47 protein-coding genes and 3 tRNA genes (1 of these 50 running past the window's edge) are annotated in these 57,671 nt (G+C 67.1%); 15 read left to right on the forward strand and 35 right to left on the reverse strand.

Annotated elements, in window-relative coordinates; translation table 11 throughout:
- From QZX79_RS15635 to QZX79_RS15645, 3 genes are all read right to left on the reverse strand, one after another.
- On the reverse strand, window positions 1–499 hold a 499-nt coding region (locus QZX79_RS15635; protein WP_294569671.1), incomplete at its 3' end, for a DUF6318 family protein.
- Window positions 500–594: 95 nt separating this feature from the next.
- A complete protein-coding gene (locus tag QZX79_RS15640; protein ID WP_366485060.1) occupies window positions 595–1,443 on the reverse strand; it encodes a DUF6318 family protein in 849 nt (282 codons plus the stop codon).
- On the reverse strand, window positions 1,444–2,286 hold the full coding sequence (locus QZX79_RS15645; RefSeq protein WP_294569675.1) for an SDR family oxidoreductase: 843 nt from the start codon (window positions 2,284–2,286) through the stop codon (window positions 1,444–1,446). It abuts the gene before it with no gap.
- A gap of 128 nt (window positions 2,287–2,414) precedes the next feature.
- Here QZX79_RS15645 and QZX79_RS15650 point away from each other — a divergent pair, with 128 nt between their 5' ends.
- Together QZX79_RS15650 and QZX79_RS15655 are read left to right on the forward strand one after the other, a co-directional pair.
- Window positions 2,415–3,404, forward strand: coding sequence for a glycosyltransferase family 2 protein (locus tag QZX79_RS15650; RefSeq protein ID WP_294569677.1), 990 nt, complete (start codon window positions 2,415–2,417; stop codon window positions 3,402–3,404).
- Window positions 3,405–3,457: 53 nt separating this feature from the next.
- Window positions 3,458–3,685, forward strand: a complete 228-nt coding sequence (locus tag QZX79_RS15655; RefSeq protein ID WP_294569679.1) for a DUF3072 domain-containing protein — start codon at window positions 3,458–3,460, stop codon at window positions 3,683–3,685.
- A 75-nt stretch (window positions 3,686–3,760) separates the two neighbouring features.
- Here the strand turns inward: QZX79_RS15655 and ribA are convergent, their stop codons facing one another.
- Complete coding sequence (gene ribA / locus QZX79_RS15660) at window positions 3,761–5,182, reverse strand: GTP cyclohydrolase II (protein WP_294569681.1); 1,422 nt, start codon at window positions 5,180–5,182, stop codon at window positions 3,761–3,763.
- Between the two features lie 94 nt (window positions 5,183–5,276).
- Window positions 5,277–6,242 carry a LysR substrate-binding domain-containing protein gene (locus QZX79_RS15665; protein ID WP_294569683.1) on the reverse strand — a complete coding sequence of 322 codons (966 nt, stop codon included), beginning with the start codon at window positions 6,240–6,242 and terminating at the stop codon, window positions 5,277–5,279.
- 169 nt (window positions 6,243–6,411) lie between these two features.
- On the opposite strand from QZX79_RS15665, the gene QZX79_RS15670 reads away from it, so the two are divergent.
- Window positions 6,412–7,890, forward strand: a complete 1,479-nt coding sequence (locus QZX79_RS15670) for an amino acid permease (RefSeq protein ID WP_294569686.1) — start codon at window positions 6,412–6,414, stop codon at window positions 7,888–7,890.
- A 68-nt stretch (window positions 7,891–7,958) separates the two neighbouring features.
- Window positions 7,959–11,468, forward strand: a complete 3,510-nt coding sequence (locus tag QZX79_RS15675; RefSeq protein WP_294569688.1) for a bifunctional proline dehydrogenase/L-glutamate gamma-semialdehyde dehydrogenase — start codon at window positions 7,959–7,961, stop codon at window positions 11,466–11,468.
- Between the two features lie 124 nt (window positions 11,469–11,592).
- On the opposite strand, the gene QZX79_RS15680 is transcribed toward QZX79_RS15675, so the two are convergent.
- The 6 genes from QZX79_RS15680 to leuC form a co-directional block, all read right to left on the reverse strand.
- The gene (locus QZX79_RS15680; protein ID WP_294569690.1) at window positions 11,593–12,738 is read right to left on the reverse strand and encodes a D-alanine--D-alanine ligase family protein; all 1,146 of its coding nucleotides are present in this window, start codon (window positions 12,736–12,738) and stop codon (window positions 11,593–11,595) included.
- Window positions 12,735–13,766 carry an NAD(P)H-dependent glycerol-3-phosphate dehydrogenase gene (locus QZX79_RS15685; protein WP_294569771.1) on the reverse strand — a complete coding sequence of 344 codons (1,032 nt, stop codon included), beginning with the start codon at window positions 13,764–13,766 and terminating at the stop codon, window positions 12,735–12,737. The genes QZX79_RS15680 and QZX79_RS15685 overlap by 4 nt, the downstream gene beginning before the upstream one ends.
- A gap of 17 nt (window positions 13,767–13,783) precedes the next feature.
- On the reverse strand, window positions 13,784–14,542 hold the full coding sequence (locus tag QZX79_RS15690; RefSeq protein ID WP_294569692.1) for a 1-acyl-sn-glycerol-3-phosphate acyltransferase: 759 nt from the start codon (window positions 14,540–14,542) through the stop codon (window positions 13,784–13,786).
- Between the two features lie 18 nt (window positions 14,543–14,560).
- Complete coding sequence (gene murA, locus QZX79_RS15695; RefSeq protein ID WP_120165292.1) at window positions 14,561–15,910, reverse strand: UDP-N-acetylglucosamine 1-carboxyvinyltransferase; 1,350 nt, start codon at window positions 15,908–15,910, stop codon at window positions 14,561–14,563.
- Between the two features lie 249 nt (window positions 15,911–16,159).
- A complete protein-coding gene (leuD, locus tag QZX79_RS15700; RefSeq protein ID WP_294569694.1) occupies window positions 16,160–16,759 on the reverse strand; it encodes a 3-isopropylmalate dehydratase small subunit in 600 nt (199 codons plus the stop codon).
- A 10-nt stretch (window positions 16,760–16,769) separates the two neighbouring features.
- Complete coding sequence (gene leuC / locus QZX79_RS15705) at window positions 16,770–18,260, reverse strand: 3-isopropylmalate dehydratase large subunit (RefSeq protein ID WP_294569696.1); 1,491 nt, start codon at window positions 18,258–18,260, stop codon at window positions 16,770–16,772.
- 148 nt (window positions 18,261–18,408) lie between these two features.
- Between leuC and QZX79_RS15710 the strand changes: the two genes are divergently transcribed.
- Together QZX79_RS15710 and QZX79_RS15715 are read left to right on the forward strand one after the other, a co-directional pair.
- A complete protein-coding gene (locus QZX79_RS15710) occupies window positions 18,409–19,131 on the forward strand; it encodes an IclR family transcriptional regulator (protein WP_120165289.1) in 723 nt (240 codons plus the stop codon).
- Complete coding sequence (locus QZX79_RS15715) at window positions 19,128–19,682, forward strand: DUF1697 domain-containing protein (RefSeq protein ID WP_366485064.1); 555 nt, start codon at window positions 19,128–19,130, stop codon at window positions 19,680–19,682. The genes QZX79_RS15710 and QZX79_RS15715 overlap by 4 nt, the downstream gene beginning before the upstream one ends.
- A 125-nt stretch (window positions 19,683–19,807) precedes the next feature.
- On the opposite strand, the gene QZX79_RS15720 is transcribed toward QZX79_RS15715, so the two are convergent.
- The 8 genes from QZX79_RS15720 to QZX79_RS15755 form a co-directional block, all read right to left on the reverse strand.
- The gene (locus QZX79_RS15720; RefSeq protein WP_294569699.1) at window positions 19,808–21,433 is read right to left on the reverse strand and encodes a GTPase; all 1,626 of its coding nucleotides are present in this window, start codon (window positions 21,431–21,433) and stop codon (window positions 19,808–19,810) included.
- Window positions 21,430–23,190 (reverse strand): GTPase domain-containing protein, encoded by a 1,761-nt coding sequence (locus QZX79_RS15725; RefSeq protein ID WP_294569701.1) that lies wholly within the window; start codon window positions 23,188–23,190, stop codon window positions 21,430–21,432. Before QZX79_RS15725 ends, QZX79_RS15720 begins: the two co-directional genes overlap by 4 nt.
- A 129-nt stretch (window positions 23,191–23,319) precedes the next feature.
- Window positions 23,320–23,392, reverse strand: a tRNA-Glu gene (locus tag QZX79_RS15730).
- Window positions 23,393–23,468: 76 nt separating this feature from the next.
- Window positions 23,469–23,540, reverse strand: a tRNA-Gln gene (locus tag QZX79_RS15735).
- A gap of 70 nt (window positions 23,541–23,610) precedes the next feature.
- On the reverse strand, window positions 23,611–24,372 hold the full coding sequence (locus QZX79_RS15740; protein ID WP_294569704.1) for an HAD family hydrolase: 762 nt from the start codon (window positions 24,370–24,372) through the stop codon (window positions 23,611–23,613).
- 29 nt (window positions 24,373–24,401) lie between these two features.
- Complete coding sequence (gene gltX / locus QZX79_RS15745; protein WP_294569706.1) at window positions 24,402–25,910, reverse strand: glutamate--tRNA ligase; 1,509 nt, start codon at window positions 25,908–25,910, stop codon at window positions 24,402–24,404.
- Window positions 25,911–25,973: 63 nt separating this feature from the next.
- Entirely contained in the window at window positions 25,974–26,747 is a 774-nt protein-coding gene (locus QZX79_RS15750; RefSeq protein ID WP_159618350.1) for a fumarylacetoacetate hydrolase family protein, read from the reverse strand.
- Window positions 26,748–26,912: 165 nt separating this feature from the next.
- Window positions 26,913–27,056 carry a hypothetical protein gene (locus tag QZX79_RS15755; protein ID WP_159802954.1) on the reverse strand — a complete coding sequence of 48 codons (144 nt, stop codon included), beginning with the start codon at window positions 27,054–27,056 and terminating at the stop codon, window positions 26,913–26,915.
- Between the two features lie 187 nt (window positions 27,057–27,243).
- On the opposite strand from QZX79_RS15755, the gene QZX79_RS15760 reads away from it, so the two are divergent.
- The 3 genes from QZX79_RS15760 (at window position 27,244) to QZX79_RS15770 (ending at window position 30,934) form a co-directional block, all read left to right on the forward strand.
- Window positions 27,244–28,317 (forward strand): hypothetical protein, encoded by a 1,074-nt coding sequence (locus tag QZX79_RS15760; RefSeq protein WP_294569713.1) that lies wholly within the window; start codon window positions 27,244–27,246, stop codon window positions 28,315–28,317.
- 635 nt (window positions 28,318–28,952) lie between these two features.
- Window positions 28,953–29,387: a hypothetical protein gene (locus QZX79_RS15765; protein ID WP_294569715.1), complete on the forward strand. Its 435-nt coding sequence runs from the start codon at window positions 28,953–28,955 to the stop codon at window positions 29,385–29,387.
- Window positions 29,357–30,934, forward strand: a complete 1,578-nt coding sequence (locus QZX79_RS15770) for a bifunctional diguanylate cyclase/phosphodiesterase (protein ID WP_294569717.1) — start codon at window positions 29,357–29,359, stop codon at window positions 30,932–30,934. Before QZX79_RS15765 ends, QZX79_RS15770 begins: the two co-directional genes overlap by 31 nt.
- An 83-nt stretch (window positions 30,935–31,017) precedes the next feature.
- Here QZX79_RS15770 and QZX79_RS15775 read toward each other — a convergent pair whose 3' ends face one another.
- The 3 genes from QZX79_RS15775 to QZX79_RS15785 form a co-directional block, all read right to left on the reverse strand.
- On the reverse strand, window positions 31,018–32,124 hold the full coding sequence (locus QZX79_RS15775) for a branched-chain amino acid aminotransferase (protein ID WP_294569719.1): 1,107 nt from the start codon (window positions 32,122–32,124) through the stop codon (window positions 31,018–31,020).
- 109 nt (window positions 32,125–32,233) lie between these two features.
- Complete coding sequence (locus QZX79_RS15780; RefSeq protein ID WP_294569720.1) at window positions 32,234–33,292, reverse strand: 3-isopropylmalate dehydrogenase; 1,059 nt, start codon at window positions 33,290–33,292, stop codon at window positions 32,234–32,236.
- 166 nt (window positions 33,293–33,458) lie between these two features.
- A complete protein-coding gene (locus QZX79_RS15785; RefSeq protein ID WP_294569722.1) occupies window positions 33,459–34,298 on the reverse strand; it encodes a hypothetical protein in 840 nt (279 codons plus the stop codon).
- Window positions 34,299–35,073: 775 nt separating this feature from the next.
- On the opposite strand from QZX79_RS15785, the gene QZX79_RS15790 reads away from it, so the two are divergent.
- Both QZX79_RS15790 and QZX79_RS15795 read left to right on the forward strand, forming a co-directional pair.
- On the forward strand, window positions 35,074–36,762 hold the full coding sequence (locus QZX79_RS15790; RefSeq protein ID WP_294569724.1) for an ATP-binding protein: 1,689 nt from the start codon (window positions 35,074–35,076) through the stop codon (window positions 36,760–36,762).
- A 60-nt stretch (window positions 36,763–36,822) separates the two neighbouring features.
- Window positions 36,823–37,359: a hypothetical protein gene (locus QZX79_RS15795; RefSeq protein WP_294569726.1), complete on the forward strand. Its 537-nt coding sequence runs from the start codon at window positions 36,823–36,825 to the stop codon at window positions 37,357–37,359.
- 18 nt (window positions 37,360–37,377) lie between these two features.
- Here QZX79_RS15795 and metG read toward each other — a convergent pair whose 3' ends face one another.
- The 7 genes from metG to ilvD form a co-directional block, all read right to left on the reverse strand.
- A complete protein-coding gene (gene metG, locus QZX79_RS15800) occupies window positions 37,378–38,949 on the reverse strand; it encodes a methionine--tRNA ligase (protein ID WP_294569728.1) in 1,572 nt (523 codons plus the stop codon).
- Between the two features lie 66 nt (window positions 38,950–39,015).
- Complete coding sequence (locus QZX79_RS15805) at window positions 39,016–39,939, reverse strand: acetamidase/formamidase family protein (RefSeq protein WP_294569730.1); 924 nt, start codon at window positions 39,937–39,939, stop codon at window positions 39,016–39,018.
- Window positions 39,940–39,990: 51 nt separating this feature from the next.
- Complete coding sequence (gene serA / locus QZX79_RS15810; RefSeq protein WP_294569732.1) at window positions 39,991–41,580, reverse strand: phosphoglycerate dehydrogenase; 1,590 nt, start codon at window positions 41,578–41,580, stop codon at window positions 39,991–39,993.
- Between the two features lie 161 nt (window positions 41,581–41,741).
- A complete protein-coding gene (ilvC, locus tag QZX79_RS15815) occupies window positions 41,742–42,767 on the reverse strand; it encodes a ketol-acid reductoisomerase (RefSeq protein WP_120165273.1) in 1,026 nt (341 codons plus the stop codon).
- Between the two features lie 61 nt (window positions 42,768–42,828).
- On the reverse strand, window positions 42,829–43,341 hold the full coding sequence (gene ilvN, locus QZX79_RS15820; protein ID WP_120165272.1) for an acetolactate synthase small subunit: 513 nt from the start codon (window positions 43,339–43,341) through the stop codon (window positions 42,829–42,831).
- Window positions 43,342–43,343: 2 nt separating this feature from the next.
- On the reverse strand, window positions 43,344–45,224 hold the full coding sequence (locus QZX79_RS15825; protein WP_294569736.1) for an acetolactate synthase large subunit: 1,881 nt from the start codon (window positions 45,222–45,224) through the stop codon (window positions 43,344–43,346).
- A 368-nt stretch (window positions 45,225–45,592) separates the two neighbouring features.
- Window positions 45,593–47,293, reverse strand: a complete 1,701-nt coding sequence (gene ilvD / locus QZX79_RS15830) for a dihydroxy-acid dehydratase (protein WP_294569738.1) — start codon at window positions 47,291–47,293, stop codon at window positions 45,593–45,595.
- 198 nt (window positions 47,294–47,491) lie between these two features.
- On the opposite strand from ilvD, the gene QZX79_RS15835 reads away from it, so the two are divergent.
- Window positions 47,492–47,968 carry a hypothetical protein gene (locus QZX79_RS15835; protein ID WP_294569741.1) on the forward strand — a complete coding sequence of 159 codons (477 nt, stop codon included), beginning with the start codon at window positions 47,492–47,494 and terminating at the stop codon, window positions 47,966–47,968.
- A 3-nt stretch (window positions 47,969–47,971) separates the two neighbouring features.
- Here QZX79_RS15835 and QZX79_RS15840 read toward each other — a convergent pair whose 3' ends face one another.
- Window positions 47,972–48,937, reverse strand: a complete 966-nt coding sequence (locus QZX79_RS15840) for a 2-hydroxyacid dehydrogenase (RefSeq protein ID WP_294569743.1) — start codon at window positions 48,935–48,937, stop codon at window positions 47,972–47,974.
- 162 nt (window positions 48,938–49,099) lie between these two features.
- On the opposite strand from QZX79_RS15840, the gene QZX79_RS15845 reads away from it, so the two are divergent.
- A complete protein-coding gene (locus tag QZX79_RS15845; RefSeq protein ID WP_294569746.1) occupies window positions 49,100–50,770 on the forward strand; it encodes a cell wall metabolism sensor histidine kinase WalK in 1,671 nt (556 codons plus the stop codon).
- Between the two features lie 112 nt (window positions 50,771–50,882).
- Window positions 50,883–50,955 (forward strand) — tRNA-Lys (locus QZX79_RS15850).
- A 211-nt stretch (window positions 50,956–51,166) separates the two neighbouring features.
- On the opposite strand, the gene QZX79_RS15855 is transcribed toward QZX79_RS15850, so the two are convergent.
- Complete coding sequence (locus QZX79_RS15855) at window positions 51,167–53,245, reverse strand: acyltransferase family protein (RefSeq protein WP_294569773.1); 2,079 nt, start codon at window positions 53,243–53,245, stop codon at window positions 51,167–51,169.
- Window positions 53,246–53,715: 470 nt separating this feature from the next.
- Between QZX79_RS15855 and QZX79_RS15860 the strand changes: the two genes are divergently transcribed.
- A complete protein-coding gene (locus QZX79_RS15860; RefSeq protein WP_294569748.1) occupies window positions 53,716–53,952 on the forward strand; it encodes a hypothetical protein in 237 nt (78 codons plus the stop codon).
- A 19-nt stretch (window positions 53,953–53,971) separates the two neighbouring features.
- On the opposite strand, the gene QZX79_RS15865 is transcribed toward QZX79_RS15860, so the two are convergent.
- The 4 genes from QZX79_RS15865 to rfaE2 form a co-directional block, all read right to left on the reverse strand.
- Window positions 53,972–55,588, reverse strand: coding sequence for an MFS transporter (locus tag QZX79_RS15865; protein WP_294569750.1), 1,617 nt, complete (start codon window positions 55,586–55,588; stop codon window positions 53,972–53,974).
- Window positions 55,589–55,781: 193 nt separating this feature from the next.
- A complete protein-coding gene (locus tag QZX79_RS15870) occupies window positions 55,782–55,973 on the reverse strand; it encodes a DUF2795 domain-containing protein (protein WP_120165263.1) in 192 nt (63 codons plus the stop codon).
- Window positions 55,974–56,003: 30 nt separating this feature from the next.
- Window positions 56,004–56,864 (reverse strand): glycosyltransferase, encoded by an 861-nt coding sequence (locus QZX79_RS15875; RefSeq protein WP_294569751.1) that lies wholly within the window; start codon window positions 56,862–56,864, stop codon window positions 56,004–56,006.
- On the reverse strand, window positions 56,861–57,671 hold the 3' portion of the coding sequence (rfaE2, locus tag QZX79_RS15880; RefSeq protein ID WP_294569754.1) for a D-glycero-beta-D-manno-heptose 1-phosphate adenylyltransferase. Its footprint extends 686 nt past the window's final position; 811 of the gene's 1,497 nt are visible here — the last part of the coding sequence; the start codon falls outside the window, past its right edge; its stop codon occupies window positions 56,861–56,863. Before rfaE2 ends, QZX79_RS15875 begins: the two co-directional genes overlap by 4 nt.

Here is a 57,671-nt window from a genome sequence, read left to right on the forward strand (position 1 = left end):
GCTCGAAAGTCGTACTGAACGTCAAAATCTCGAATGCACCGCCCCGAAGCCACCTTCCATCCTCGTAGATGCCTCCAACGACGGACTTTATCTTCTTACAGGACGCACAGGCGGGGTCAGTCACCTGGTCAAAGGCCCTCCAATCGTTGGTGGCGTATCCGTAGTTGAACAACTCGAACCAGTACCTCGTGAAGGCCTCTAGTCCCTCCTTGCTGTTCTCGTCCGCGAGTGCCGGCTTCGTTGGCACCGGAATATTGGCCGCCGGACCAATAGACGATGCAGGAGAGGGCTCCGGCGCGGCAGTGGATGCACCACCTGACGGATCAGCCGACGCTGTTGGAGGCGCCGAAACAGCAGTCGAGGTTGGAGGAAAAGAGGATGGAGAAGCTGTCTGCGCCTCGTCTGGGTCGCCCTGACATCCACTCAGCATCAGGGTTCCGGCGATAAGCACCACGAACATGCGGAACCGGAAGCGGTGGGCGGTTGAAGTCCGGTTCATGTGAGCCCCCAAGGTGGTGCGGGCAATGGCGGATGACGCATGATCAGCTTAATCCGTGGATGGCAGGGCGGTCCCGATATCCACAGATCGTTCGACTAACTGGCGCTGGGAGAGCCAAAGTCGAGCATCACCCAACGGTTGTTCTTGTGCACTGCAACGATGATGCTGCGCGTCGGCGGAAGCGCATCCGAAACAGCCGCCTCCCGACCGGACTTATCCAGGTACTTCAGTTCGGTTTGTTCGAGTTCAACGTATGACGAAATGGGCCCCTGAGCACCAGGCTCACCCTTCGTGGAGATCGAATTGACAGTGACCCTGCCACCCGTGATCCATCCACCACTTTCGTAATGCTTTCGCACCTCACCGATCACATTGGTGCAGGTATCGCACCCCCTGTCGGTAACCGTCTGCAGGGGCGCCCAGTCGTTTGATTCGTATCCATAGCTCAACAGTCCAAACCAGTACCGGGTGAAGGCTTCCAACCCCTCCTGCGACTCGGCGTCGACCCCCGGCGGCTTCTCAGGTGGCTGGAGGTCCGCAGCAGGACCGGGCGATGTGGCGGTCCCGGCTGTCGAGGACGCCGACGGACCAGCCGCACCGCCACTGGCAGGAGGCGAATTGCCTGCCTCCGTGCCCTGACAGCCTGCCAGGAACAAGGAGCCAACGACGACGACGCCCACACGCTGGATCCGCCTGCCTCGCGCTGATCGCAGTGGGCGCACCGCAACCTCCAGCCCTGACTCGGATGTACCTCTGGCGGCCGCGATCCGGCCGCACCAGGTAAGCACTTTCAGAGTAGTGGGCGCTGCGCCACCGAGGCAGTGCGAACAACGGTCTGCAGAAAGATTAGGTAGCCCAATTAGGGGTTTCGGAAATACGCCGATCACCGGAGGCGGACCGCCGATCCGCCGGTCCGCCGCTTCGCCTCCGCCAACACCAGCCACTTACAGGATCGGCTGACCACCGGTTACCGCGACACGTGCTCCGGAGACGTAGGACGCCTCATCGGAAGCCAGCATCACGTAGACCGGAGCCAGCTCCACCGGCTGCCCGGCCCGCTGCATCGGCACCTGCTGTCCGAAGCTTTCCACCTCTTCCTCCGGCATGGTGGCGGGGATCAACGGCGTCCAGATGGGACCGGGCGCCACGCTGTTCGCCCGGATCCCACGCTCGGCCAACAGTTGCGCCAGCGACGCCGTCATATTGGCGATCCCTGCCTTGGTCACGGAATAGGGAACAAGGGTCGGCAGAGGGTTGTCGGAGTTCACGGAGCTCGATCCGATGATCGATGCTCCCGGCTCCATGTGAGGCAGCGCCGCCTTCGTCAGGTGGAAAAAGGCGCTGAGGTTAATGGCGATGGTCCGGTCCCACTCCTCGTCCGGAATTTCCTCTAGGGTCTCGTGGCTCATTTGGAAAGCCGCGTTGTTGACCAGGACGTCGACCCGGCCGAACTCCTTCACCGCCCGTTCGATGACGGCCCTGCAGTAGGCGGGGTCGGCCAGGTCACCCGGGAACAGCACTGCTTTCCGGCCTGCCTGCTCCACCCAGCGGGCGGTGTCCCTTGCGTCTTCCTCCTCCTCTTCGAGGTAGCTGATGAGCACGTCCGCACCCTCGCGGGCATAAGCGATGGCGACGGCCTTCCCAATGCCGCTGTCTCCACCGGTAATGACGGCGGCCTTCCCTTCGAGCCTGCCCGAACCCCGGTAGCTCTCCTCGCCATGATCAGGCTTCGGATCCATCGCGGCGGTGGTGCCGGGAGGCGTCTGCTGCTGGGCTGGCTGGCTCATTGGTGCTCCTCGCTGATCGGTGGCGTTCCTAGAATCGTTCGCAGAACAACCCTAGGCATCACCACCGGAAATTGGGAAGCACACTTAGTATTTACACATGACCCAATCGACAGGAGGCGGCGAACCCCATGGCGTCATCGGCGGAGTACATCCTTCCCCTGAAGTGGACCGGAGAGGGGCCGATCACTGAATTGGCCGACTACCTGGCCACGCTTCCGGAATGGGTCGAGGTCACAGTGGTTGACGGGTCCCCGGAAAACTCGTTCGAGCGACATGCACGCGCCCTCCCGCCACGGGTCCGGGTTCTCCGCCCGGATGCCTCCGGTGCCGGCAACGGCAAGGTGATTGGCGTGCTGACCGGCGTGAGGGCGGCCCGTCATGAGCGGCTGGTACTGGCCGACGACGACGTCCGCTACAGTGCCGAGCAGCTTCGCGAGGTGGTGAACCGGCTCGACGACGCCGACCTCGTCCGTCCGCAAAACTATTTCCGCGAACTGCCCTGGCATGCCCGCTGGGATACGGCGCGCTCCCTCATCAACCGGGCCCTCGGCTCGGATTACCCGGGAACGCTTGCGGTCCGCCGGAGCATCCTTGAGGCGACCGATGGGTACAGCAGCGAAGCACTGTTCGAAAACCTCGAGCTGATCCGCACCGTCCACGCCGCAGGCGGCCGGGAGGCAAGGGCCGACGACGTGTTCGTGGTACGGATCCCGCCAACCGCACGCCATTTCCTAGGCCAGCGGATCCGCCAGGCATACGACAGCTTCGCCCAACCGGGCCGCCTCGCAGCCGAACTGCTCATCGTGCCGCTGGCCGCCTACGCCGCGGAACGCCCGCACCGCCTTCTGGCAGGCATCGGCTCCCTGATGGCACTGGCGGAGGTGGGACGCCGACGGCAGGGCGGACGGTCGATCTTTCCCCCGACCTCCGCCTTCTGGGCGCCGGTGTGGGCGCTCGAGCGGGGAATCTGCATCTGGCTGGCCGTCCTGAGCAGACTGAGGGGCGGCGTGCCCTACGCCGGCGGACGCATGAAGCTCGCCGCACACTCTCAGGCGTGGCTGGGCCGCCGTCATGCACAAGCACACACCCGACCGCGACAAGGAGCAGAAGCTCAGTAGACTGAGTACCAACCGAGAAGCCACGACGCGGGACCACCACGAAAGGAACTGACATGGCAGACACCTTGGGAAGCTCCACCCCTGAGCCGGCGGGCGATTTCGAGCGCGACCCCTCCGACTGGGTCACCGGCGACGAACCGATGACCGATGCGCAGCGAAGCTACCTCGATACCCTCGCCCGGGAGGCCGGCGAGGAGATTCCGGCCGACATCACCAAGGCGGAGGCGTCCGAGCATATCGACCGCCTGCAGCAGAAGAGCAAGCGCCTCTCCGACTCATAGCTCACGGGCTCACAGCTTTCCGGCTCACAGAAAGCCGGGCAGCCGGCAGCGTAGCCGGCAGCGCCATGGATTCGCCTACGAGCGGACCGCAGCCCCGGCCTGTTCCCGCGCTGCGGCGAAGTTGAACTCCGTGCAGATGTCCTGGCCGAAGACGAACCTCCGCACCGGTGCGGTGCGTGCCTCGGCGAGCGCATCCGACCCCTCGAACCGCACACCGGGCACGCCGTCACCGACAAGCAGGGGCGCCGTCGTCAGGTAGAGGCGGTCCAACGTGCCCGCCGCAAGGAAGGCGGACACGGTACGGCCTCCGCCTTCGACGAGCACCCTGTCCAGCCCCTGTCCGCGCAGCAGCTTCAGGAGTTCAACCGGCTCAAACTGCCTGGGCTGCAGCCGAAGGATCCGGACATGGGCGGCCACTTCGTCCGGCACCTGGGCATCGGTTCCAACGAGCCACAGGGTGGGAGCGGCGCCGTCGGTCAGGATTCGGGATCCGGTCCCGACACGCGCCGTGGGGTCGAGCACCACCCGGGTCGGGTTTGTTCCCGGAATGTCCCTTACGGTCAGTTGCGAGTCATCGGCGGCCACGGCGCCGGCACCGATGACGACGGCGTCGACCAGGGCCCGGAGACGGTGCAGGTGGGTGCGGTCCTCGCGGGCATCGGCGACAGTGCCGTCACCGCTGCGCGAGGCAATGAAGCCGTCGAGGCTCTGCCTGAGCTGGGCGAGGACGACCGGCCCCTCAGCTGCCGCGAGGTACCCGTAGCGGTGGACCAGGTCCTCGGGCTCACCGGCGAGCGGGGCAGCCGGCACCCTGCCGGCAGTGAGTTCGCCCCACGTGTCGCTGGCCGGAGCGGGATCGTGGCGCATCCGCAAGCGTTTCGTGGCGAGATACGCCGCGTTCTCGGCACGGTCGGCCACCGCGAGGTTCAGGCGCTCGGCGACAGAGATTCCAAGGTCCTCCAGCGCCTCCTGCTTCGCGGGGTTCCCGGAGAGCAACCGGATCCGGTCCACGCCGAGGTCCTGGAGAATTTCGGCCGCCTGGTGGTAGCTGCGCGAGTCGACCGGGAGGCCGAGCGAAGTATTGGCGTCAACGGTGTCGACGCCCTGGTCCTGGAGGGCGTAAGCCTTGAGCTTCGCGAGCAGCCCGATCCCCCGGCCTTCATGGCCGCGGACGTAGACGACCACTCCCCTGCCTTCGTCGCTGATGGCAGCGAGTGCCGCATCAAGCTGCTCACCGCAGTCGCAGCGGAAGGAACCGAACGCGTCCCCGGTCAGGCATTCGGAGTGGACCCGGACCAGGGGCGCTGCACCGGCAGGCAACGACTCCCCGGTCGCCGTCGTCACATCGTCGATCCCCCGCACCAGCGCGACGTGCTCGGTGTTTTCGGCGTCTCGGTATCCGACCATACGAAAGAGACCGTGCCGTGTGGGTAGCACCGTCTCGGTGACCCGCTCAACCGTTGAGGGAATCAGAAGCGGATCGAACGAAAAAGCCATGAATCAACCTTAGTCGGGGGCAGGGGTCGCACTAAACGGGGCCGACGGGATATTCCGCTAGCTCCTCGTAGGAAGAACGTCCACAGGGTGCGCTTTATTGCCTGCCGCCAGGATCGCCCGCTGCTGTGCCCGTTCCCGGCCTGGCGCGGTGCTCGGCCCCGGCTGCAACCATTGCGGCCGAACGCGCCAGGACCTCCCTGCAGGCCAGCAGCGCCGGACGGTTGGTGCTGGCCCGACGTGCCGAGGTGAAGACCGACCTCCGCGGATTGTCGGGAAGGTCATAGAGCTTCACCGTGGTCTGCCTCCCGGTCCAGACGAGGTCCGGCATCAGCGCCACCGCGTTGCCGGACTCGATGAGGCGGATCTGCGCCTGCAGGTCCGCCGTCTCATACCGGACGTCGGGCTCGAAACCCGCGCGGCGGCACGCCTGCTCGGCCCAATGGCGGGAAGCCGCACCCCGGGGCTCCATTACCCAGGCCGCATCGGCGGCCTCGGCCACGGTGCTGATCCCCAGGTGGTTGAGCGGATCGGGCGGCACTGCGAGCCGGATGGCGTCCGTCGTGAGGGCGACCTGGTCGAGTTCCGGATGGCGTGGCGCGGCGTGGCCCGGGTACTGCTCGGCAATCACCAGATCGAAGTCACGGGCGAAGGTTTCGTAGAGCGCCGTCTCCGGTTCGCGCTGCACCATCTCGATCCGGACCTCCGGATACTCCTTCGTCATAATGGTCAGCGCATCGGGCATCAGCGCCAGCGCGGCGGATTGGAACACGGCCACGCGCACCGTGCCGGTGACCGTGGTGAGCGATGCCGCGAGGTCGGCCTCGGCTCGCTCGAGGATCTCGAGCAGTTCGGCCGTGTGCGCCACGAGGACCTCCGCCTGGGGTGTCAGCGTCACGCCGCGCCCGGATTTCCGGAGCAGTTCAACTCCGACCTCCTTCTCAAGGAGGGCCAACTGCTGGGACACGGAGGACGGACTGTAGCGGAGAGCCGAGGCCACCTCGCTCAGGGTCCCGCGGATCTTCAACTCTCGGAGCAGGCGCAGCCGTCGAACGTCGAGCATCGTGCCACCAATACTTTAGGGAATCTGAACAATATCATTCGCAAAACCTAGCTTTTGCTAAATGAAAATCGGCACCATAATGGATCAGTTCCCAAAGTGGCGGACACCACTGTGTTTATCGTGCGACACCAGCGTGGCCGACCCTCCCCTCTCTTCCGGATGGACCGTTATGACGAACGCATCGGATCGAAGCCTGCCTCCAACGGGCGGCTCTTCAACCTCGATCCTTCGGCGGAAGCCGATCGACGACGTCGAGGATGAGAAGGGCGGAACCAAGCTCTTCAAGAGCCTGGGACTGTGGCAGCTGACGGCCATCGGCGTCGGCGGAATCATCGGCGTGGGCATCTTCACCCTGGCCGGTCTCGTGGCGAACGGCGGTGAGGACGGCCAGCCCGTGGGGCCCGCTGTCCTGATCTCCTTCCTCGTCGCAGGCCTGGCCAGCGCGGCGGCCGCACTCTCCTACGCGGAGTTCGCCGGGATGATTCCCCGTGCCGGATCCGCCTACACCTACGGCTATGTCGCCCTGGGCGAGATCATCGGCTGGTTCATCGGCTGGGACCTGCTCCTCGAATACATCGCCATCGTGGCCGTCGTCGCCATCGGCATCTCCGGGTACTTCACCGAATTCATGTCCGGCATCGGCATCCAGGTTCCGGTCTGGATGCAGGGAACACCGGACACCATAGAGGGCGGGCTCATCAACGTGCCCGCCATCGTCGTGTGCCTGCTCATCACCTTCATCCTCAGCCGTGGCACCAAGACCTTCGGCCGCTTCGAACTGATCGCCGTCGGGCTGAAGATCCTGCTGATCATCGGCATCGTCGGTCTCGGGTTCTTCTACGTCAACGTCGACAACTACACGCCGTTCCTGCCCTCCGGCTTCGGCGCCATTTTCGCCGGTGCGGCAACAGTGTTCTTTGCGGTGTTCGGCTATGACGCCATGAGTACCGCCGCCGAAGAGGCGACCGACGGCAAGAAGCACATGCCCAAGGCGATCCTGCTCTCCCTGGCCATCGCGATGTTCCTCTACGTCCTGGCCACCCTCGTGCTCACCGGGATGCAGAACTACACCGAGATCAGCCCCACCGCCGGCTTCGCCTCCGCCTTCCAGTCCGTCGGCCTGCCCGTGATCGCCACGATCATCTCGGCGTTCGCCGTAATCTCGATCCTCACGGTCATGCTGACCTTCCTCCTCGGCGTCACCCGGGTCTGGTTCTCCATGAGCCGCGACGGACTGCTCCCCGCCTGGTTCTCCGGCACCGACCGCCACGGCACCCCGCAGCGCGTGACCTGGATCGCCGGCATCGCCGCTGCCCTGCTGGCCGGGGTATTCCCGATCCGCGCCGTCGCCGACCTCACCAACATCGGCATCCTCGCGGCATTCGTCGTCGTCTGCGTCGCCGTCATCGTCCTGCGCCGCAAGGCACCGGACGCTCCGCGCACCTTCCGCCTCCCCTGGATGCCGGTTGTTCCGGCCTTCGGCGTGCTGGCCTCCGGTTTCCTGATGCTCCAGCTCGAATTCGAAACCTGGATGCGGTTCGGTGTCTGGCTGATCATCGGCCTGGTCATCTACTGGTTCTACGGCCGCAAGCACTCCCTGATGAACCCGAACAGCCCGCGTCACACCCAAGATGTCCGGAACGCCTGACCGGCGCCACCGGCTCCCGCTCCGCCCAGCAGGGCGGCGCCAGTAACAGTTGAATGGATACAGAAATCATGACTAGCTCACTGTCCGACCGCGGAGACATCATCTCCGACGGCGGAACGGGCGCCGCCGGCGCCACCGGTCCGGACGCCGCAGGCTCCGGTCCAATTCCTGAGCACCTCGCGGCCGAGGCCACGGCGCTGGTGCGCCGCTGGCTCACCGAAGCGGCCAAGGTACCGGTCGACGCCTCCGCCGAGCAGTTGGCCGGCGTCCTCAAGGACCCGCACGGCCTTGAGTTCACCGTGGGATTCGTGGACGGCGTGATCCGCCCCGAGGATCTGTCGGTCGCCGCGCGCAACCTCGCGGCTATCGCCCCCAAGGTGCCCGCCTTCCTCCCGTGGTACATGCGCTCCGCCGTGCGCCTGGGCGCCACCGTGGCCCCGGTCCTGCCGCAGGTCGTCATTCCGGTGGCGCGGCGGGTGCTGCGAGAGATGGTCGGCCACCTGATCATCGACGCCTCGGACCAGAAGCTGGGCAAGTCGATCAGCAAGATCCGCAAGGACGACACCCGGCTGAACGTCAACCTCCTGGGTGAGGCCGTTCTCGGCGAGCACGAAGCCGAGCGCCGCCTCGAGGGGACCATGAAGCTCCTCGCCCGCCCGGATGTCGACTACGTGTCCATCAAGGTCTCCTCGACCGTCTCCCCCCACTCCCCCTGGGCGTTCGAGGAAGCCGTCCAGCACGTCACCGAGAAGCTGACGCCGCTGTACACGCTGGCCGCGTCCACCACCCCCGCCAAGTTCATCAACCTGGACATGGAGGAGTACAAGGACCTGGACCTGACGATCGCGGTGTTCACCGCGATCCTCGACCGCCCCGAGTTCAAGAACCTCGAGGCCGGCATCGTGCTCCAGGCCTACCTGCCGGACTCCCTCGCAGCGATGATCCGCCTGCAGGAATGGGCAGCGAAGCGCCGCGCCGAAGGCGGTGCCGCGATCAAGGTCCGCGTCGTCAAGGGCGCCAACCTGCCCATGGAACAGGTCGAGGCATCCCTTCACGACTGGCCGCTGGCCACCTGGGGCTCCAAGCAGGAATCCGACACCCACTACAAGCGGGTGCTCAACTACGCCCTTCATCCCGACCGCATCGGCAACGTGCGCATCGGCGTCGCCGGCCACAACCTGTTCGACCTCGCCTTCGCCTGGCTCCTCGCCGGTGAGCGCGGCGTCCGCGACGGCATCGAGTTCGAGATGCTCCTCGGCATGGCCCAGGGCCAGGCGGAGGCGGTCAAGAAGGACGTCGGCTCCCTGCTGCTCTACACCCCGGTGGTGCATCCCCGGGAGTTCGACGTCGCCATCGCCTACCTGATCCGCCGCCTCGAAGAGGGGGCCAGCCAGGAAAACTTCATGTCGGCGGTGTTCGAACTCTCCTCCAACGAGGCGCTGTTCGCCCGGGAGGAGGACCGGTTCCTCCGCTCGCTCGAGGCCCTGGATGACACGGTGCCCGGCCCGAACCGCACGCAGGACCGCAACCAGTCCGAGCCTCCCGCGCCCACGACCGGCTTCACCAACACCCCTGACACGGATCCGTCCCTGCCGGCCAACCGCCGCTGGGGCCGTGCGGTGCTCAAGCGGGTCGAGGGTTCCGGCCTGGGCGAAGCGACGGTCGCGGCGACCACACTGCGGGACCCCGAGGCCCTCGAGCGCGTCATCTCCGAGGCTCTGGCCGAGGCCGACGCCTGGGGTGCCCTGAGCGGTGCCGAGCGTGCGGAGATCCTGCACCGCGCCGGCGACGCACTGGCGGCCCGCCGGGCCGACCTGATGGAGGTCATGGCGGCCGAGACCGGCAAGACCCTCGACCAGTCCGACCCGGAAATCTCCGAGGCGATCGACTTCGCGCATTACTACGCCGAGCTCGCCCGCGGGCTCGACGACGTTGACGGTGCCGTCTACACTCCGGCGAAGCTCACAGTCGTCACTCCCCCGTGGAACTTCCCGGTGGCCATTCCGGCCGGCTCGACCCTGGCGGCCCTCGCGGCCGGTTCCTCGGTGATCATCAAGCCCGCAGGGCAGGCGCCGCGCAGCGGTTCGGTGATGGTGGAGGCACTGTGGGAGGCCGGCGTTCCGCGCGGCGTCCTGCAGCTCGTCCACCTCGATGAGCGGTCCCTGGGCACCAAGCTGATCTCCGACGCGCGCGTCGACCGGGTCATCCTGACCGGCGGGTACGAGACGGCGCAGCTGTTCCGTTCCTTCCGCCAGGACCTGCCCCTGCTGGCGGAGACCTCCGGCAAGAACTCGATCATCGTCACTCCGAGCGCGGACTTCGACCTCGCGGCCAAGGACGTGGCGTACTCGGCCTTCGGCCATGCGGGCCAGAAGTGCTCGGCGGCGTCCCTGGTGATCCTTGTGGGCAGCGTGCGGCACTCCCAGCGTTTCCGCAATCAGCTCGTCGATGCGGTCACCTCCCTGAAGGTCGGCTATCCCTCGGATCCGGCCACGCAGATGGGCCCGGTCATCGAGCCCGCCTCCGGCAAGCTGCTCGACGGACTGACCAAGCTCGGCGAGGACGAGAACTGGCTGATCCAGCCCCGCAGGCTCGACGACACGGGCCGGCTGTGGAGCCCCGGCGTCCGCGCCGGCGTCAAGCGCGGTTCCGAGTACCACCTCACCGAGTACTTCGGTCCGATCCTGGGCGTCATGACCGCAGAGACGATCGAAGAGGCAATCGAGATCGCCAACCAGGTCGACTACGGCCTGACCGCCGGGCTGCACTCCCTCAACCCGGGAGAGATCGGCACCTGGGTCGACTCGATCCAGGCCGGCAACCTGTACGTGAACCGCAGCACCACGGGAGCGATCGTCCAGCGTCAGCCGTTTGGCGGGTGGAAGAAGTCAGCCGTCGGTGCGGGCACCAAGGCCGGCGGACCGAACTACCTCGTCGGACTGGGCAACTGGAGCACGCGGAAGTCAACGGCGTCCGCCGAGCCGGTTCCGGCTGCGCAGCCTCTGCTGGCCGCCGTGGCACCCGAGGCCGGCTCCGAGCTGCGCGAGGGCGACTTAGCGATGCTCCAGCGCGCGGCGGCCTCCGACGCGGCGGCCTGGGCGGACGAGTTCGGCGCGGCCAAGGACGTGTCGGCGCTCACGGCGGAGCGGAACGTGTTCCGTTACCTCCCGGTCCCCGTGACCGTCCGCCTCGCCGAAGGTGAGCCGGTCGTCAAGCTGATCCGCGTCCTCGCCGCCGCAGCCGCTGCCGGTTCAACCGTGCGCGTGTCCTCGGCCGTGGAACTGACCAGCGCGCTCTCGACCGCGGTCCGCACCTTCGCGGCATCGGTCACCATCGAAACCGACGAGGAGTGGCTGGTGTCCGTTGCCCGCCACGAAGCCGGGCGCCTCCGCCTCATCGGCGGTGACCCTGCTGCCCTGGCCAAGGCAACCGGCGGGCGCCCCGACCTGGCCGTGTACCACCAGCCCGTCACCGAGGCCGGCCGGGTCGAAATGCTGCCCTTCCTGCACGAGCAGGCAGTGAGCATCACCGCCCACCGGTTCGGCACCAAGAACGAGCTCTCGGTGGGCCTGATCTAGCCGACCCACGCACAACCAGAAGCGCCCCTCCCCGATTCGGGGAGGGGCGCTTCGGTGTTCAGGGCCAACTATGGACACGCCGCGGGCGGCCGCAGCAGGCCGAAGGTGACCGCCGAGGGGCCGGTCAGCGCAGGCCGGTCCTGCGCTCGAGTGCCAGTTCGATCAGCTCGTCGATGAGGTCGGTGTAGGTGAGACCCGACTTGGCCCACATCTGCGGGTACATGCTGATCGGGGTGAATCCGGGCATGGTGTTGATCTCATTGATGATCAGCTCGCCCGCCGGGGTGTAGAAGAAGTCGACCCGGGACAGCCCTTCGGCGCCCACGGCGTCGAAGGCCTGCGCGGCCAGGTCGCGGACCGAGTCGGTGACGTGCGGCGGAAGGTCGGCCGGGCAGCTCAGCTGCGCGGCGTTCCCGTCGACATACTTGGCTTCGAAGTCATACCAGTCGTGGCCACCCGGCTGCACCGCAATCTCTCCGGGCAGCGAGGTCCGCGGGTCCTGCGTGCCCCGGCCCTGCAGGACGGCAACCTCAATCTCGCGTCCGTCGATGCCTGCCTCGACGATGACCTTGGGATCGAAGACCCGCGCGGCCTCGATGGCCTGCCGCAGGCCCGCCGGGGACTCGACCCGGCTGATCCCCATCGACGATCCCGCGCGCGCAGGCTTCACGAACACCGGGAAGTCGAGGTCCGCGGCGCGCCGCAGGCACTCCTCGCTGTCCTTTTCCCACTGCCGGTTGGTAACCACCGCGTAGGGGCCCACCTTCAGCCCGGCCGACGCGAACACGACCTTCATGTAGTGCTTGTCCATGCCGACGGCGGAGGCCAGGACGCCGGCGCCGACGTAGCGGATGTCCGCCATCTCAAGCATGCCCTGCAGCGTTCCGTCTTCACCGAACGGCCCGTGCAGCAGAGGCATAACGACGTCGACGCCGCCGAGGCTGCGTGGCATCGAGTCAGGTGCCGTCACCATCAGTTCCTGTCCCCGGGCAGCGTCGGGGAAGGCCGCCGAGGAGATGACAACGGACTCGGAGGAGGCCGTCACCTCGGGGAGGGTGCCGGAGCTCAGCGACCACTGGGAGGGATCCTCGGACACCAGCGCCCACTGCCCGTTCTTGGCAATGCCCACGGGAACGACGTCGTACTTCGACCGGTCGATCGCATTGAGGACGCCGGCGGCGGTGACGCAGCTGACCGAGTGCTCGCTGGAGCGCCCCCCGAACAGGACAAGGACGCGGGGCCTGCGCCCCGGAGTGGATTCACTTGTCACGGAGTATGTTCGCCTTCCGGTTTGAGGTCGCGGGCCAGAAGGCGCGGTCCCAGATCGTTAACTGAAATACTCCCCTGGAGCACTGCCACAACATTATCGGTGATCGGCATGTCGACGCCGAGCTGGGTGGCGAGGTCGAGCACGGCCTGGGCCGACTTGATGCCCTCGGCGGTCTGGTTCATGCGCACCGTGACCTGCTCAAGGGTGAGGCCCTGGCCAAGCAGGTGCCCGGCGGTGTGGTTGCGGGACAGCGCGGAGGAGCAGGTGGCGATGAGGTCGCCCATTCCGGCGAGCCCGGCGAGGGTCTCCGCCCGCGCGCCGAGCGCCACCGCCAGTCGGGTCGTTTCGGCAAGGCCGCGGGTGATGACCGAGGCCTTGGTGTTGTCCCCCATCCTCCGCCCCTCGCAGATGCCGACGGCCAGGGCGATGACGTTCTTGACGATGCCACCGATCTCCACTCCGACGACGTCCGTCGTGGTGTAGGGCCGGAAGTAGGAGGCGGTGCAGGCGGCGGCGATCCAGGCGGCGACGTCGTGGTTCGAGCAGGCGACGACCGAGGCGGTGGGCTCCTGGCGGGCGATTTCCATTGCGAGGTTCGGCCCCGACACCACGGCGACGCGGTCGGCGGGGAGGCTGAGCTCGGCGGCGATGACTTCGCTCATGCGCGCGTCGGTGCCGACTTCGAGTCCCTTCATGAGCGAGACGACGACGGCACCGTCGGGGATCAGGGCCTTCCAGCCGGCCAGCTGGGGGCGCAGGGTCTGCGCCGGGACGGCCAGGACGACGAGCTGGGCGTCCGCGAGGACGGCGCCGACATCGCTCGAAGCGGTGATGTTGCCGGGCAGGACGACGTCACCGAGGTACCTGCTGTTGCGGTGGGAGCCGTTGATCTCGAGGGTGACCTCTTCACGGCGGGCCCAGAGCCGGACCACCGCATCCTTGGAGGAGTCGGCGAGGACCTTCGCGAAGGTGGTCCCCCAGCTTCCCGCTCCGAGGACGGCGACACGGGTGGGCACCGGGCGTCCCATCCGGGACGTTCCAGCACTCACGCGTTGTCCTCCTCCGCCGCGTCGAAGTCGCGGCCTGTCCGTTTCTGTCGTTTCGCGGCCGGGTCCCAACGCTCCGCCGGCGGCTGCTCGCCGCGCAGCTCGGCGAGCAGGGCGGTGACGGCGTCAAGGATGCGGTCGGTTGCCTCGTTCAGGGTGTCCCGGGTGATCGGGCGGTCCCGGAAGTCGCTGAGGTCCACGGGATCCCCGACGATGACCCGTGAGGTCTTCCGCGGGAAGAGGTAAAGACGCCGGGCGTACCGGGGAAACACCTCATGCGCTCCCCAGTGCGCCATGGGCACCACGGGCGCGCCGGTCTGCAGGGCCAGGCGGGCGGCGCCGGTCCGGCCCTTCATCGGCCACATCCCCGGATCGCGGGTGAGGGTGCCTTCGGGGTAGACGATGACTCCGCCGCCGTCGGCGATGGCCTGCTGGGCCGCCTCGAGGGACCGGTTCGCTCCGGCGGTGGTGCGCTCGACCGGGATCTGCCCGGTGGCGCGCAGCGCACCTCCCAGCACGGGCACCGAAAACAGGGACGCCTTGGCCAGGAAGTGGGGCATCACCTTGTTGTTGTAGAGGAAATGCCCCACGACCACCGGGTCGATCTCGGTGACGTGGTTCGGGCACAGGATGAAGCCGGAATCCCGCGGCAGTTTTTCCGTGTGAATCCACTGCTTGTTCATCAGCAGATTCATGACCGGACGCAGGATCCCGGCGAGCACCGCAAAGGCGGCCCGTGACGTGCCTGTCTCACCCATGCCTGGTGCGCCCCGGACCTAGAGGAGTCCCGCGGCGAAGACCGGGGCTTCCTCCGTGATGTCGAAATCGGCGCCAAGGCCCTCGAGCTTGTCCTGGAAGCGCTCGTACCCGCGGTTGATGAGCTCGATGCCCGTCACCCGTGAGGTTCCTTCGGCCGCAAGGGCTGCGATGAGGTGGCTGAAGCCGCCCCGCAGGTCGGGGATGTCGATGTCGGCCCCGCGCAGCTGCGTCGGGCCCGAGATGACGGCGGAGTGGAGGAAGTTCCGCTGGCCGAAGCGGCACGGCACGCTGCCGAGGCACTCGCGGTGGACCTGGATGTTCGCGCCCATGCGGATCAGTGCCTCGGTGAAGCCAAACCGGTTTTCATAGACGGTCTCGTGGACGATTGAGACGCCCGAGGCCTGGGTGAGCGCAACGACGAGGGGCTGCTGCCAGTCCGTCATGAACCCGGGGTGCACGTCCGTCTCGAGGACCAGCGGCTTGAGCGGGCCGCCGGGGTGGTAGAAGCGGATCCCGTCGTCGTCGACGTCGAAGGCGCCGCCGACCTTCCGGTAGGTGTTGAGGAAGGCGGTCAGATCGAGCTGGCGTGCGCCCTCGACGTAGATGTCGCCCTTGGTGACCAGGGCCGCCGACGCCCAGGAGGCGGTCTCGTTGCGGTCGGAGATGGCCTTGTGGTTGTAGCCGGTCAGTTCCCGGACGCCCTCGATGCGGATGACGCGGTCGGTCTGGACCGTGATGATGGCGCCCATCTTCTGCAGCACCGCGATGAGGTCCATGATCTCGGGCTCAACTGCGGCACCGGACAGCTCGGTGATGCCTTCGGCGCGGATCGCGGTCAGCAGCACCTGCTCGGTGGCTCCGACGCTGGGGTACGGCAGCGACAGCTTGGCGCCGTGGAGGCCCTTCGGGGCGGAGATGGAGATGCCGCCCGGGCGCTTGTCGACGACTGCGCCAAAGTTGCGAAGAACCTGGAGGTGGTAGTCGATGGGACGGTCGCCGATCTTGCAGCCACCGAGATCGGGGATGAACGCCTCACCGATGCTGTGCATCAGGGGCCCGCAGAAGAGGATGGGGATGCGCGAGTCGCCGGCGTGCGCATCGATGTCCTTGGACTGCGCCATCTTGGCGGCGCTGGGATCCATGGTGAGATCGCCGGTCACCGGGTCCTTGGTGACCTCCACGCCGTGTAGGCGCAGCAGGCTGGTGACAACCTCAACGTCCTTGATCTCGGGAACGTTGCGCAGGACAGACGGGGTGTTTCCCAGCAGGGACGCCACCATGGCCTTCGGCACGAGGTTCTTCGCTCCGCGGACGGAGACTTTCCCATTAAGTGGAACCCCACCGCGGATGGTCAGAACGTTACCCATGAATACCTAATTTCCTCATACAAATATGCCCCCGCAGAACGTGATTGCCCGAGTACAGCATAGGAGCTTGTCGAACCGAACTGAAATGCAAGGCTAGTTCATTCCTGCCTTGCCTAATGGTTAGAACCGCGGATCGGCGGGCAAGATTCCTTAACGCAATCAGGATCACACCGGTTTGACCGGCGGCTCGGAACGGGTCTCCGAAGGGGTTTTCACTCCCCGACGGGGAGTCGGTGCGCCGGGCCGGGGCTAGGTGCGCACCGGCAGGGTGGTAGGCCGGAAGCTCGGCCGGGTGGCCTCGAACTCGGTGATGTCGGGCTCATGGCGAAGGGTCAGCCCGATGTCGTCGAGCCCTTCGAGCAGCCGCCAGCGCGTGTAGTCGTCGATCTGGAACAGCGCGCTCACCGGACCGCAGACGGCCGTGCGGGCCTGGAGGTCAACGGTAACCGTGGCACCGGGCTCGTTCTCGAGCACCTTCCAGATCAGTTCGATTTCGTCCTGGGCGACCTGGGCCGCCACGAGTCCCTGCTTGCCCGAGTTGCCCCGGAAGATATCGGCGAAGCGTGAGGAGAGCACGGCCCGGAAGCCGAAGTCCTTGAGCGCCCACACGGCATGTTCCCGGGATGATCCGGTGCCGAAGTCGGGGCCCGCGACGAGCACCGAGCCGCGCGTGTAGGGCTCCCGGTTGAGAATGAAGTTCTCATCCTTGCGCCAGGCGGCGAACAGCGCATCCTCGAAGCCGGTCCGGGTGATCCGCTTGAGGTAGACGGCGGGGATGATCTGGTCGGTGTCGACATTGCTCTGACGCAGCGGAACACCGATGCCGGTGTGCGTGGTGATCTTTTCCATGGCGGGGCTCCTAGGCGGCTGGGGTGGCGGACGGGGTGGTCGCGAAGGCGCCCGGGGCGCCCGTTCCACTGCCCGACGGCGGAACCGGGTCGAGGTCCGACGGCGAACTGAGGGTGCCGCGCACCGCGGTGGCGGCGGCGACGACGGGCGAGACGAGGTGCGTGCGTCCGCCCTTGCCCTGCCGCCCCTCGAAGTTCCGGTTCGAGGTGGAGGCACACCGCTCCCCCGGCGCCAGCTGGTCCGGGTTCATGCCCAGGCACATTGAGCAGCCCGCGAAGCGCCATTCGGCGCCGAAGTCCTTGAAGACCTGATCGAGGCCCTCCGCCTCGGCCTCGAGGCGCACCCGGGCGGAACCGGGAACGACCATCATGCGGATGGCCGGGTCCTTGGCCCGCCCGCGGATGATGTCGGCGGCGATGCGGAGGTCCTCGATCCGGCTGTTGGTACACGAGCCGAGGAACACCGTATCGACCCGGATCTCCTTCATGGGCGTGCCGGCCTCGAGCGCCATGTACTCAAGGGCGCGTTCGCAGGCGGCGCGGTCGTTCTCGTCGGCGAAATCTGCGGGCGAGGGCACGGCCTGGGACAGTGAGACGCCCTGCCCGGGATTCGTGCCCCAGGTGACGAACGGTTCGAGATCGTCGGCGTCGAGGTACACCTCGGCGTCGAACACCGCGTCGTCGTCGGTGACCAGTCCCCGCCAGTTCTCGACGGCGGCGTCCCAGTCGGCACCCTCGGGAGCGTGCGGACGGCCCTTGAGATAGGCGAACGTCGTCTCGTCGGGGGCGACCATGCCGGCACGGGCCCCGGCCTCGATTGACATGTTGCAGATGGTCATGCGTGCTTCCATCGACAGCGCACGGATCGCCGAGCCACGGTACTCGAGGACGTAGCCCTGCCCCCCGCCGGTGCCGATCTTCGCGATGACGGCCAGGATAATGTCCTTTGCCGTGACTCCGGGCTTGAGCGTGCCCTCGACCGTGATGGCCATGGTCTTGAAGGGCCGCAGTGAAAGCGTCTGTGTGGCCATGACGTGCTCCACCTCGGAGGTGCCGATGCCCATGGCCAGCGCCCCGAACGCGCCGTGGGTGGAGGTGTGGGAGTCTCCGCAGACGACCGTCAGGCCCGGCTGGGTGAGGCCCAGCTGCGGGCCGACGACGTGCACGATGCCCTGCTCGGCATCTCCCAGGGAGTGCAGGCGGACGCCGAATTCGCGGCAGTTCGCCCTCAGGGTTTCGATCTGCGTCCGGCTGGTGGGGTCGGCGATCGGCTTGTCGATATCGAGGGTCGGCGTGTTGTGGTCCTCGGTGGCGATGGTGAGGTCGGGCCGGCGGAGCCGCCGTCCGGCCAGCCGCAGGCCCTCGAAGGCCTGCGGCGAGGTCACCTCGTGGATGAGGTGGAGGTCGATGTAGAGCATGTCGGGCTGCGCCTCGGCGCCGACGACCTCGCCCTTGCGGACGACGTGCGAGTCCCAGACCTTCTCTGCCAGTGTCTTGCCCATGGTGTTCCCTCCACCGCTCGTCCGCTGTGGCGCAAACCTGCTGTTCGCCTGCCCTGCGGAACCTTCGATCCCAACTGTTCCAGTGACGCCACCCAACACGCCAGCAGATCGACTTGCGTCTCAGATATTGAGACGGCAATATCAGTCTATGGACAATTCTAGTGGTGTGGGAGTCATTGATAAAGCGGCAACCGTGCTGGATGCCCTCGAGGCGGGGCCGACGACGCTCGCACAGCTTGTGGCCTCAACCGGTCTCGCCCGGCCCACCGTGCACCGCCTTGCCCTTGCCCTCGTGCACCACCGGCTGGTCAGCCGCGACATCCAGGGGCGGTTCGTCCTCGGCAGCCGCCTGGTGGAGCTGGCCAGCGCCGCCGGCGAGGACCGCCTCATAGCCGCGGCGGGCCCGGTCCTGCAGCAGTTGCGCGATGCCACCGGCGAGAGTGCCCAGTTGTTCCGGCGGCAGGGCGAATGGCGCGTCTGCGTCGCCTCCGCCGAGCGTCCGGCCGGACTCCGCGACACCATCCCGGTCGGAACCCAGCTTTCAATGAGGGCCGGCTCGGCGGCCCAGTGCCTGCTCGCCTGGGAGGACCACGACCGGCTCCTCAAAGGGCTCCAGAATGCGCGCTTCACCCCGACGGTCCTCGCCGGCGTCCGCCGCCGAGGCTGGGCGCAGAGCCTTGGCGAACGCGAGCCGGGCGTCGCCTCGGTGTCCGCTCCCGTGCGGGGTCCGTCGGGACGCGTGGTGGCGGCTGTCTCGATCTCGGGGCCGATGGAAAGGCTGACCCGCCAGCCCGGGCGGATCCACGCCGAGGTGGTCACCGAAGCGGCCCAGCAACTCACTCTCGCCGTCAGCAAAGCAGCCAACGAGTGACGGCCGGCTCCGCAGCGGCGGCCATGCCCTGGGCCGTTTTCCTCCGGGGAGTCAACGTCCAGGGCACCACCATCCGGATGGCGGACCTGCTCAAGGCGCTCGAGGGGCTTCCGCTTTCGAATCCGCGCACCCTGCTGGCCTCCGGAAACCTCGTCTGTACTTCGGTGCTTGGGGCGCAGGAACTCAAGGACGCAGTCGAACAGCGCCTCCGCTCGGCCTTCGGCTATGACGCGTGGGTGGTGGTTCTGCCCGCGGCGCGGCTCGCCGAGCTTCTTGCGGCCTGCCCCTTCCCCGCCGACGACCCGGCGGTGCACGCCTACGTCACCCTGAGCTCGGATCCCGCGGCGGTGGAGGAACTCGCCGCCGCGGCCCGGACCGCCGGCGAGGCACTCACGGTGCTTGGGTCCGACGCCGTCGCCTGGCAGGCGCCGCGGGGAGGAACGCTCGACTCCGGGCTGGGGAAGATCACGGCCCGGGGCCGCTTCAATGCGGCGACGACCACCCGCAACCTAAGGACGCTGGTGAAGGTCCACGCCGCGATGGCGGGCTGACCCCATCCTCATTCCGGCATCTCCGTACGCACCGCGCGCCGCGGCCCCGCCGAACCGCTCCAACCCCAGCCCCGGGCCGCCGTCATCGCCGCCGCGCCCGGCCCGTCAGGTGCGCCGCGGCCCGGTCACTTCGTGCGCCCCGCCGCCGCCAGCGCCGCCCGGAAGTCGTTGTACCTGCCGATTTCGTCGATCACCGGTTGGGCGACCACCGTCTCGGCCACCTTTGCACAGGCGGCGCGGAGCCGGCGCCGCGCCTTGCGGCCGCGGGCCTTGGCCGCGAACCGGGCGATCACCGAAGCGAGTACCGCCAGGAGGATCCCCGCGGCAACACCACCGGCGATCAGCAGCGTGGGCACCGGGAACCCCTCGACAGAGGGAGCGTCCGGGACATCGAACTGAAGGAACCCCATCGCCGCCATGACCCCGAGCCAGCCGAGGCCGACGACGAGGGCGGCCAGCGCCAGCCACTGCAGCAGACCCACCAGCGGCCACCACCAGGACCTTCGGCCGGTGTCGAGGTTGGTCCCGGCGAGGGCCTGGTCGAGTCCGTCGAGGAGCGTAGGCACGGTCCCGCGCGCCGCCGAGCGGATGGCGGAGCGCCAGGGCTCAACAGACGATCCCGCTGCAGTGTCGGCAAACGTCCGCAGCGCCTGGTCGACCCGGGCCCGCTGCGCCGGCGCTCCTGAGGGCATCGAGGTCCGCCGGAGGGCCGCGTCGACGTCGCTCCGGCGCAGGTTGAGCCGCCGGAGCGGATCGGAGCGGAGGGAACCCAGCCAGCGGGTCACGGGCCAGCCCGTGGCTGCGTGGGCGTCACGGCGGTAGGAACGCACAACCGCGTCAACGACGGCGTCGACCCCGGCGGCCGCGGCGAGGCGGGCCGAGAGATCGGCCTGGGCCGCCTTGCCGGGTATCGGGAGGTCCTCCGGCCCGGCGAACGGGGCAAGCTGGGTGGAGGCCGCGGCGACATCGGCTGCCAGCCGGGCGTTCGCAGCCTGTTTCCGCCCGGCGATCTGCCGGATCGCGCCGGCGAGGTCGTCGAGGCCGTCCCGCGTCCGGGCGGAGACGGGAAAGACCCGCACACCGCGAAGGCCCTCCTCGGCCAGGATGCCGGACAGTGAAGCGGTCACCTGCTCCTGCTGGCGGCCGGAAAGCCGGTCCGCCTGGTTCAGCGCGACGAGGGTCACGGCGCCGTGGGAGGCCAGCGGCGCGAGGAAGTCATGATGAAGCGCCGCGTCCGCGTATTTCTGCGGGTCGACGACCCACAGCAGGACGTCCACCTGGCCCGACATGCGTTCGACGATGGTCCGGTGGGCTGCGGCGGTCGAGTCGAAGTCGGGAAGGTCAAGCAGGATCAGCCCGCCCGTGTCCGAGCCGAGCAGCGCGGCGTTTGCAGGCATCTCATGGCGCTCGTCGACTTCCAGCCAGTCAAGGAGCGGGCCGCTTCCCTCGGCGCCCCACACCACGGCCAGGGGCTTCGAGGTCGTCGGGCGCCGGGCCGCGACCCGCGCCACCTCGGTGCCGCTCAGTGCGTTGATCAGTGACGATTTGCCGCTCCCTGTGGGACCGAAAATTCCGATGACCGTGTGGTCGGCGGACAGCGAGCGGCGGCTGCTTGCCCGGTCGAGCACGCCGAAGAGGCCCTGCACGTGCTCGTCGGGAAGCCGTCCTTCGGCGAGCCCGCGCACACTGTCGAGTGCCTCGAGTTGATTATGCAGACCGCTCTTGGACCCCGCACCGCGGTGCCGGCTCACCGGCCGCCACCGGCGGTGGTGCCTGCGGCGAGATCGGTTCCGGCGAGCCGGCGCGCATAGGCGAAGAGCGCTTCGGGCGGTGTCTGGGCTGCCACCGGGGCGAGGAGGACGATGAATTTTTCCTTCTCCTCATCGAGCAGGGCGCGGCACCGGCGCTCGAGGTTGTCGCGCGCCGTCTTGGCCAGCCGGCGGACGGCGTCCTCACCGAAGACGGCTTCAAGGAGCTTCTGGCCGACGACGGCCGAACCGCCGGCGATGCCGATCTCGGCACCGGACAGACCACCGGTCGACGCGAAGACGACCACCATCAGGGCCACCGCCACCCCGTTGACGCCGAAGGAAAGCATCCGTGCGGCGAAGCGCTTGTCGGAGCCTTCGGTGCTGACCAGCTCGAGCAGATCCTGCTGCCACTCCCTCACCTGCCGTGCGGCCTCGGCGGAAAACTCGTCGCTGACATAGGCGCCCCGGCCGGCCAGCAGGGCCCGGCCGGCGTCGTCGCTGCGCCACCACTGCTCGGTCTGCTCGAACGCCTTCGCCGATTCTTCGACAATGACCGAGTGCAGCCCGGTCTCGATCGCCGCCGCAACCGTGGTTGCCGGGGCGGGCTGGCCGGTGAAGAACGCGGTGATCCGGTCACGCAGCCATCCCACCCGGGTCTCGATGCCGCGCATGAACTCTCCGGTGCCGACGAAGTCCTGCCAGCGGGCGAGGACCTCCCCGCGGAGCATTGTTCCGTCCTCGGTGGAGCGGAGGATCGCCGCGAGGGCCTCCTGGTAGGCGGCCTCAGCCGCCCCGGAAAGGCGGGCAGCGGTCGCCTGCTGGGCCTCGGCGGCCTCAGCGACCTCCTCGACGCGACCAGCGAGGGCGCGCACCGCTCCGGCCAGGGTGCGGCGCGCAATGTCGGTGCGCCCCTCCGCGTCGGCGGCGAGGGCTCCGAGCCAGCGGCGGATGGGATCGACCGACCCGGCGGGGAGCATTCCTTCCTCATCGAGGGCCGACTCCTGCACGACGAAGATCGGGGCGTGCCCGAGGGACTCGGCCGTGAGGAGGGTCATGAGGTCTTCACGGACTTCCTCCTCCACCCCGGCCGGCACCCGGTCGAGCACCACGGCCAGGAGGATGTCGCGCCGGGCCGCCTCGGCGAGCAGCTTCCACGGGACGGCGTCGGCATAGCGGTTGGCTGTGGTGACGAAGATCCAGAGATCGGCCGCAGCGAGCAGCTGCCCGGCGAGGCGGCGGTTCTCGTCAGCGATTGAGTCGATGTCGGGGGCGTCGAGGATCGCCAGCCCGCGCGGAACGGTCGCCTCACCCTGCAGGAGGAGGGTTCCTGCTGCGGCTCCGACGGCGTCCTGGGGGGCGAGTTCGCCCGCGCCGGCCTGGACCCGGCTGAGCGAGGGCAGCACCCGCTGGGAGGTGAACCATTCGGCTTCGGCGGGGTGGTGGAGCAGGATGGGCTGCCGCGTCGTCGGCCGCACCGCTCCGGTTCGGGTCACCGGCCGCCCGATGAGGGCGTTGACGAGGGTGGACTTGCCGGCTCCGGTCGATCCTCCGATGACGGCGAGAAGCGGAGCGTCGAGCCGGTCGAGCCGCGGAAGGATGTAGTCGTCGAGTTGCGCGGCGGCCGCGGCAGCCGCGGCGCGCGCTGCGGGGGCCCCTGCGAGGGAGAGCGGGAAACCGGCGCCCAGCAGCGCACCATGTACTTCCCGGAGGAATCCCGCTACCCCGCGGGCGTCGGCGGCGGTGAGGGATGCATTCATCTTTCCATTCTGCCAGCTTGCTTACTTTCCTGCTGAAGCAAACCGAGTCACCCCTGAACGCAAAAACGCCCCGGACATTCGAGGAATGTCCGGGGCGTCTTTTCCGATGTCCTTCAATAAGGACGCTCGTGACCCCAGCGGGATTCGAACCCGCGTTACCGCCGTGAGAGGGCGGCGTACTAGGCCGCTATACGATGGGGCCAGTACTTTGAAACTGCTTACTGCGATACTGCTTTTACTGCTGTACTACTTTACCTTACGGCTTGCATTTTACTGCGCTGGGGTACCAGGACTCGAACCTAGAATGTTGGTACCAGAAACCAGTGTGTTGCCAATTACACCATACCCCAATGGCACTTTCCGAAGGCCCCAGTGGTGCAGGCTCCCGGCTGCGTAACCGCTCCGCGCCGAGAAATAACTCTACCGGAAAGATGGCAGGAACTGCAAAACGGCGTCCAGGGAGGTGATCCGGCGCAGCCCCTCCCCCGCCGTTCCGGCCTCCTCCGCCCCGCTTCCCGGGGCGTCGGGAGCCCCCGACGGGGCGGGTGAGCCGGCACCACGCCGGTCAAGCCAAACGCCGACCAGCCCTGCGGTATCCGCGGCCCGGGCGTCGATGGCAGGGTTGTCGCCGACATAGAGGGTACGGGCAGGGTCCGTGCCAAGGCGTCGAGCACCTTCACGGAAAATAGCGGGGTCGGGTTTCGCGGCTCCGACGGCATCGATCCCCACCAGCACCCGAATCCGGCTCAGCCCGGACCGGTCAAGCTTGGCCCGCTGGTAGTCGTGCACGTTGTTGCTCACGGCGCCGTACGGGACGCCCCTGACCTCGAGCTCGTCGAGGAGGGGCATCACGTCGTCGTACGGCCGGAAATGCAGCGGCAGCGTCGCCTCGTAGGCGCTGGTCCACCGGTGGGCGGCCTCCCCTTCAAGGGGATCCGCGATGAAGGAGGCCTGGGCGTGGCGGGCGCGCCGAAGACGCTGCTCGGCGAACGTCACCTGGCCGGCCAGGAAGGCCTCATAGTGGCCCTGGGGGTCCGTGGTGAAGAGCCGCTTGTACTCCGCCCAGTCGTCATCGCTCAGATGCCCAAAGGCATCCCCCGCGATGTGGTGGAGGGTCCGGCCCATGGCAGTCTCAAGGTCGACCAGCGTGTCATCGATGTCAAAGAGCACTCCCTCGATCACCGGCACCCCTTTCCCCGGGCCCTCCCTCATTAGTCGCCTGCCCCGGCAAAGGCGCGGATCCGCGCCAGGGAGGAGTCGCGGCCGAGGATGACCATTGACTCGAACAGGGGCGGGGAGATGCGCCGGCCCGACACGGCGGTGCGCACGGGGCCGAACGCAAGCCGGGGTTTGAGGCCGAGGTCGTCCACGAGGGCAGCCCGCAGGGCGCCCTGGATTGACTCCGCGTCCCAGTCGGCCACGGCTTCGAGCGCCTCGAGCGTCTTGCCGAGGACCTCGTCGAGGCTGTCCGGCAGGCCCTTCCGCGCGTCGTCGGCGACGTCGATGGCGTCGTCGTCCTTGAAGAGGAAACCGAGCATCTCGGGAGCCTCACCGAGCAGGGTGATCCGTTCCTGGACCAGCGGCGCGGCCTCGGCGATGATTCTTTCCTCGCGCTCCGTGACCGGATCCTCGATCAGTCCGGCGGCCTGGAGATAGGGGACGAGGCGGGAACGGAAGTCCTCCTGCTCGAGCAGCCGGACATGGGTGCCGTTGATCGCCTCGGCCTTCTTGAGGTCGAAGCGCGCGGGGTTGGCCAGGACGTCGCGGACATCGAACTTCTCAACGAGCTGCTCGACGCTGAAGATGTCCTCGTCAGCGGAGAGGCTCCAGCCCAGCAGCGAAAGGTAGTTGAGCAGCCCTTCGGGGATGAACCCGCGGTCCCGGTGGAGGAACAGGTTCGACTCCGGGTCGCGCTTGGACAGCTTCTTGTTGCCCTGGCCCATGACGTAGGGCAGATGCCCGAACAGCGGCATGTAGCGCGCGACGCCGATATCGATCAGGGCGCGGTAGAGGGCGATCTGCCGCGGGGTGGAGGAGAGCAGGTCCTCGCCGCGCAGCACATGCGTAATACCCATCAGGGCGTCGTCGACAGGATTGACGAGCGTGTAAAGGGGCGCTCCATTGGCCCGGACGACGGCGAAGTCGGGGACGCTGCCGGCCCTGAAGGTGATCTCGCCGCGGACCAGGTCTGTGAACGTGATGTCCTCATCGGGCATCCGCAGCCGGAGCACCGCGTTCCGGCCCTCGCTGCGGAACGCCTCGCGCTGGCTCTCGGTGAGGGTGCGGTCGAAGTTGTCGTAGCCGAGCTTGACGTCGCGCCCGGCAGACCGGTGGCGGTCCTCGACCTCCTCGGGCGTGGAGAAGGATTCGTAGAGGTGCCCGGCCTCCACGAGTTTCGCGATCACATCCTGGTAGAGGTCCCCCCGCTGCGACTGCCTGTACGGTTCATGCGGGCCACCGACCTCGACGCCCTCATCCCAGTCGATGCCAAGCCAGCGCATTGCGTCGAGCAGCTGGTTATAGCTTTCCTCACTGTCGCGGGCGGCGTCGGTGTCTTCGATCCGGAAGACAAGCTTGCCGCCGGTGTGCCGGGCGTACGCCCAGTTGAAGAGGGCGGTGCGGATCAACCCGACGTGCGGTGTGCCCGTCGGTGACGGGCAGAACCGCACGCGGACCGGGGTTGAGTCATTGACAGTGGGGATTTCGGCTGCAGTAGTCATGATGGGCCAATTCTAGTAGCCGGACCCTTCGCCCCCCGGCCACCGGGGGAGGCAGCCGCCGAGTCAGCGGCGGGCGGGGTTTGAAAGCCGCCCGATCCCCTCGATCTCGACTTCGTAGCGCTGTCCCTCGCTGATGAGCCCAACTCCTGCCGGAGTGCCGGTAAGAATGATGTCGCCGGGAAGCAGGGTGAAGGCCTGGGACACGTAGGAAACGAGTTCCTTGGCTCCCCAGATCATCTGGCTGGTGGAGCCGTCCTGGCGCAGCTCGCCGTCGAGGCTCCCCTTAACGGCGAGGTTTTCCGGGTCAAGCTCGGTCTCGATCCAGGGCCCGATCGGGCAGGAGGTGTCGAAGCCCTTGGCCCTCGCCCACTGGTCGTCGGTGCGCTGGGCATCGCGTGCAGTGAGGTCATTGGCGCAGGTGTAACCGAAGACGACGTCGTCGACCCGCTCGAGGGGCACGTCCTTGCAGATCCGCCCGATGACGATGGCCAGTTCTGCTTCGTAGGAAATCTCGTCCGAGAAGGAGGGAAGCAGGATGGGGTCGCCGGGGCCGATGACGGAGGTGTTCGGCTTGAGGAACATCAGCGGAGCCGGCGGGACCTCGTTGCCGAGTTCGGCGGCGTGATCCGCGTAGTTCCTGCCGATCCCGACCACCTTACTGCGGGGAATCACCGGGGCCAGCAGACGCACATCGGCCAGCAGATGCCGCGCGCCGGTGAGCTGGATGCCGGAGTAGAAGGGGTCACCGTTGATGACCGCGAGCTCTTCGCTGCCGTCGGGGCCTTCAACGACGCCGAACATTGGATCGTTATCTACAACAAAGCGGGCTATACGCATTGTCCTAGGCTACAGGCTCACTCCAGCCGGCCCCGGGCAGCGGAAAGGCCGTGAACTCGCCCCCCAGGAAGCGGGTTCACGGCCCTTATCACACTGCCGGACAGATCCGGCCAGGGTTTTTCTTTACTTTCAATCGGTTCCCTTTAGAACCGACCGAAGAAAGAATCAGTACGGCCAGTTGTTGATGCGATCGGTGCTGACGGTGGTCGATCCCGACTTCGTCGAGGTCGAACCCGCCGCGACGGCTGCAGAGCTTCCGGCGGTAACGAAAAGTACCGACAGCAGGAGCGCGGAGGTGAGCTTCTTCATGATTTGTCCTCAAGGTGAGATGGAAGCAAAAGACAAAAGCGGTCTTCTGCATTGCTATAGCAGATTCAGTCTACGAAATGTTGCTCCGCCACACCAGTCACAAACGTAACATTTTTTGACTAATTAATTCCGGGGGTCCATGCTGGCCTTCACTGGACGCCCGACCGCGCGGCGCCCATGTAGTTGGATGGTGCCGCCAAGCGCCCTCCGCGAGCCGAAGGTGGTGAAGGCCCTGCAAGAAACGCCAGGGGAACAGGTCCTCCTCGAACTTCAGGCTCGAAGCGCGTGGAACCAACGCGATTACGAGCTTGCGCGGCGGATCGCCGAGCAGGCAGCCGGCCTTGCAGCTGACCTCAACGATGACAACGCCTGGTGGAATATGACGTTTCTTCAGGCTGAATGCCTGCGCAAACAAGGCTTGATGAACGAGTCCGTAATCGTCGGGCGCAGTCTTCAAAACCACCCCGTCACCGCTCAGTCGACGGCGCTCGCCGTAAGGGTGGCGACCCTCGTGTCCTTCGCACTCCAGGGTTGTGGAGCCTTGAGGGAAGCGGTCGCCGAAGCGCGGGGAGCCGCGGCACAGGCGTCGCTCGCCCCGGGGCAACAGGAATTGCACATCGAGGCGCAGAATGCGCTCATCGCGGCCCTTGCCGACAGCGACCAGCTAAGCGACGCCTGGACCGAATGCCTCGTCCTGGCCGATCTTCTCGAAGAAAACGCGAGCAAGCAGACCGCGGGCATGAGCTACTGGGCCATTGGCAACGTGGCATTCCTCCTTCAGCGCGTCGAAGACGGGACCAAGTATCACCGCCTGGCAGCTGAGAACCTGTCGCCGACCAACGACCTTGACCTGTGGGCCCGCTTCAACCGGGCTTCCGCTGCGCTGCGCCTCGCTGCGGGCGTCGTCGAGCCCGAGACGCTCGAATGCATCGACCGCGCAGAGATGGCCAGCTCAATTGTCGGGGGCAGCGAACGGGACCGGCTGGAACTTGCATTGACCCGTGCGCACTGGCTCGTGCTGACCGGACAGTTCGACGCAGCAATCGAACGGCTGCGGGCGGTGACCTCCCAGGAGTCGCTGCTCGCTACCCACACCGCCGCCGAAGCACGCTTCCTGCTGGGCCAGGCATATAACGCCCGGCATATCGAACTCGAAGCCCTGCTGAACCTCGAAGCGAGCGAGCAGCTATTCGTCCAGTCAGGCGCCAACGACCGGGCCGCCGCCGCACGGCAGCTCATCCACCAGGTTCAGGGCGGTTGATCGGGCGGGCCGGCTCAAGCCACAGCACAGCCGCCGACCGCCGTCCAGCGCCCCGAATTCCCCTCTCAGCGAAGCGGACTTGCGGTTGAGGGTAGCTAGTTGTGTAGAGTCTTCCTTAAGCCCTGGCCGGGCTGGGCGTTTCCCCCCATTACTCCCACCCCGGCCGGGGCCCTTACAGTTAAGCGCCACTGCGGCGGTGACCCGACCCACCGCTGACCCATTAGCTCCCGCTCCCCCGGCCCCAGCCCCGGCCCCAGGATTCGTCGTGAAGAGCTCCGCACGAGGGCGCGCCATGGTGCTAGTGTTACGCGCATCCCGCGGCGTGCGCCGCCATAGCTTGGCGGAATCAAGGTCCGACAATCAAGGTCCGGTACCCCTTGAAGAGATCACTGTCAGTGATCTCTGGTATAACGGGATTTCCGTCCTTCAATGGAGAAGTGGTGAAATGCAACGCTGCCCCAAGGGGTGCTGCTGTTGCCGTATGAATGCTGGGGAGCATATGTCTAACTCAATCACCGGAACCTGCTCATTCGAGCCGGAACAAAGTCCCGCCCGCGAATGTCGATGGGGCACGGAACGACGGTCCTTGCCGCAGCTGGCCCGCTGAATTTCGACACGGGATGGTTGGGGGACCGATGACCGACGAAATACTGCTCCACGATGACGCAGAACTGCTCGAGGCAGGCGCGGAGCGTGCCACAGGTGCCCACGGGCGTGGTGAACAAACCCTTTCGCGGGATGGGATCACATTGGTCACGCTCCCCGCCGGGGAGCATGTATCCAAGCGACTGGCCGAATCGAAGGCGGAGGAGGCCCGCGCGCTCGCGGCCGGCGTGCCCCGGCCCCTGCTGATCGATATTCGGGGCGTGAAATCCATCGACCGCGATGCGCGCGCCATCCTGGGCGCTGCGCAAATGTCGGCGGCGGTTGCCCTGCTGGGTGCCGGCCCGGTGGACCGCGTGCTGGGAAACTTCGTGATGGGAGGTCAGGAGCCACGATGCCCCGTGGCCTTCTTCGCATCGCGCAGCGAGGCGCTTGCATGGCTGGCGGGCTTCCTGCCGGTACCCTGAAAAAGATGAACGCCGAAAACAAGGATCCGCGGTTGGGCCAGCTGGTCGACAGCATAGTGCGCCTTTCGCGCGGCGAATTGAGCAGCCGCATTGAGCCCTCGGAGGCAAGGGATGAAGTCGATGCGGTAATCACCGGCTTCAACCTCCTCGCGGAGGAACTGGAACAGGTCTATGACCAGTTCGAGAAGCGGGTGGAAAGCCGGACGGCGATGCTTCGCCAGGCTCACCGGGATATGAAGAAGATGGCGATGTCCGACGCCCTCACCGGCCTCGCGAACCGGGTAGCCCTGATGGAAGCCCTTGAGACCGCGCTGGCCGAGGCCGCGGATGGAGCGCCCCCGCCGGCGCTGATCCTCCTTGACCTCGATTCCTTCAAGAACGTCAACGACCGCTTCGGGCATGACGCGGGCGACCGCGTGCTCCAGGAGGTCGGCGTCCGGCTCAATGGTGTGGTGCGCACGAGCGATGTCGTCGCACGGCTCGGCGGCGACGAGTTCGCCATCCTCCTTCCAGCGGCCACCATGGAGATCTGCATGCGCGTCGCACGCCGCGCCCTCGAAGTCCTTGGCGAGATCATCGAACTGGAGGACCTCCAGGTCCATTCGCGGGCGAGCATCGGCGTACGGCTCGGTGATCCCCAGCAGAGCGCGGATGACCTGCTGCTCGACGCAGACACCGCCATGTACGCAGCCAAGCGCGAAGGCCGCAACATCATCAAGGTGTTCGAACCGGTGATGCAGTACTCGCGGCAGCTCCGCAGCCAGATGGCGGCGGAACTCCGATCCGCCATCCGCCATGACGAACTGGTTCTTCACTTCCAGCCGCTGGTTGAACTTGCGACGAGCCGCATCATCGGGCTTGAGGTGCTAGTGCGCTGGCAGCACCCGGTGCGCGGGCTCATCCCGCCGGACGTCTTCATCCCCCTCGCCGAGGAAATCGGAGTCATCCACGACCTCGACCGGTGGGTGATGTCTACGTCCCTACGCCACCTCGCCGAGTGGCGCCGTGACCTCCAGCTCGACGACGATTTCCAGTTGCAGGTGAACCTCTCCGCTGTTGAGCTGAAGCAGCTCGACCTGGTCGACTATGTGCGTGGCCTGCTGCGGGAAACGGGGGTCCCTGCCTCCTGCCTGGTCATCGAGATCACCGAATCGGCGATCGTGACGCGGGGCGAAGTGGAGATGTACTCGCTTCTCAGCCTGCAGCAGCTCGGAGTGGGAATCGAGATCGACGACTTCGGGACCGGTTATTCCTCAATCAGCTACCTGCGTGAGCTGCCCGTGAGCATGGTAAAGGTGGACCGCTCGCTTCTTGTCGATCTTGACACCAAACCCGGACAGTTCGGGTTTGTCTCCGCAGTGCTTCAGTTGATCCGGGCAGCCGGACTTGAGGCAGTCTGCGAGGGCATCGAGACAAAGGAACAGGCCGACCAGCTGCGGGCCATGGGCTGCGCCAGCGGCCAGGGCTACTACTTCAGCAGACCGCTGCCCATCGACGAGATCAAGGCCCTGCTCGCCACCCACAGGTTTCTCAGCCTGCCGGCCTAGGCGTCAAGGCGAGGTTCGCCCGCACGGCATGTGAAAACCCGGCGCGGCGCAACTGCGAAGCTGCGCCGGCCAGGCAATCGAATCTAGACCAGCCGGGTCAGCCAGCCGTGGACATCCTCGGCAGCGCCGGTCTGGATCCCCAGCAGCTGGCTGCGGATGGACATCGTCACCTCGCCGGGAAGGGCATCGGGTGCGCCGATGATTTCCTCGCCGTCCTTCAGCTGCCCGATCGGGGTGATTACCGCTGCCGTACCGCAGGCGAAGACTTCGGTGATGTCACCCGAGGCGATGCCGTCGCGCCACTCGTCGAGCGTGATCTTGCGCTCGACGACATTCATGCCGCGGTCCCGGCCCAGCTGGATCACCGAGGAGCGCGTCACACCTTCGAGGATGGTGCCGGACAGCGCCGGAGTGACCAGCGAGCCGTCCTTGAACACGAAGAACACGTTCATGCCGCCAAGCTCTTCAACGGCGTTGTCATTGAACTGGTCGAGGAAGAGCACCTGCTTGCAGTCGTTGGCCTCCGCCTCAAGCTGGGCGGCGAGGGAAGCAGCGTAATTACCGCCGCATTTCGCTGCGCCGGTCCCGCCCCGTCCGGCGCGGGCAAAGTTCCGGGAGACCCAGATCGAAACCGGCTTCAGCTCTCCGCCGAAGTAGTTTCCTGCGGGCGAGGCGATGACCCGGAACGAAACCTCGCGTGCGGGCCGGACACCCAGGAATGCCTCCGTGGCGATCATGAATGGCCGCAGGTACAGGCTTTCTCCGTCACCGGTAGGAATCCAGTCACGGTCGGCCGAAACCAGTTGGCGCAGGGACTCGAGGAAGATCGATTCCGGAAGCTGGGGAAGGGCCAGTCGGGCGGCCGACCTGTTGAGGCGTGCAGCGTTGGCGTCCGCGCGGAAGGTCCAGATTGAACCATCGGCATGACGGTAAGCCTTCATGCCCTCAAAGATCTCCTGGCCGTAGTGCAGTACGGCAGCCGCGGGGTCGAGTGCGATGGGGCCGTATGGCTCGACCCGGGCATTGCTCCAGCCGCCCTTTCCATCGGCATCGACCGAGAAGTCAACGATCGCTGTGTGGTCGGTGAAGTGGTTGCCGAACCCCGGATTGGCGAGGATGGCCTCGCGCTGCTCCTCGGTCTTCGGAGTAGTGGAGAGATGCTGGGCAAACTCCAGATCGGTGGCTGTCATGATTCCTCCGCGCGTGACCTGCTCCGTGCGGAGCGGCGCTCCGGGAGGCTTTGGTCAGTGATCAGTGCCGGCTGCTTCGCCGACGCTGGGTTAATGGTTCCTAACCACCTTAGGACACTGCGGCGGCAATCGCATCGCCCACCGCCGACGTCGTTCGCGGCGCTCCGGTGCGCCCGGTAATGTCAGCCTCAACCGCCCGCTCGATTCGCTCGGCTGCCCCATCCTGGCCCAGGTGCCGCAGCAGCAGCGCCGCCGACAGGATGGCGGCCGTAGGATCTGCCTTCTGCTGACCTGCGATGTCAGGGGCCGAGCCGTGGACCGGCTCGAACATCGAGGGCGCGGTACGGTCCATGTTGAGGTTTCCGGAGGCCGCCAGGCCAATCCCTCCACTGATTGCCGCGGCGAGATCGGTCAGGATGTCGCCGAAGAGATTGTCTGTGACAATGACGTCGAACCGTGAAGGATCGGTGACAAGGAAGATTGTCGCCGCATCGACGTGCAGGTAATCGTGGCTGACTTCGGGGAACTCCGCCGCGACAGCCTCCACGGTCCGCTTCCAAAGATGGCCCGCGAAGACCAGCACATTGTGTTTGTGGACCAGGGTCAGCTTCCGGCGAGGGCGCTCGCTCGCACGACGGAAGGCGTCCCGCACCACGCGCTCCACTCCGTGCGCTGTATTGAGCGAGACCTCGGTGGCAATCTCATGCTCTGTACCACCACGCAGGGTTCCCCCATTGCCCGCGTAGGGGCCCTCGGTGCCCTCCCGCACCACGATGAAGTCGACGGCGCCGGGGGCGGCCAGTGGCGAACCCACCCCCGGGTACAGCTTGGAGGGGCGCAGGTTGACGTAGTGGTCGAGTTCGAACCGCAGTTTGAGCAGCAGTTCACGCTCAATCAGCCCTGAGGGAATCCGCTTATCACCCGGTGCCGCACCCACTGCTCCAAAGAGGATCGCATCATGGGCACGCAGCCGGGCGAGGGTTTCCTCCGGGAGCGTCTCCCCCGTGGCCAGCCAGTGCTGGGCTCCAAGGGAGTACTCAGTAAGGGCGAGTTCCACCTCATCGGGCAGTACCGCTGAGAGCACCTTCACCGCTTCGGCCGTGACTTCCGGGCCGATGCCGTCTCCGGGGATGATCGCGAGGTCGATACGAGCAGTTGAGGCGTCCATCGACCCAGATTACGAAGCGGGCTCCCCTGCGGACAATCAGTCTCATTTCGTGAGACATCGGCGCCTAGGGCTACCGGGTCCCCCAACGATGCCGCTTGCACCGCAGAAATGAGGACGGGCACCCTCTCGGGTGCCCGTCCCCTTCGTACGAACTGATTTGTTCCTGCTACAAGCCAGCGTTCCGCTTCCGCTCAACGGCTCGGCCGGCCACGAGGCCCGCAGCGGTCAGGCTCGCCACGACAAGCCCTCCCAGCCACACTTGACCCGGGTCATCCGATGCCGCAACCGCAGCCGACTGCACGTTGAGGCCCTGGTTGGTGCCAACCGTCCCCGTTGAAGCCGGCACGACCACAGTCCGCACCGTGACGGTGCCCGAAGTCTTCACTGGGTCCTTCGTGACAGTGTTCCCTGGCATGACTGGGGTATGAGGGGCCTGCGGTGTTTCAGGGGATTCGGGTGCGGAGGGCGTCTCCGGGATTCCGGGGAGTTGCGGGTTCCCCGGGCCGGGGTTCTCCTCGTTCGGGTTCTCCTCGTCGGGGTTCTCCTCGTCGGGGTTCTCCTCGTCGGGGTTCTCCTCGTCGGGGTTCTCCTCGTCGGGGTTCTCCTCGTCGGGGTTCTCCTCGTCCGGGTTCTCCCCGCAGTCGTTCTTGCCCTCGCCGGTGTTGTTGTCTCCGCCGTTGTTGCCCTCGCCGGTGTTGTTGTCTCCGCCGTTGTTGTCACCGCAGTCGTCACCGTTGCCGCCGCCGTTATTGTCGCCGGGGCCGTTGCCGCCGCCGTTGCCGGGGTTGTTGTCACCACCGCCGCCGTTGCCGTTGCCGGGGTTGCCCTCGCCGTTGCCGTTGCCGGGGTTGCCCTCGCCGCCGCCGTTGCCGGGGTTGCCCTCGCCGTTCCCGTTGCCCGGGTTCTCACCGCCGCCGCCGCCGTTGCCGCCACTCGGGTTCCCGGCGTTTGGCTTGCCGCCGGTTGCATTGCCTACCTTGTCCGGAGAGGCAGGAACGACCGGCACCGCCGGAGCAGCTTCAGCCGGGGCTGCCGGAACGGCAGGAACAACGGCATCGACTGGAGTAGCCGGAACCGCTGGGATTACAGGAGTGATCGGTGCCACCGGAGTGGCGGGCTCTGCCGGGACCACCGGAGCCGCCGGCATCGCTGGCACCGCCGGAGTGACCGGTGTTGTCGGCTGGGCAGGCGTTGCCGGCTGGGCCGGAGCTCCCCCCTGGCCGCCACCGCCACAGTTAGCCCCATTGCCGGCCGTGGCCTGTGCGCCGATGCCGGTCACGCCTGCCGAATGGCACGCATTATTCTGCGTCGGCGGAGCAGCGTAGGCGGGAGCGGTGGTGGCAGCGAAGGCGAAGCCTACGAGCCCGACAGTTGTAAGGATTGATTTCATGACAGCTCTCCAACCAGATGGGGGCTTAACTGACCACTCCTGGGGGGCTGAAATGCGGAGACGCAGGGCGTTGCACAGGACCGCTCGAATGCCGTGTGAGACCGACTCAAAATCTTGACGTTTCCCCAGCAGAATCATCAGTTTTTGATTACTTACTCAGGCTAGAAATGGCCCGGGGGATAGTCGCGAGTGGTCAATACTCGACTGGTTTGGAGGACTCCGAGTAATTACTCGAATTGCTACGCTTACCTTGCTGGAAAGTACGTGGCGGTTGAAAAGGGCGTACCTTGAACTCCAATTGGGTATCGACCCATCTACCCGGCGCGCTTTGGCCTGACACTGGACAGGGCTTCGGATAGTGTGAGCGCAAGCGACATGGGGAAGGGACGCCGTGAGCAAGCAAGACGTTAGCTGGGCCGGATTCGGCGGCACAGCGGTCGTCGCATCGCCAAGCGATGAGGACGGCCAAGATCTCTGCGCCATTTTGCAGCAGGCCGGCTACGCCGCGGTCCCGGTGAGTTCAGGTTCGGCCCTCCTGGGGACCCTCCGTCAAAGCACGCCCGACATTGTTTTCCTCGACCTTCAATTGGCCGATGAAAGCAGCCGCGCACTCCTAGGCGTCCTCGAATCCGATTCCCGCTTCGCCGGACTGCCGATCATCCTCCTCCTGCCTGACAGTGCGCCGCTGGAGCCCGGAGGATTGCTCGAGAATCCGATCACCGATTTCGTTTTTCGGCCATATCAGGAGCGCGAGATCATTCAGCGCGCGGCGTCCGCCATCGCCCGACGCCGCCAGCACCGGGTGCAGCGCGAGTCTGCCTCGCTGCTGCGCGAACGGATGCGCGAAATCTCCGCAGGCATCCGCGCCACCAACAGCCTCGAAACCATGGTCGGAAACTTCCTCGCCGGGCTTGGCCGTGCCCTGGGCTCCGACTCGGTCTTCCTCCAGATCTTCCCCGACGACCGCGTGGCGGACCTGAGTTCACACTGGTCGAGCGCCGACGCCGACCCGATGGAAGTTCCTTCCCTGGCCCACTCCGGAAGGGCCAAGGCGCTGGCGCTCCGGCTGTGGGAGAGCTCCACCGGTGAACGTTTCCCTCCTGCGGAGGAATCTGCATCGGCGGGCACGTCGGTCTTCGAGGATCTCGAGGATCTCTCCGGCATCACGAGCGGCGTCGTCGTCGCCCTTGGGGAGGGCACCACGCCGTTCGGGCTTGTCTGGCTGATCAATAACCACCGGCCGCTTGAGTGGACCCCGGTGGAGAATTCGCTGACCCAGCACGTGCTCGGCAACTTCGCCCACGGCCTGATCCAGGGTCAACTGATCGCCCGGCAGCAGCAGGCCGTCGAGAAACTGCGGCGCCTCAACAAGGCCAAGAGCGACTTCGTGGGAACGGTCAACCACGAACTGCGCACACCGCTCGCCTCGATGGCCGGCTACCTCGAGATGATCCTCGACGGCTCGGGCGGTCCACTGCCCGAAGGAGCCCGGCGCATGCTCGAGACAGTCGAGCGCAACACGACCCGGCTCCGCGACCTGATCGAGAACATCACGGCCCTCTCCCCCACGCTCGACGAGCCGCACGGCCACCTCTCCGTGGACCTCGGCCATGTCGTTGCCGCAGCCGCCGGGGACCTTTCCGCCGCTGCTGCGGCGAAAAACGTGGCCCTTCGCTGCCCGCCCAGTGAAGAGAGCATCCTCATCGCCGGCCACTACGATCAGCTCAAGGAAGCAGTCGCACTTGTCATCTCCAATGCCGTGAAGTTCACCGGCCCGGGCGGCGTGGTCGAGGTCCACACAGTCTGCCGTTCCGCCGCCGGTCCGGCCGAAGTGGTCGTGCGCGACACCGGTATCGGGATCCCCGAAGCCGACATCCCCCGCCTCTTCGAAAGTTTTTTCCGCGCCTCGAACGCCACCGACGGCGCCGTTCCCGGCGCCGGGGTTGGACTGGCGATAGCGCAACGGACGGTAAGTGCCCACAACGGTGCAATCACCGTCGACTCCGCTGTCGGCGAAGGGACCACAGTGCGCATCGAAATGCCGCTGAAGGCTGCATCGCCGGTGGCCTCCCGCAGCTAGCGGCCGGCGTTGCCGGCGCCTCCGATTTGCGCCCTGCCGAGGATCGAAGAGGATGGGTATATGAAGGATTATGAGCAGGCGCCCGACCGGTCGCGCCTCGATAAGGAAACTCTGTTCGCTTACCTCGACACCCATCTGCTGGGTGCGACGAACGGAGTCCGCCTCTTCGAAGCGGCCAGCCGTTCCTGGGACGGCACGGCAAGCGGTGCCGAACTCGCCGACCTGGCGCGCGGCATCTCCGGAGAGCGGGACACACTCGTGCGGCTCATCCACGCGCTGGGACACCGCCCCGGCAGGCTGAAGATGGCGGCAGCCCACAGCGGCGCCCTGATCTCGTCGGTGAACCCGATCAACCTCCTGCGGCGGAAAACCGGAGAGGGAGCCCAGCTGGAGTTCGAAGCGCTGCAGTCCCTCCTGCGCGGCAAGGAAGCCCTCTGGGACACGCTGCTCTTCGTGGCTGGCACACCCGCCGGCAGGCGCGAACCGGCGCTGGATCCCGCCGAGCTTGAACGGCTCTTGGAGACCGCCCGGGAACAGCAGCAGACGGTCGCCCGGATCATGCGGGAGACGGCCGTCGAGCGGTTCTTCTCGAACTAGGGCGCTGTGGCCCGGCTGCTACCCCTCGCTCGGCTCCTCGTACTTCGGGAAGATCGGGGTCGGGGCAGGCAGTTCGGTGCCCGGCTGCAGCGCCGTCCCGAGTGCCGGGAAGGCCCGCAGCGGATCGGCGTTCGAGGTGCCCTGTCCCAGCACCGTGAGGAGTTGGGCGGCGCTCGTCGGCATCACCGGCTGGGACAGCACTGCGACGATGCGCAGCACTTCAAGGGTCACGTAGAGGACGGTGTTCATGCGGTCCGGGTCGGTCTTGCGGAGCACCCACGGCTGCTGCTCGGCGAAGTAGGCGTTCGTGTCCCCCAGCACGGTCCACATCGCCTCCAGCGCACGGGAGAACTCCTGCTTCTCGAAGGCCGACCGGCACGTTTCCAGGAGTGTGCCGGCGTCGGCGAGCAGCGCGGCGTCGGCCTCGGTGAAGGGACCCGGTGAGGGCACAAGCCCGGCGCAGTTCTTTGCCACCATCGACAGGGAGCGCTGCGCGAGGTTGCCGAAGTTGTTTGCCAGGTCCGAATTCATCCGGCCCACCACCGCCTCGTGGCTGTAGGAGCCGTCCGCGCCGAAGGGAACCTCGCGCAGGAGGAAGAAGCGGACCTGGTCCAGGCCGTACTGCTCCACCCAGTCCTGCGGCGCGACCACGTTGCCCAGCGACTTGGACATCTTGACCCCCTTGTTGTGGAGGTGGCCGTGGATCATGACGCGTTTGGGCAGCTCGAGCCCTGCCGACATGAGGAACGCCGGCCAGTACACGGCGTGGAAGCGCGAGATGTCCTTACCGATCACATGGACGTCGGCGGGCCAGTACTTCCGGAATGACTCCGACTCCGTATCCGGGAACCCGGCGCCGGTCAGGTAGTTGGTAAGTGCGTCCACCCAGACGTACATGACGTGCTTCGCATTGCCCGGTACCGGCACTCCCCACTCGAAGGTGGTGCGGCTGATGGAGAGGTCCTGCAGGCCGCCCCGCACGAAGCTGATGACCTCGTTGAAGCGGGACTGCGGTGCGCCGAACTCGGGGTTCTTCTCGTAGAAGTCGAGGAGCCGCTGCTGGTAGGAGCCCAGCCGGAAGAAGTAGCTCTCCTCCTCGGTCCACGTGACCTCGGTATCGGTCTCCGTGGCGTAGCGGATGCCGTCCTCGCGCAGTTCGGTCTCGTCCTCCGGCCAGAAGGCTTCGTCCCTCACGGAGTACCAGCCCGAATACTTATCGAGGTAGATGTCACCGTTCGCTTCCATCCGGCGCCAGATCTCCGAGGCGGCCGCATAGTGGTCCTCGTCGGTGGTGCGGATGAAGCGCGTGTAGGAGATCCCGAGGGAGTCGTTCATCGCCCGGAAGGCCTTCGCGTTACGCGTTGCCAGTTCCCGGACCGGAATACCTTCCTTGTCCGCCGTCTGCTGCATCTTCAGCCCGTGCTCATCCGTGCCGGTGAGGAAGCGGACGTCATAGCCGTCAAGCCGCTTGAACCGGGCCATGGTGTCGGTGGCGATCGTCTCATAGGCGTGGCCGATGTGCGGGACGCCGTTGGGGTAGGAGATCGCCGTGGTGATGTAGAACGGAGTGTTTGAACCGGGAGAAGTCACTCTACGAAATTACCCTGTCCGCCGTCGAAACCCGATTCCGTTCCGGGCGTGCCCCGGGTGGGCGGCTCACCTCAGCGCGTCCCGGCCGAGCACGGCGTGGACGCCCCACACCTCATTGGCCATCTGCGTGACGCGCAGGTCGACCACGGTGCTCGCCAGCGCCAGCGCCTTCGTCCGATCCAGCCCGTACAGGGACTCCATCCACGTCAGCATCGCGCCAAGCGCTTCGGCGCTGGCCGCGTTCAGGTCGGAGTCGAAACCGAAGGTGATCCGGGCGGTGGGCGTGACCGCGTGGATCGACTGCAGCGCCGGATCCGCTGCCAGGTCCAGCACCAGCTCCGAAGTCATGGGGCACTCGATCGCCGTACCGCCCACTTCCCCGTCCCCCTGGCGGGCGTGCCCGTCGCCCACGCACAGCATCGCCCCCGGCACGGTCACCGGCAGGTAGAGGACCGACCCGGCGGTGAGCTCGCGGCAGTCGATATTGCCGCCGCCGGCAGCCCGCGGCGGGACCGTCGGGAAGTCCCCCGGCTCGTTGGGCGGCATGCCGACGACGCCGAGGAACGGGCTCAGCCCGACCACATGCCCGAGCTGGTTCACCCCCGTGCCCCGTCCGGGATCGAGGTCCCACAGGAGCCACTGGGGCTCGGCCTCTTCCATCCCGAGGGCGCGGGCGAGGGCGTCCCGGCGGTGCCCGGCAATCGTCCATCCCCACTCCCCCGGCGTCAGGGCCGTGAAGGACACCGCGAGCACGTCACCCGGTACAGCCCCCCGGACCGCGATGGGGCCGGTCAGGCAGTGGCCCTGGCGGTCGGGGAACATCAGCGGTTTCGCCTCCCCCGGCGACGTCGGGGCCTCCAGGTGGCCCGAGGCGTCGAGGGAGGACACCACGACCGTGTCGCCCGGGTCGACCTCCAGCACGGGAGGAACCGATCGGTTGAACGACTGGAGGACCGTGCCGCGTCCGGCGGGCAGGGTGTGGACCGACATCGGCCTCTTTTCTGGACGGCTCGAGGTCGAGCGTGCGGGCTGGATGTACTGCTAGGACTGCAGGTCGACCTCGCGCGCCACTGTCGCGCCAATCTCGGCCTTGACTGCGTCAAGCACGTCCTGGGGAACCGCGCTGTCGAGCGTGAGCAGGGACAGCGCCTGGCCGCCCTCCTTGTTCCGTGCCACCTGCATGCCCGCGATATTGATGTCCTTCTCGCCCAGCAGCCGGCCGAGGGCGCCGATCACGCCGGGGCGGTCGGTGTACAGCAGCACCAGGAGATGCTCGCTGATCGGAATCTCGAGGTCGTACCCGTTGACGCCGACGAGCTTCTCGATCTGCTTGGGGCCGGTGAGGGTTCCGGCGACCGAGATCTGGGAACCGTCCGAAAGCGCGCCGCGGATCCGCAGGACGTTACGGTACTCCTCCGACTCCGGCGTTGTCGTCAGCCGGGTGGCGATTCCGCGCTGCTCCGCGAGCACCGGGGCGTTCACGTAGGACACCTGATCCGAAACGATGTCGGTGAAGACACCCTTGAGCGCTGCAAGTTCAAGGGCCTTCACGTCCAGTGAGGAGATTTCGCCGGCGACCTCGACCTCGATCTGGGTGAGCGAATCGTGGGTCAGTGCCGTGAAGATCCGGCCGAGCTTCTCCATGAGCGGGATTCCGGGGCGGACGGCCGGGTCGATGATGCCGCCGGCGACGTTGACGGCATCGGGCACAAGCTCCCCGGCGAGGGCGAGCCGGACCGACTTCGCAACGGAGATGCCTGCCTTTTCCTGGGCCTCGGCGGTTGAGGCACCGAGGTGCGGGGTGACGACCACATTGTCGAGCTTGAAGAAGGGAAGGTCGGTGCTCGGCTCGGTGACGAACACGTCGACGCCGGCGCCGGCGATCTCGCCGCGCTCAAGCGCCGCATGGAGCGCCGGCTCATCGATCAGCCCGCCCCGGGCGACGTTGACGACGTACGCGCTGTTCTTCATCTTCGCGAACGCTTCCTCGCCGAGCATGCCCACGGTCTCGGGCGTCTTGGGCATGTGGATGGTGACGAAGTCGGCCTCGGTGAGGAGCTCGTCGAGGGTCACGAGCCGTACGTTCAGCTGGGCGGCCCGTGCGGAGGTCACATAGGGGTCGTACGCCAGGATCTCGGTCCCGAATCCCTGCAGGCGCGCGGCGACGAGGGCCCCGATGCGGCCGAGGCCGATGATGCCGATCTTCTTTTCGTAAAGCTCGATGCCGGAGTAGCGGGAGCGCTTCCACTCCCCCGCCTTGAGCGCCGCACTGGCCTGCGGAACGTTCCGGGCGAGGCTGAGGATGTGCCCCACGGTCAGCTCCGCGGCCGAGATGATGTTCGAGGTCGGAGCATTCACCACCATGACCCCGGCGTGCGTGGCCGCCTTGATGTCCACGTTGTCCAGGCCCACCCCGGCCCTGGCGATCACCTTGAGCTTCGGCGCTGCCGCGATGGCTTCGGCATCCATCTGGGTGGCCGAGCGGATCAGGACGGCGTCGACGTCGCCCAGGGCCGCGAGGAGCTGAGCGCGGTCGGCGCCGTCGGTGCTACGGATCTCGAAGTCCGGGCCGAGGGCCTCGACGGTGGCGGGCGAGAGTTCTTCGGCAAGGAGAACTACGGGTTTTTCCACAGGAATGTTCCTTCACAGCTGCAATGCGGGGCGGGTGGAGTGTAAGGCCAGCTTAGGGGTGCAGGAAAGGCCGGGCCCGCTATGTTACTCAGCAGTGAGCCCGGCCTTCGTGTCCTGATTGGTTCCCCAGCGGGGGCGGGCAGCGGAGGCTGCCCCGGCGCCTAGCGGGCGACCGAACCTTCGGTGTAGTCGTCGTTGGTCTGGATCCAGGAGAACAGCTTCCGCAGTTCCCGTCCGGTCTTCTCGATCGGGTGGTCCTCACCCTTCTTGCGCAGGGCGGCGAACTCCGGGGCTCCGGCGTCCTGGTCATCGATGAACCGCTTGGCGAAGGCACCGCTCTGGATGTCGGCCAGCACCGCCTTCATGTTTTCCTTCACAGACGGATCGATGACGCGCGGGCCCGAGACGTAGTCACCGTACTCGGCGGTGTCGGAAACACTCCAGCGCTGCTTGGCGATGCCGCCCTCGACCATGAGGTCGACGATGAGCTTCAGTTCGTGGAGCACCTCGAAGTAGGCGACCTCGGGCTTGTACCCGGCCTCGGTGAGGGTTTCAAAGCCGTACATGATCAGCTGCGACGCGCCGCCGCAGAGCACCGCCTGCTCGCCGAAGAGGTCGGTCTCGGTCTCCTCGGTGAAGGTCGTCTCGATGACGCCGGCCCGCGTACCGCCGATCGCCTTGGCGTAGGACAGCGCGAGCTCACGGGCCTTGCCCGAGGGATCCTGCTCGACGGCGATCAGGTCGGGAACCCCGCGCCCGGCCTCGAACTCGCGGCGCACGATGTGCCCGGGGCCCTTCGGTGCGACGAGGGCGACGTCGACGTCGGCCGGTGGCTGGATGTAGCCGTAGCGGATGTTGAAGCCATGGCCGAAGAACAGGGCGTCGCCGGCCTGCAGGTTCGGCGCGATGTCCTCCGCGTACACGTGGCGCTGCACCTGGTCCGGGGTGAGGATCATGATGAGGTCGGCCTCGGCGGTGGCCTCGGCGACGGAAAGGACCCGGAGGCCCTCCGCCTCGGCCTTGGCACGTGACTTCGATCCTTCCTTCAGCCCGACGCGCACATCGACGCCGGAGTCGCGCAGGCTGAGCGCGTGGGCGTGGCCCTGGCTGCCGTAGCCAATGACGGCCACGGTGCGGCCCTGGATGATGGAAAGGTCGGCATCGTCGTCGTAGAACAACTCGGTCACGTGGATATCTCCTCTAGTGGATTACCTGGAAAACTTGGTGGGTGGAACGGGCGGTGCGGGCTCAGGCGCTGCGGAGCGCCCGATCGCTCATCGACTTCGCCCCGCGGCTGATCGCGAGGGTGCCGGACTGGACGATCTCCCGCACCCCGAACGGCTCGAGCACCGACAGGAGGGCGCTGAGCTTCTCGGGGGTGCCGGTGGCCTCGATGATCAGCGAGTCGGTGGACACGTCGACGACGGAGGCCCGGAACAGGTCGGCGGCCTGGGTGACCTGCAGCCTGGTTGCCGCGTCGGCGCGCACCTTGACCAGGATGTGGTCACGCTGCACCGACTGTTCGGAGGTGAGCTCGACAATCTTGATGACATTGATGAGCTTGTTCAACTGTTTGGTGACCTGCTCGAGCAGGTCCCCTTCGGCCTCGACCACGACGGTCATCCTGGACATGCCGGGAATCTCGGTGGGGCCGACCGCGAGGGAGTTGATGTTGAAGGCGCGGCGGGCGAAAAGGCTTGCGACGCGGGTCAGGACGCCGGGGACGTCCTCGACGAGTACTGAGAGCGTGTGACGGGTCATGGCTAGTCCTCCTGCTCCCATACGGGGGTCATATTGCGGGCGATCTGAATGAGGTCGTTGCTAACCCCGGCGGGCACCATCGGCCACACCATCGAATCGCGGCTCACCACGAAGTCGACGACGACGGGCCGGTCATTGATCGCCAGCGCCTGCTTGATGGTGGCGTCGATGTCCTCGTCACGCTCGCACCGCAGGCCGGCGCACCCGTAGGCGTCGGCAAGCTTGACGAAGTCCGGCACGCGGACGGTGTCGTGCCCGGTGTTCAGGTCGGTATTGGAGTACCGGCCCTCGTAGAACAGGGTCTGCCACTGCCGGACCATGCCGAGCGATGAGTTGTTGATGACCGCGACCTTGATCGGGATGTTGTTGATGACGCAGGTCGCGAGTTCCTGGTTGGTCATCTGGAAGCAGCCGTCGCCGTCGATGGCCCAGACCACCCGGTCCGGGTTGCCGACCTTGGCGCCCATGGCGGCGGGGACCGAGTAGCCCATGGTGCCGAGCCCGCCCGAGTTGAGCCAGGCGTGCGGGCGTTCGTACTGGATGAACTGGGCGGCCCACATCTGGTGCTGGCCGACGCCCGCAACATAGACCCCCTCGGGGCCGGTGAGCTCACCGATGCGCTTGATCACCTGCTGGGGCGCGGAGAGTCCGTCGTCGGGCTGGGTGAAGCCGATCGGATAGGTCTCGCGGAGCCGGTTGATGGTGTTCCACCAGGCCGAGATGTCGGGGGCTGCCCCGCCGTCGTACTGCTCGCGGACAGCGGAGATGAGTTCGGGGATGATTTCCTTGACCGATCCCACGATGGGCACGTCGGCGGTGCGGTTCTTGGAGATCTCCGCGGGGTCGATGTCCGCGTGGATGACCTTGGCGCCCGGCGCGAAGCTGGAGAGCACTCCGGTGACCCGGTCGTCGAAGCGTGCGCCCAGGGTGATCAGCAGGTCGGACTGCTGCAGGGCGGTGACGGCCGAGACGGAGCCGTGCATGCCGGGCATTCCGACGTGCTGGGGGTGGGAATCCGGGAACACACCACGGGCCATGAGCGTGGTGACGACCGGCGCGCCGACCAGCTCGGCGAGCTCCTTCAGCTCCGCGGCGGCGTGGGCCTTGATGACGCCGCCACCGACGTAGAAGACCGGCCGGGTGGAACCGGCGATCAGGCGGGCGGCCTCCCGGACCTGCTTGGAGTGTCCCCGCACCACGGTGCGGTAGCCGGGGATGTCGATCTTCGGCGGCCAGGAGAAGGTCATCTTGCCCTGCTGGGCGTCCTTGGCGATATCGACCAGCACCGGCCCGGGGCGGCCGGTCGAGGCGATGTGGAAGGCCTCGGCGAGCACGCGGGGGATGTCGTTGGCATTGGTGACCAGGTAGGAGTGTTTGGTGATCGGCATGGTGATGCCGACGATGTCCGCCTCCTGGAAGGCGTCCGAGCCGATGACGGCGCTCGCGACCTGACCGGTGATGGCGACCAGGGGCACCGAATCCATGTGGGCGTCCGCGATGGCGGTGACGAGGTTCGTTGCGCCGGGACCTGAGGTGGCGATGCAGACGCCCGGGCGGCCGGTGACCATGGCGTAGCCCTGGGCGGCGTGCCCCGCGCCCTGCTCATGCCGGACGAGGATGTGGCGGAGCTTGGTGGAGGCCATCAGCGGGTCGTAGGTCGGCAGAATGGCTCCGCCGGGAAGTCCGAAGATGTCGTCGACGCCGAGCTCTTCAAGGGACCGGACGATCGCCGAGGAGCCGAGCATTTCGGTGGGGGGCACAACGTTGTTGGGTCCCCGGACTGCGCTTACCTGCACCGCGTGGGCAGTATCCCTGCCAGGGGCTGCAGGAGCGGCCGGCCTTGCTGCCATCAGCGCCGGGCTGATGGGCGATCCCTTGGACATCTGAAACTTCCTTCGGAACGTGTACTGCATTGACGTGCTGGACAGTTGGTGCGCGATTTGTCCTGTGGAAACAAAAAACCCCTCCGCCTGGTGGGCTGGTGAGGGGTTGCGCGTGACGTAGGGTCTACCGGTCGGGCTTTAGGCCACGCGCTTGGTAAGGACGACGATTACGTTCACTGACTGCATATTTGAAGTCTCCTCGTACGGGTTATGCAGTGTCAACAGCACTCCCCCTTGTCTCACATGCTGGACAAGGCGTCCAGTTAGTGGACACTAACTGACCCGAGGTGCCGCGGACCGCGTGGCCCCGAAGCGCCGTGCGACCTCGTGCTCCGTGCACTCTCAGCACACGGAGCACGAGGAGGTTTCTAGCCGCAATAGGCGCCCTCGGAGGCCGAGTGGACCAGCTTCGCGTACTTGGCCAGGACACCCTTGGTGTAACGGGCCGGCAGCGGCTCCCAGCCGACCTTGCGGGCTTCCAGCTCGGCCTCATCAACGAGCAGGTCGAAGCTCTTGTTGGGGATGTCGACGCGGATGTGGTCGCCGTCGCGGATGAATGCGATGGGACCGCCGTCGACCGCCTCGGGGGCCACGTGCCCGATGCACAGGCCGGTGGTGCCGCCGGAGAAGCGCCCGTCGGTGACCAGGAGAACGTCCTTGCCGAGCCCTGCGCCCTTGATGGCCCCGGTGATGGCGAGCATTTCGCGCATGCCCGGGCCGCCCTTGGGTCCCTCGTAGCGGATGACGACGACGTCGCCGGCCTTGATGGTGCCTTCGGCGAGGGCGGCGAGGGCGCCCTGCTCACGTTCGAACACGCGGGCGGTTCCCTCGAAGATGGAGGCGTCGAACCCTGCGGTCTTCACCACGGCGCCTTCGGGGGCGAGGGATCCCTTGAGGATGCTGATGCCGCCGGTCTTGTGGACGGGGTTGTCCATGGCACGCAGGATCTTGCCGTCGAGGTCCGGCGGGTTGATCTCGGCGAGGTTCTCGGCGACGGTCTTGCCGGTGACGGTCAGGGCGTCGCCGTGGATGAGCCCGGCGTCAAGCAGTGCCCGCATGATCACGGGGACGCCGCCGACCCGGTCGACGTCGGTCATGACGTACCGGCCGAAGGGCTTGAGGTCGCCCAGGTGGGGAATCCGGTCGCCGATGCGGTTGAAGTCGTCGAGGGTGAGGTCGACCTCTGCCTCGCGGGCGATGGCGAGGAGGTGAAGGACGGCGTTGGTCGAGCCGCCGAAGGCCATCGTGACGGCGATGGCGTTCTCGAAGGCCTTGCGGGTCATGATGTCGCGGGCGGTGATGCCGAGGCGCAGCAGGTTCACGACGGCCTCGCCGGACTGGCGGGCGAAGTGGTCGCGGCGGCGGTCCGCCGAGGGCGGAGCGGCCGAGCCGGGGAGGGACATGCCGAGGGCCTCGCCGATGCAGGCCATGGTGTTCGCGGTGTACATGCCGCCGCAGGCGCCCTCACCGGGGCAGATCGCCTTCTCGATGCGGGTGAGGTCCCCCACCGACATCTTCCCGGCGGCGCACGCACCGACGGCTTCGAACGCGTCGATCAGGGTGACTTCCTTCTCGGTGCCGTCCTCGAGCTTGACCCAGCCGGGCATGATCGTCCCGGCGTAGAGGAAGACGCTGGCCAGGTCGAGGCGGGCGGCAGCCATGAGCATCCCGGGCAGGGACTTGTCGCAGCCTGCAAGGAGGACAGAGCCGTCGATGCGCTCGGCTTCCATGACCGTTTCGACCGAGTCGGCGATGACCTCACGCGAGACGAGGGAGAAGTGCATGCCCTCGTGGCCCATCGAAATGCCGTCGGAGACGGAGATGGTGCCGAACTGCATGGGGAACCCGCCGCCTGCGTGCACGCCCTCCTTGGCTCCCTGGGCGAGCCGGTTGAGCGAGAGGTTGCAGGGGGTGATCTCGTTCCAGGAACTGGCAACGCCGATCTGGGGCTTGACGAAATCGTCGTCGCCCATGCCGACGGCCCGCAGCATTCCGCGCGCCGGCGCCCGCTCGATTCCGTCGGTTACCGCACGGCTTCTTGGCTTGATGTCAGGGGTAGTCGAGGTCATGCCTGAAAGTCTATGGGTAACCGTCGCGGGTTCCTGTTTTCTGTTTCCGGGCTGTTACCGCCCGGCGGTTCGCGGCTGTCAACCGTCCACCTTGAAGGTGCCTCCGGTAGAATCGGCCGCAGTGGGCGAGCGCCCGCGGGCCGTGGGGGTCGATGCCGCGGCCGATCCACCAGCCGGCACCTAACTCCTTGGCGGAACATGACGTCCGAGCCTGCATCCTCCCCAGAGCACCTTTCCGGCGGCCAGGGGCTGAAGAACGCCCTCCGCCGGATCTTTGATTCGCAGATCCCGAACTTTGGCGCCTACAACCTCGTCTTTGCCGCGCCGGAAGAACCGGAGGAGCAGGAGCAGGGGGGGCTCCCCACGCCGGACGGGACGTCCTATGTGCTCGGCTACCGATGGAAGCCGGCCGAGCTCATGATCGCGCCGGTCCGCGTCGCCGACCTCAGCGGCGCCGGTTCCCCGGTGGAGGTCAATATGACGAACCTGGCGCATGCGACCATGTGGGACGACAACACCTACGAGGTCGGCACCAGCACCGGAAAGGTCTTCCGTTTCGCCGTCGAGGACCAGCCCGTGCTGGATGTCGGTCCGGGCAACGGCATCGTCCTCGAGCAGGACGTCGACCGCATCGATTTCGACGCCTTCATGGAGGCCTTCATCGGGCTCGCCTAGCCCCTACGCCCACGGACCTGGCTGGACGAGGTTCTCAGGGTCGGCGCCGCTGCCCAGCAGGTGGAGCTGGCGCTCGAGGAGCCGGACGATGCGGGGCCAGAACGCGCCGGAATTGCCCCCGACGTGCGGGGTGATCAGCGCGCCGGGTGCCCGCCACAGCGGGTGTTCCGCCGGCAGCGGTTCGGGATCCACGACATCCAGGGCTGCGCGGAGCCTGCCCGCCACCACCTCCCGGGTCAGCGCTTCGGTATCAACGACGGGGCCGCGGGCGACATTGACCACCAGGGCGCCGTCCGGAAGCGCGGCGAGCACCTCGGCCCCGATCAGTCCCTGGGTCGCCTCGGTCAGCGGCGTGATGACGATGACGACGTCGTGGGCGGGCGCCAATGCCACGAGCTCCGAGGCCGCGTGGACGTGCCCGGACTCGTCGTCGCGGGCGGAACTGCCGACCCGGGTGAGGAGGACGTCGAAGGCGTCGAGGCGGCGCTTGATCTCCCGTCCGATGCCGCCCACGCCGACCAGGAGCACGCGCTGGTCGGCCAGCCCCGGGTACCGCCGCGGCCGCCACAGCCCCTCGCGTTGATTGCGGACGGCGTCGTCGATTCCACGCAGCGAGGCCAGGGCCAGGCCGACGGCGAGCTCGGCGGTCGCGGCGGCGTGGACTCCCGAGGCGGTGGCGATGCCGACGCCGGGCCCGACGAGGTCGGTCACCCCGTCGTAGCCGGTGGTCTGGGTCTGAACGAGTTTCAGGCCCGGCGCCATGGGCAGGGCGGAGCGCAGGTCCGGGCTGCCGGTGTAGGGAAGAACGACGGCGTCGACCTCCGCCGGGTCGACCCCCGCCGGGGCGCCGTCGAAGTCCCAGACCGCCAGCCGGATGGCGCCTGCGGCGGGGGCGAGGGCCTCCCGCAGCTCCTCCGAGGGGACGGTGAGGGTTCGAATCGCGTGTCCGGGCCTGCCGCTGGTCTCCATCGGCCCAGCTTAACTGCAGCCGCCGCACCGGAGCACCGCCGGTGCGGCACCGCCGCCGCTGCGCAGGCGTGTGTGATCATAAGGACCGGCGCCGCTGCGAATGAGCTGCCGCCTGCCCACCACCGTTCAGCCACCACCGTTCAACACTTCCGGAGCCGCAGCTTGGATCGAGCCCTGTCCTACCTTACGTTCAACCCGGAGCGCTTCGAACGGCTTTCCCCGCGCCGTCGGATGCTGCTCAGCCAGGTGCCCCTGACCGCGACGGCCCTGATCCTCCTGGCCGTGGTGGCCGTTTTCGCGCCGGCTCTCCTTGCCGGGACCCTGCTGCAGCTGTGCATGCTGATGCACCTGCTGCTGCTCGTGCTCTGCGCCGCCGTCCCGTGGCACCGCCTCCCCCCGGCCGCGACCCTCGCCATCCCGGTCCTCGAATTCATCCCGATCGCGCTGATGCGCGAAGGAGCCGGCACCGAATTCACCGCCCTCGGTCTCCTCGCCGCCTTCCCGGTCATCTGGCTGACGGCGTCGGGGATCCACCCCCGCGCCGCGATCCTCACCGGAGTTCTTGGCTCCCTGGCCGTGGTGTGGCTGCCGCAGTTCCTGCGGGGGCCCGTGACCGCCGAAGAACTGGCCCGGCCCATGCTCCTGCCCATCATGATGCTGGCCATCGGCATCACCATCAGCGCCATCACCGGGGGCTTCAGGAACCAGCGAAGGATCCTTGAGAGCAAGGATGCCGAACTCCGCTCGCTCCTTCAGGCCAGCGCCCGGCGCGAACGGCTGCTCCACACCGTGGTGAACGCCGTCGACGTCGGGGTGCTCGCCGTCGACTCCTCCGGCAAGGAGATTCTCGCCAACCAGAAGCACCGGCGGCTGATGCCCTCCACCGCGGACCCGGCCGGCGCCGTCCACGGCGAGGCCGCCGCCCCCATGTTCGAGGAGGACGGAACCACCGTGCTGGCACCGGAACGGCGTCCGCTGTACCGGGCGGTCGGCGGTGAGACCTTTTCGAAGGAAGTGGTGCGGATCGGCGCCGGCCCGGAGCAGAAGACCCTCTCGGCGTCGGCGGCACGCATGAAATCCGACGACGGGCGCCATGACGGCACGGTCGTCACCTTCAGCGACGTCACGGAACTGATGTCGGCGCTGAACGCGAAGCAGGCCTTCATCTCCAACATCACCCACGAACTGCGCACCCCGCTGACCTCGATCGTCGGCTACGTGGAGATGCTCTCCAGTGTCGACGGCGCGCCCGCACCGATGGTGGCCGGACTCGACGTCGTCTCCCGCAACGCGCAGCGCCTGCTCGGGCTGGTCAACGACCTGCTGGGGACCGCCGACGGCCCGACGGCGCTGGATCCCTCCCCCACCGACTTCGTCCAGGTGGTCTCCCAGGCCATCGCCTCGGCGACGCCCCGTGCGATCGAGGCGGGGGTGGTGCTCGACACCGATCTGGCGGACGGCCTGCGGGTGGTGTGCGACCCCGGGAAGATCGGGCAGGTGCTCGATAACCTCATCTCCAACGCGATCAAGTATTCACCGCGCGGCGGGACCATCACGGTTCACGCGCGGTCCGAGGATGGCCGGATGCTGTGCACCGTGACCGACACCGGGATGGGGATGAGCGAAGCCGACTGCCGCAACGTGTTCACCCGGTTCTTCCGCAGCCCGGAGGCGGTGCGTGCGGCGATCCCGGGTGTGGGGTTGGGGCTGGCCATCGTGAAGGAGATCATCGACCAGCACGACGGCGGAATCGAGTGCCGGAGCCGGCTCGGCGAGGGCACCTCCATGACCTTCTGCCTGCCTCTGAAGCAGCCGGCCCTGAGCGTGAACTGAGCGTGAACTGAGCGGCCGGTCCCCTCGATTTTTCGATTCCGCAGGAGTGCTGGTAGAGTTTCATGCTGTTGCGGATGACACGGACTCGCAAAAAAGACCGTCTCAACGCCACGCACCTCTAGCTCAATTGGCAGAGCAATTGACTCTTAATCAATGGGTTCCGGGTTCAAGTCCCGGGGGGTGCACAGGGAAGAAAGCGGCTCCGATTCGGCGAAATGCCAGATCGGAGCCGCTTTCGTTGTGCCCTCTCAAAGGCCGAGGTGCACGCTTAGTGCCGCTTTTTCCGGACTCCCTGCATCCTGCTCAAACCCAACCAGCACCCTGACCCGGCGCCCATCCTCCGCCGGAGCCTTCGAATCCCCTGCCGTGAACCTGCATGCGGTTCGCCGAGCTTCCTCAGCTTCCCAGCGTTGAGTCCAGCGCGGCGTGGAACCTCTTGTCGAACTCCGGAAGCATCGTCCTCACGTAGTCCGCCGTAAGGTGGTTGTGATCGAGGTACACGTAGACGTTGCCAATGACCGGCCGGCACAATTCGTCCGGGCAGATCAGATCGGTCATGTCCATCAGTGGGACCTTCGTCCCCGCCTTCTTCTCGTCCAGCCGCGGGGCGATCGCGGGGAGTTTGGCGTCGAGCGGCGATGAGCACTCCGAGGAGGCTGAACCGCTCCGCTCCACGCACTCCATCACGTTGAAGGTGAACCGCGGATTGTCCCGGACCGTAATCAGCGGGATACCGGCCTTGGTGAGGATCTGAGCGACCTTCTCGAGCCCGGTGTTGGCTTGCTCCTGAGGCGTGTCGTAGTCAGCTTTGGTGCCGACCGTGAAAACGACATCGGGTTTCGTCTCGACGGCGTACGCCGTCGCAGCGGCATTGAACTCCTTGCAGGCGGCAGCAGCACCCTTCACTTCAAGCCCGTACCGGCAACCTCCGAACACCAGCGTCTGGACCCGGTAATTGTGCTTTTCAGCCATGGGAAGGATCGCTCCCAGCCACTGTTCGGCCTTTGAGTCTCCGATCACCAGGATCGTTTTGTCAGGTGTTCCCGGGGTGAGCGCCGCCCTGCACGCACCCGATGTCGCTTCGCTTTGGGTGGGACGCAGCTCCGGAGGACACTTCGCATGAAGAATGCGCCATTCCCTGCTTCGCGTGACATCCGGAATAGGGGGCGCATCTTCCGACGACCGGTCCACGAACCCTGGGAGCAGGGACATCGCTCCAGGATTGTCCTTGTCCGCCTGTTCCACCAGCCGCTGCGCTTCAATTTTGAGCCCGGTCTGCAGCGCTGCCACTGGGGTAGCGACGACCGCGAGCGAAATGAGGATTCCGAGCAGGGTCCGTAGGCGGCGCTCCCCGGGTTTGGACCGGTTTCGGACCGGCGTCTCGATGAAACGCGTGGTCACGTAGGCCAGGACCAGTGAGAGTCCGATGATTGCGGTACCTCCCACAGGACCCACAGCCTCCCGCCCGCGGTAGACCAGGTAAATCACCAGGATAGGCCAGTGCCAAAGGTACAACGCGTACGAGATGTCGCCCAGTTTCACAAGGGGCCTCGCGGAGAGGATCCTGTCGGCGCCGAAGCGGCTTCCGGTGTCGCCGGCCACGATCACCGAGGCCGCCGCAAGGAGTGGCCACAGTGCGACATAACCAGGGAATCCGCGCTCGACGTCCAGCGCGAACCCAACTGAGAGCATCGCGGCGACTCCAATCCATCCGGCCGCAATGCGGGCCGCGCGGGGCAGCCTCAGGTAGGGCAGGGCCAGTGCAAGGAGCGTCCCGAGAGCAAATTCCCACAGCCGCGCGCGGGTGTCGAAGTAGGCAAACGTCTGGTTGGTGTTCGTCTCGTAAATCGAGAACGCAAGGGAGACTACGAACACCAGCCCGAACAGCACTGCTGTCAGGCGCCGGAATCCAATTCCCAAACGCCGTGACAGCAGGGCTGTGGTACCGAATAGGAGCGGCCACAGGATGAAAACCTGACCCTGAATGGACAGGGACCAGAAGTGCTGCAACGGGCTCGACGTACTTTGGTTGAATGCGCTGTAGTCGACGGCCTGGAATGCGAGCAGCCAGTTTTGAAAGTAGAGGAGGGAGGACCACGTCTGCTCCAGAATGCCGGACCATCGGGAGCGTGGAACGAATGCCACGGTGGCGGCCAACGTACCGAGCAGAACCACAACAACGGCCGGAAGCAGCCGGTTGAACAACCTTGCCCAATGCCTTCTCAGTCCAAGCGGCGCTCCCGATTCCATCCTCCGGACAAAGGTCAGGGTCATCAGGAATGCCGAGATGAGGAGGAACACATCGACTCCGCCCGAGACCCGGTCGAACCAGACGTGATAGGTGACGACCATCAGCACGGCGACCGCCCGGAGTCCCTGCACCTCGGGCCGGAACTTACGGTGCGCGGACTCACCGGCCGAGCCGAGGCGGGCCGCTGGGGGCTGGTCAGACCTGCCGCCTGCGGCGTGGTCCATCAGGGTGCTGCTCACATTCGTCCTCGCTGTCGGAGATGGCCGGGTGGCCGCCCTGATGCCTCATCCGCGATGGGCAGGGGTTGACGCCGGGGTCCTCCGCCGGCACCCCAGCATAGAGGACCTGTTACGTCACCGACCGGACCGCCACGGACTACGGGACACCGTCCGACCGCTCCGCCACATCACCGACGGCTTCAGGCCCCCGGTCTGACGTTGGGCCGGCCGAGAAGCAATTTGAATACCCCGGGTTGGATCGGCCTTGGCCCGGTCCAACCCGCCGCGGGCTCCAGCCGGTGGTCACGGGCGGGCCCGGGCTGCGTCTATGCTTAAGACAGAAGCTCCCAGCGGGCTTCGAGGAACCCGGCAAGCTCTCGCCAGCTGCCGGGTTCCGTTCGTTGTAAGGTAAGTGCGACGCCACAGCGCAACCCGTGGGGCCGCAACCGACTCCTCCCGGCCAACAGGAGCTCCGCGTGAAATCCAACGCCGATGACCCGCAGCGGTTCGACTTCCATCCCTGGCCGCGGCTGCCGCGCTCCGGCGGGCGCTCCACGGCACGGCTCGTGGTCGGCAGCATCATCCTCGCCATCATCGTTGTCGACACGGCCCTGTCCGGGCCCAACCTTGGCCGCATCATCGTCGCCTGCATCATCCTGTACGTCGTGACCGTCTGGATGAGGCGCCAGCGCCCGCAGCACCCGGGCCGGTAGCGCGGCGGCGCTCGCGGCGCTAGTCGTCGGCGGAGTGGCGGGACTCCTGGACCGCCGCGCACACAGCCGCAGGCGGGCCGTCCACCGCGCAGTGGCGCAGGGTCGCGGCACCGGTCACAGCGGACCCGGTAGTCCATGCGCCGGCAGCGCGGGCGGTCCGTGAACCGCCGGTGCCGGCGGTCTCAGCACCGGTGGCGTCTGCGGGCTTCGGCGTCGGTGCCGCCGGGCGCTCCGCCCCTTCGGGCAGCACCGGGTTGCGGACCGTGACTGCGGCCAGGACCGCCGCTGCGGCAAGGACCCCGGCGCACACCATCGCTGCGAACCGGAATCCTTCGGCGAAGACCGGGGGGTCCGTGTAGGCGTCCCCTGACAGTCCGGCGAGGGCCGGAAGCACCGCGATGGCGAGAAGGCCTGCGGCGCGGGCGACCGCGTTGTTGACGCCGGAGGCAAGGCCGGCCTGTGCGTCGGGCACCGAGGACAGCGCCGTGGACGTCAGTGGTGCGACCAGCAGGGAAAGTCCGAGCCCAAGGACGACAACCGAGGGAAGGACGTCGACCCAGTAGGACGCGCCCTCTCCGATGCCCAGCATCATCAGCGCGGCTACCGCGCAGATAGCCGGGCCCGCCGCCATGGGAATGCGGGGCCCGATGCGCACGCTCAGCGCACCGGCCCGGGATGACAGCAGGAGCATCAGCACGGTCACCGGCAGCAGCGCGATTCCCGCCGCAAGCGGCGAGAACCCTGCGACGACCTGCAGGTGAACGACGAGCAGGAAGAAGATCCCCCCGAAGGCCCCATAGATCAGGAAGGTGACGGCGTTCGTGGCACTGAACTGGCGCACCGCGAAAATTCCCAGCGGCAGCATGGGCCGCGCCAGCCTGTTCTCCGTGATGAAGAAAGCGATGGTGCACACCGTGCCGATTGCGGCCGCGGTGACCACGGGTGCCGCCAGCGGTCCGGCGGTGGGGATGTCGATCAGCGCGTAGGTCCAGCCACCCAGCGCCCCCGCCCCCAGCAGACCGCCCAGGTAGTCCGGGGTGCCGGTGGCCGACGGATTGCGGGTTTCCGGGACGTGGCGGTGGGAGATAATGACGACGACGACGGCGATCGGCACGTTGATGAGGAAGATCCACCGCCAGGAGACGCTCTCGACGAGCCAGCCGCCCAGGAAGGGCCCGATGGCCGTCGCCACACCTCCGAGTCCCGACCAGGCACCGATGGCGCGTGCGCGGTCCTCCCAGGCGAACGACGCCTGGATCATGGCCAGGCTGCCCGGCGTCAGCAGGGCCCCTCCGATCCCCTGGAGGGCGCGCGCGGCGATCAGGGTGCCGGCGTTGGGGGCCAGCCCGCACAGCAGCGAGGCCACGGCAAACCACACCACGCCGATGACGAAGACGCGCTTGCGTCCGTACCGGTCGCCCAGCGATCCGCCGAGGAGGATGAAGGCGGCGAGGGTCAGGGTGTAGGCCGTAATCGTCCACTGCAGGACCTCGAAGGGTGCATCGAATTCCTCGCCGATAGCGGGCAGCGCCACGTTGACGACCGTCGCGTCGATTCCCGCGATTGCCGACCCCAGAATTGATGCCAGCAACAGCCAGCGGCCTGACGCCGACCCGAACCGTACAACCTCGTTCATGAATTCTCTGCTTCCCGGCAGGCCTCCCGGCGGCTGCCAAGAGTCAGTGTCCCACCCACTGGAAAGCCAAACAAGGAAGGTGCCCGGGAACCGGCCAGCATGACGCGGCGGCTCCCGGACACCGGGAGTGCCCCAACGTCCACCCCCGCCGGAGGGGTAACCGGCCGGAACGGCGGCCGGCGGGAGCGGGCGCTCAGGAGTTGGAGGCCTCCTTGTTGACGTCCGTTGGGGAGTCATACTCCCGGTCGGGCAGCCCCCGCAGGGTTTCCATCACCTCGTCACCGGCGCCTGAGCCCTCCGCGTGCTTCACCAGGTCGTCCTTGGATACGGGGTAGTCGATCCCCCCGAGCGCCTTCTGGATATCGATCGGGCTTGGATTGGCCATTATGTGCATCCCTTCTGTTGATGGATCGATTCACTGGCCGAGGATCACCCCGGCAGCGTCTATGGCACGGTCGGTAACCGTCGTCGGTGATTCAAGGTGCACCGCCCCGGAGGGCAGCAGGCCGGCTCCTCCGTGGCGTTCCATGACACGCCACTGCGCCGCGATGTCCTCACCGGCGTGGGCGGGCGGAAGGTCCTCCCAGAAGTCGAACCCGCCGCACTCCTCCAGCGCACTGCGGTCGAACAGGACGCACCCTCCCACCCACGCGACCTTGTACAACAGCCAGGCTCCCGGTTCGAGGTCCAGCCCGGCGGCGGCATGGGCGAGGTTCGCGGCGTTATGGAGCGGCCACCGGGTGAAGCCGGGGCTCGAGGTCCGCACCCGTTCGGGAGCCACCCGGCCGTCCTCCCAGAATTCAAGGGGTGCGCGTTCCTGCGGGCGGTCATCCGTCAGGTAGGACAGGCCCTGGACGGCGGAGCCGACGAATCCCGCGCCGGAGGCGGTGAGTGCCGTGCGCATCCGCTGCAGCGTCCCCGGTTCGAGCCACACGTCGTTGTCCAGGAACAGGACACTGGGTGCCTCCGCGAGGCCGAGCAGGTGGCTGCGGTGCTCGGCCAGGCCCCGCCGGGGCAGGTGGCGCCCGCACTGCACGCCGCGGCCCTGGGCCCGGAGGACCCGCACCATGGCCTGCACCGCAGGGTGCTCCCAGGCCGGGTCGCCGTCGGTCTGGTCGCTGATGATGACCCGGAAGTCCGGGGTGTCCTGCGCAGCGAGGCCGGCGAGGGTCACGGCCAGCTCGGCTGACCGGGCGAAGGACGGGATGAGGACGTCGATCTCCGGGTCGGCTGCCCCGGCCGGTACGCCCCAGTCCCCCGACCAGCGCCGGGTCACGACGCGCCCTCCACCACCGGGCCGGGTCCGCGGATCTTCCGCAGCACCGCCGAGGTGGACTGTTCGGGAACGTAGTCGAGGATCCGCACCGACCCGCCGCAGGCCTCCACAGCCGGTGTCTCGGCCAGCATCTGTTCGGAGTAGTCACCGCCCTTGGCGTAGATGTCCGGGCGCAGGGCCTCGATCAGGGGCACCGGGGTGTCGGTGCTGAACACCGTGACGTAGTCGACGCAGCTCAGGGCGGCCAGCACACCGGCCCGGTCGGCGGCCGGGTTGATGGGGCGGTCGGGGCCCTTGAGCCGCCGCACGCCGTCGTCGTCGTTGACGGCGACGACCAGCACGTCGCCGAGCTGCTTCGCCTGGTTGAGGTACGCGGTGTGGCCGCGGTGAAGCACGTCGAAGCAGCCGTTGGTGAGCACGATCCTCCGCCCCTCCGCCCGCTCCCGCCGGATGGCCTGCAGCAGCTCGTCCGGTTCGAGCGCCGTCCCCGCGAAGCTGCCGAGGTGCTGGGCGAGATCGGCGGCCGAACAGACCGAGGTGCCGGCGCGGTGCACCACGATGTCGGCGCCCGCCTGGGCGAGGTCGAGGCTTGTGGTCAGCGGCAGCCCGGCGGCGCGGGCCGCGGCCAGGCAGGCCACGAAGGTGTCCCCCGCGCCGGAGGCCTGCTTTTCGGTGGCGGGCCTCGCCCAGGTGCGGTGGAACTCCCCGTCGGCGGTCAGCAGGACCGTGCCGTCCCGGTCGAGGGTGACGACGACGGCGGCCGCTCCACTGGCCTCGAGCAGGTCGGCGCTGCGCTCGCGCACCGCC

It is taken from the genome of uncultured Arthrobacter sp. (genome assembly GCF_902805515.1).
In the GTDB taxonomy this organism is placed as follows: Bacteria; Actinomycetota; Actinomycetes; order Actinomycetales; family Micrococcaceae; genus Arthrobacter_D.

Coding starts and splice junctions, on each gene's coding strand:
- QZX79_RS15710 (WP_120165289.1), top strand. CDS start 18,409: ATGGACAATTCTAGTGGTGTGGGAGTCATTGATAAAGCGGCAACCGTG.
- QZX79_RS15780 (WP_294569720.1), bottom strand. CDS start 33,292: ATGGACGCCTCAACTGCTCGTATCGACCTCGCGATCATCCCCGGAGAC.
- QZX79_RS15675 (WP_294569688.1), top strand. CDS start 7,959: ATGACTAGCTCACTGTCCGACCGCGGAGACATCATCTCCGACGGCGGA.
- QZX79_RS15755 (WP_159802954.1), bottom strand. CDS start 27,056: ATGAAGAAGCTCACCTCCGCGCTCCTGCTGTCGGTACTTTTCGTTACC.
- QZX79_RS15835 (WP_294569741.1), top strand. CDS start 47,492: ATGACGTCCGAGCCTGCATCCTCCCCAGAGCACCTTTCCGGCGGCCAG.
- QZX79_RS15725 (WP_294569701.1), bottom strand. CDS start 23,190: ATGAATGCATCCCTCACCGCCGCCGACGCCCGCGGGGTAGCGGGATTC.
- QZX79_RS15840 (WP_294569743.1), bottom strand. CDS start 48,937: ATGGAGACCAGCGGCAGGCCCGGACACGCGATTCGAACCCTCACCGTC.
- QZX79_RS15670 (WP_294569686.1), top strand. CDS start 6,412: ATGACGAACGCATCGGATCGAAGCCTGCCTCCAACGGGCGGCTCTTCA.
- QZX79_RS15870 (WP_120165263.1), bottom strand. CDS start 55,973: ATGGCCAATCCAAGCCCGATCGATATCCAGAAGGCGCTCGGGGGGATC.
- QZX79_RS15645 (WP_294569675.1), bottom strand. CDS start 2,286: ATGAGCCAGCCAGCCCAGCAGCAGACGCCTCCCGGCACCACCGCCGCG.
- QZX79_RS15750 (WP_159618350.1), bottom strand. CDS start 26,747: ATGCGTATAGCCCGCTTTGTTGTAGATAACGATCCAATGTTCGGCGTC.
- ilvN (WP_120165272.1), bottom strand. CDS start 43,341: ATGACCCGTCACACGCTCTCAGTACTCGTCGAGGACGTCCCCGGCGTC.
- QZX79_RS15770 (WP_294569717.1), top strand. CDS start 29,357: ATGGCTGGCGGGCTTCCTGCCGGTACCCTGAAAAAGATGAACGCCGAA.
- QZX79_RS15765 (WP_294569715.1), top strand. CDS start 28,953: ATGACCGACGAAATACTGCTCCACGATGACGCAGAACTGCTCGAGGCA.
- gltX (WP_294569706.1), bottom strand. CDS start 25,910: ATGACTACTGCAGCCGAAATCCCCACTGTCAATGACTCAACCCCGGTC.
- QZX79_RS15855 (WP_294569773.1), bottom strand. CDS start 53,245: ATGGACCACGCCGCAGGCGGCAGGTCTGACCAGCCCCCAGCGGCCCGC.
- ilvD (WP_294569738.1), bottom strand. CDS start 47,293: ATGACCTCGACTACCCCTGACATCAAGCCAAGAAGCCGTGCGGTAACC.
- QZX79_RS15665 (WP_294569683.1), bottom strand. CDS start 6,242: ATGCTCGACGTTCGACGGCTGCGCCTGCTCCGAGAGTTGAAGATCCGC.
- QZX79_RS15650 (WP_294569677.1), top strand. CDS start 2,415: ATGGCGTCATCGGCGGAGTACATCCTTCCCCTGAAGTGGACCGGAGAG.
- QZX79_RS15760 (WP_294569713.1), top strand. CDS start 27,244: ATGGTGCCGCCAAGCGCCCTCCGCGAGCCGAAGGTGGTGAAGGCCCTG.
- QZX79_RS15825 (WP_294569736.1), bottom strand. CDS start 45,224: ATGTCCAAGGGATCGCCCATCAGCCCGGCGCTGATGGCAGCAAGGCCG.
- murA (WP_120165292.1), bottom strand. CDS start 15,910: ATGGGTAACGTTCTGACCATCCGCGGTGGGGTTCCACTTAATGGGAAA.
- QZX79_RS15805 (WP_294569730.1), bottom strand. CDS start 39,939: ATGTCGGTCCACACCCTGCCCGCCGGACGCGGCACGGTCCTCCAGTCG.
- QZX79_RS15775 (WP_294569719.1), bottom strand. CDS start 32,124: ATGACAGCCACCGATCTGGAGTTTGCCCAGCATCTCTCCACTACTCCG.
- ribA (WP_294569681.1), bottom strand. CDS start 5,182: ATGGCTTTTTCGTTCGATCCGCTTCTGATTCCCTCAACGGTTGAGCGG.
- QZX79_RS15655 (WP_294569679.1), top strand. CDS start 3,458: ATGGCAGACACCTTGGGAAGCTCCACCCCTGAGCCGGCGGGCGATTTC.
- leuD (WP_294569694.1), bottom strand. CDS start 16,759: ATGGAAAAGATCACCACGCACACCGGCATCGGTGTTCCGCTGCGTCAG.
- QZX79_RS15865 (WP_294569750.1), bottom strand. CDS start 55,588: ATGAACGAGGTTGTACGGTTCGGGTCGGCGTCAGGCCGCTGGCTGTTG.
- QZX79_RS15685 (WP_294569771.1), bottom strand. CDS start 13,766: ATGGGACGCCCGGTGCCCACCCGTGTCGCCGTCCTCGGAGCGGGAAGC.
- QZX79_RS15690 (WP_294569692.1), bottom strand. CDS start 14,542: ATGGGTGAGACAGGCACGTCACGGGCCGCCTTTGCGGTGCTCGCCGGG.
- leuC (WP_294569696.1), bottom strand. CDS start 18,260: ATGGGCAAGACACTGGCAGAGAAGGTCTGGGACTCGCACGTCGTCCGC.
- QZX79_RS15795 (WP_294569726.1), top strand. CDS start 36,823: ATGAAGGATTATGAGCAGGCGCCCGACCGGTCGCGCCTCGATAAGGAA.